Source organism: Nostoc sp. ChiSLP03a, from assembly GCF_034531215.2.
Taxonomy (GTDB): Bacteria; Cyanobacteriota; Cyanobacteriia; order Cyanobacteriales; family Nostocaceae; genus Nostoc.
This window is the reverse complement of the sequence record NZ_JAVRBQ020000183.1, coordinates 1-52,273: the sequence shown is the minus strand read 5'-3', so window position 1 is coordinate 52,273 and position 52,273 is coordinate 1. Positions and strand designations below refer to the sequence as shown.

At 43.2% G+C, this 52,273-nt stretch carries 34 protein-coding genes; 20 read left to right on the top strand and 14 right to left on the bottom strand.

Annotated elements, in window-relative coordinates:
* The 9 genes from RMY32_RS30790 to RMY32_RS30750 all read left to right on the top strand — a co-directional run.
* The coding region (locus RMY32_RS30790; RefSeq protein ID WP_322712270.1) for a non-ribosomal peptide synthetase at nucleotides 1-5,761 on the top strand (5,761 nt) is incomplete at its 5' end.
* Nucleotides 5,758-10,017, top strand: coding sequence for a beta-ketoacyl synthase N-terminal-like domain-containing protein (locus RMY32_RS30785; protein ID WP_322712268.1), 4,260 nt, complete (start codon nucleotides 5,758-5,760; stop codon nucleotides 10,015-10,017). The genes RMY32_RS30790 and RMY32_RS30785, both read left to right, overlap by 4 nt.
* Nucleotides 10,018-10,079: 62 nt before the next feature.
* The gene (locus RMY32_RS30780) at nucleotides 10,080-17,732 is read left to right on the top strand and encodes a non-ribosomal peptide synthetase (protein WP_322712267.1); all 7,653 of its coding nucleotides are present in this window, start codon (nucleotides 10,080-10,082) and stop codon (nucleotides 17,730-17,732) included.
* Between the two features lie 167 nt (nucleotides 17,733-17,899).
* On the top strand, nucleotides 17,900-18,694 hold the full coding sequence (locus RMY32_RS30775) for a hypothetical protein (protein ID WP_322712265.1): 795 nt from the start codon (nucleotides 17,900-17,902) through the stop codon (nucleotides 18,692-18,694).
* 36 nt (nucleotides 18,695-18,730) lie between these two features.
* On the top strand, nucleotides 18,731-19,117 hold the full coding sequence (locus tag RMY32_RS30770) for a four helix bundle protein (protein WP_322712264.1): 387 nt from the start codon (nucleotides 18,731-18,733) through the stop codon (nucleotides 19,115-19,117).
* Nucleotides 19,118-19,202: 85 nt separating this feature from the next.
* Entirely contained in the window at nucleotides 19,203-20,309 is a 1,107-nt protein-coding gene (locus tag RMY32_RS30765; protein ID WP_322712263.1) for a zinc-binding dehydrogenase, read from the top strand.
* 31 nt (nucleotides 20,310-20,340) lie between these two features.
* Nucleotides 20,341-21,162, top strand: coding sequence for a pyrroline-5-carboxylate reductase (proC, locus tag RMY32_RS30760; RefSeq protein WP_322712262.1), 822 nt, complete (start codon nucleotides 20,341-20,343; stop codon nucleotides 21,160-21,162).
* 110 nt (nucleotides 21,163-21,272) lie between these two features.
* Nucleotides 21,273-23,285 carry an ABC transporter ATP-binding protein/permease gene (locus RMY32_RS30755; protein ID WP_322712261.1) on the top strand — a complete coding sequence of 671 codons (2,013 nt, stop codon included), beginning with the start codon at nucleotides 21,273-21,275 and terminating at the stop codon, nucleotides 23,283-23,285.
* A gap of 241 nt (nucleotides 23,286-23,526) precedes the next feature.
* Nucleotides 23,527-24,306: a hypothetical protein gene (locus tag RMY32_RS30750; protein ID WP_322712260.1), complete on the top strand. Its 780-nt coding sequence runs from the start codon at nucleotides 23,527-23,529 to the stop codon at nucleotides 24,304-24,306.
* A gap of 558 nt (nucleotides 24,307-24,864) precedes the next feature.
* On the opposite strand, the gene RMY32_RS30745 is transcribed toward RMY32_RS30750, so the two are convergent.
* Nucleotides 24,865-25,638: an alanine--tRNA ligase-related protein gene (locus RMY32_RS30745; protein ID WP_322712258.1), complete on the bottom strand. Its 774-nt coding sequence runs from the start codon at nucleotides 25,636-25,638 to the stop codon at nucleotides 24,865-24,867.
* A gap of 259 nt (nucleotides 25,639-25,897) precedes the next feature.
* Here RMY32_RS30745 and RMY32_RS30740 point away from each other — a divergent pair, with 259 nt between their 5' ends.
* The 4 genes from RMY32_RS30740 (at nucleotide 25,898) to RMY32_RS30725 (ending at nucleotide 30,840) form a co-directional block, all read left to right on the top strand.
* Complete coding sequence (locus RMY32_RS30740) at nucleotides 25,898-27,244, top strand: glutamate-cysteine ligase family protein (RefSeq protein ID WP_322712256.1); 1,347 nt, start codon at nucleotides 25,898-25,900, stop codon at nucleotides 27,242-27,244.
* 615 nt (nucleotides 27,245-27,859) lie between these two features.
* Nucleotides 27,860-28,096, top strand: a complete 237-nt coding sequence (locus RMY32_RS30735; RefSeq protein WP_322712255.1) for a YciI family protein — start codon at nucleotides 27,860-27,862, stop codon at nucleotides 28,094-28,096.
* A gap of 7 nt (nucleotides 28,097-28,103) precedes the next feature.
* A complete protein-coding gene (locus RMY32_RS30730) occupies nucleotides 28,104-29,807 on the top strand; it encodes a CheR family methyltransferase (RefSeq protein ID WP_322712254.1) in 1,704 nt (567 codons plus the stop codon).
* A 10-nt stretch (nucleotides 29,808-29,817) separates the two neighbouring features.
* A complete protein-coding gene (locus RMY32_RS30725; RefSeq protein ID WP_409884391.1) occupies nucleotides 29,818-30,840 on the top strand; it encodes a chemotaxis protein CheW in 1,023 nt (340 codons plus the stop codon).
* Here the strand turns inward: RMY32_RS30725 and RMY32_RS30720 are convergent.
* Nucleotides 30,824-31,117 (bottom strand): hypothetical protein, encoded by a 294-nt coding sequence (locus RMY32_RS30720; RefSeq protein ID WP_322712251.1) that lies wholly within the window; start codon nucleotides 31,115-31,117, stop codon nucleotides 30,824-30,826. The genes RMY32_RS30725 and RMY32_RS30720 overlap by 17 nt on opposite strands.
* Nucleotides 31,118-31,134: 17 nt before the next feature.
* Here RMY32_RS30720 and RMY32_RS30715 point away from each other — a divergent pair, with 17 nt between their 5' ends.
* From RMY32_RS30715 to cheB, 6 genes are all read left to right on the top strand, one after another.
* A complete protein-coding gene (locus RMY32_RS30715) occupies nucleotides 31,135-32,592 on the top strand; it encodes a methyl-accepting chemotaxis protein (protein ID WP_322712250.1) in 1,458 nt (485 codons plus the stop codon).
* A gap of 562 nt (nucleotides 32,593-33,154) precedes the next feature.
* Complete coding sequence (locus tag RMY32_RS30710) at nucleotides 33,155-34,561, top strand: methyl-accepting chemotaxis protein (RefSeq protein WP_322712248.1); 1,407 nt, start codon at nucleotides 33,155-33,157, stop codon at nucleotides 34,559-34,561.
* 21 nt (nucleotides 34,562-34,582) lie between these two features.
* Nucleotides 34,583-36,163, top strand: coding sequence for a methyl-accepting chemotaxis protein (locus RMY32_RS30705; RefSeq protein ID WP_322712247.1), 1,581 nt, complete (start codon nucleotides 34,583-34,585; stop codon nucleotides 36,161-36,163).
* Between the two features lie 32 nt (nucleotides 36,164-36,195).
* Nucleotides 36,196-36,576, top strand: coding sequence for a four helix bundle protein (locus RMY32_RS30700; RefSeq protein WP_322712246.1), 381 nt, complete (start codon nucleotides 36,196-36,198; stop codon nucleotides 36,574-36,576).
* A complete protein-coding gene (locus RMY32_RS30695; RefSeq protein ID WP_322712245.1) occupies nucleotides 36,573-38,897 on the top strand; it encodes a hybrid sensor histidine kinase/response regulator in 2,325 nt (774 codons plus the stop codon). The genes RMY32_RS30700 and RMY32_RS30695 overlap by 4 nt, the downstream gene beginning before the upstream one ends.
* A 177-nt stretch (nucleotides 38,898-39,074) precedes the next feature.
* Nucleotides 39,075-40,202, top strand: coding sequence for a chemotaxis-specific protein-glutamate methyltransferase CheB (gene cheB / locus RMY32_RS30690; RefSeq protein ID WP_322712244.1), 1,128 nt, complete (start codon nucleotides 39,075-39,077; stop codon nucleotides 40,200-40,202).
* Between the two features lie 162 nt (nucleotides 40,203-40,364).
* Here cheB and RMY32_RS30685 read toward each other — a convergent pair whose 3' ends face one another.
* From RMY32_RS30685 to RMY32_RS30670, 4 genes are all read right to left on the bottom strand, one after another.
* Nucleotides 40,365-40,958 (bottom strand): Uma2 family endonuclease, encoded by a 594-nt coding sequence (locus tag RMY32_RS30685; protein ID WP_322712243.1) that lies wholly within the window; start codon nucleotides 40,956-40,958, stop codon nucleotides 40,365-40,367.
* On the bottom strand, nucleotides 40,897-41,058 hold the full coding sequence (locus RMY32_RS30680) for a hypothetical protein (RefSeq protein WP_322712242.1): 162 nt from the start codon (nucleotides 41,056-41,058) through the stop codon (nucleotides 40,897-40,899). Before RMY32_RS30680 ends, RMY32_RS30685 begins: the two co-directional genes overlap by 62 nt.
* A 114-nt stretch (nucleotides 41,059-41,172) precedes the next feature.
* The gene (locus RMY32_RS30675) at nucleotides 41,173-41,556 is read right to left on the bottom strand and encodes a response regulator (protein WP_322712241.1); all 384 of its coding nucleotides are present in this window, start codon (nucleotides 41,554-41,556) and stop codon (nucleotides 41,173-41,175) included.
* A 97-nt stretch (nucleotides 41,557-41,653) separates the two neighbouring features.
* Nucleotides 41,654-43,681 (bottom strand): GAF domain-containing protein, encoded by a 2,028-nt coding sequence (locus RMY32_RS30670; protein WP_322712240.1) that lies wholly within the window; start codon nucleotides 43,679-43,681, stop codon nucleotides 41,654-41,656.
* Nucleotides 43,682-44,475: 794 nt separating this feature from the next.
* Here RMY32_RS30670 and RMY32_RS30665 point away from each other — a divergent pair.
* Nucleotides 44,476-45,261, top strand: a complete 786-nt coding sequence (locus RMY32_RS30665) for an alpha/beta hydrolase (protein WP_322712239.1) — start codon at nucleotides 44,476-44,478, stop codon at nucleotides 45,259-45,261.
* Between the two features lie 215 nt (nucleotides 45,262-45,476).
* Here RMY32_RS30665 and RMY32_RS30660 read toward each other — a convergent pair whose 3' ends face one another.
* The 8 genes from RMY32_RS30660 to RMY32_RS30625 all read right to left on the bottom strand — a co-directional run bounded on the left by RMY32_RS30660 (nucleotide 45,477) and on the right by RMY32_RS30625 (nucleotide 51,209).
* The gene (locus tag RMY32_RS30660) at nucleotides 45,477-45,626 is read right to left on the bottom strand and encodes a hypothetical protein (RefSeq protein ID WP_322712238.1); all 150 of its coding nucleotides are present in this window, start codon (nucleotides 45,624-45,626) and stop codon (nucleotides 45,477-45,479) included.
* 61 nt (nucleotides 45,627-45,687) lie between these two features.
* Nucleotides 45,688-48,306: a phosphoenolpyruvate synthase gene (ppsA, locus tag RMY32_RS30655; protein ID WP_322712237.1), complete on the bottom strand. Its 2,619-nt coding sequence runs from the start codon at nucleotides 48,304-48,306 to the stop codon at nucleotides 45,688-45,690.
* A gap of 102 nt (nucleotides 48,307-48,408) precedes the next feature.
* On the bottom strand, nucleotides 48,409-48,981 hold the full coding sequence (locus RMY32_RS30650; protein ID WP_322712236.1) for a dihydrofolate reductase family protein: 573 nt from the start codon (nucleotides 48,979-48,981) through the stop codon (nucleotides 48,409-48,411).
* Nucleotides 48,982-49,207: 226 nt separating this feature from the next.
* Nucleotides 49,208-49,351, bottom strand: coding sequence for a hypothetical protein (locus tag RMY32_RS30645; protein WP_322712235.1), 144 nt, complete (start codon nucleotides 49,349-49,351; stop codon nucleotides 49,208-49,210).
* 77 nt (nucleotides 49,352-49,428) lie between these two features.
* On the bottom strand, nucleotides 49,429-49,740 hold the full coding sequence (locus tag RMY32_RS30640) for a VOC family protein (protein WP_409884383.1): 312 nt from the start codon (nucleotides 49,738-49,740) through the stop codon (nucleotides 49,429-49,431).
* Nucleotides 49,718-50,215: an SRPBCC domain-containing protein gene (locus RMY32_RS30635; protein WP_322694685.1), complete on the bottom strand. Its 498-nt coding sequence runs from the start codon at nucleotides 50,213-50,215 to the stop codon at nucleotides 49,718-49,720. The genes RMY32_RS30640 and RMY32_RS30635 overlap by 23 nt, the downstream gene beginning before the upstream one ends.
* Nucleotides 50,202-50,549 carry a metalloregulator ArsR/SmtB family transcription factor gene (locus tag RMY32_RS30630; RefSeq protein WP_322694684.1) on the bottom strand — a complete coding sequence of 116 codons (348 nt, stop codon included), beginning with the start codon at nucleotides 50,547-50,549 and terminating at the stop codon, nucleotides 50,202-50,204. The genes RMY32_RS30635 and RMY32_RS30630 overlap by 14 nt, the downstream gene beginning before the upstream one ends.
* Before the next feature lie 369 nt (nucleotides 50,550-50,918).
* Entirely contained in the window at nucleotides 50,919-51,209 is a 291-nt protein-coding gene (locus RMY32_RS30625; protein ID WP_322712234.1) for an HNH endonuclease, read from the bottom strand.
* Nucleotides 51,210-52,273 lie beyond the last annotated feature (1,064 nt).

Here is a 52,273-nt window from a genome sequence, read left to right as displayed (position 1 = left end):
ACAACCCAAGGGTATAGCCATGAGTCAGCTTGCCCTTTGCAATCATATCTTGTGGCATCGGGACAACCTCAAAATTACTCGTGGCGCAAAAACCCTGCAATTTGCTTCGGTTAGCTTTGATGTCTCCTTCCAAGAAATCTTTACTACCTCGTGTTCTGGCGGTACATTGTACCTCATCACAGAGGAATTACGCCGTGATGCTTTAGCATTATTAGGTTTTCTGCAAGAGAAACAAATTCAGAGAATGTTTCTCCCTGTTGTCGGCTTACAGCAACTAGCAGAAGTTGCCTTGGGGAATGACATAGTTAATACTGGTTTGCGAGAAATTATTACGTCTGGAGAACAGTTGCAAATTACCCCTGCGATTTCTCTTTGGTTGAGCCAATTAACTGATATTACTTTGCACAATCAGTATGGGCCTTCAGAAAGTCATTTAGCCACCAGTTATACTTTGCCTAATGCAATAGATACTTGGCCGCTACTTCCTTCAATTGGGCGACCCATTTCTAACACCCAAATTTACGTTCTCGATAAATATCTACAGCCTGTACCTGTGGGCGTGCCAGGAGAAGTTTACATTGCAGGTGCGCTTTTAGCTCAAGGCTACTTTAACAGACCTCAGTTAACACAAGAGAAATTCATTGCCAATCCCTTCGGTCGAAGCAGGGGAGCAGGGGAGCAGGGGAGGCAGTGCGGTCTTGGGGGTTTCCCCCAGGAGCAACTGCCGTCGAGCAGGGGAGAAAAAGAAAACCAATTCCCTAATTCTGAGCGTCTCTACAAAACAGGGGATTTGGCGCGTTATTTACCGGACGGTAAGCTTGAATCTTTAGGACGTATTGACAATCAAGTTAAAATTCGCGGTTTCCGCATTGAGTTGGGCGAAGTTGAAGCGGTACTGGGTCAACTAAGTGATGTACAAGCGTCTTGTGCGGTTGTTCGTGAGGATACACCGGGCGATAAACGCTTAGTTGCATATATTGTGCCGCAACTAGAGCAGACAATCTCTATTGGCGAAGTACGTAACTTCCTCAAGGAAAAGTTACCAGAGTATATGCTGCCAAGTGCAATAGTCATCTTGGAGGCTTTACCGCTTTCCGCTAACAGGAAATTAGACCGCCGCGCATTACCTGCACCTGATTTACACAACCAATTATCGGATCGGTATGTCGCCCCACGTAACCCCATTGAGGAAATCCTGTCAGTAATTTGGGCGCAAGTGCTGAAAGTTGAGCTTGTGGGCATTTATGATAACTTCTTTGAGCTTGGCGGACACTCGCTACTGGCAACGCAACTGGTTTCCCGTGTGCGTAATAGTTTGAAAGTAGAACTACCATTACGTAGCTTATTTGCTGCACCAACGATCGCTGAATTGTCCCAAAATATTCAACAGTTGCAGCAACAGGATCTAACAGCATCAGCCATTTTACCAAAAGCAAGGGATGCAGAGTTACCACTGTCTTATGCTCAACAGCGTTTGTGGTTTTTAGACAAGTTAAATCCCAATAGTGCGTTCTACAATTTACTTTTAGCTTTACGTCTAGCTGGAACTCTGAATCGAACTGCCTTAGAACAAAGCTTACAAGAAATTATTTATCGCCACGAAGCGTTACGGACTAACTTCATCACAATTGATGGAGAACCAGTTCAAGTTATTCAAACCCAGACGAATTGGACAGTCTCAATTGTTGATTTGCAGTATTTATCTACAGGCGAACAAGAAATTGCTTTGCAGCGATTAGCGCAACAACAAGCGCAACAACCCTTTAACCTGGCAGATGAATTATTAATCAGGACAACATTAGTAACGTTGTCTGAGACAGAACATGCCTTGTTAGTGTTTATACATCACATTGTCTTTGATGGTTGGTCAATGGGTGTGTTTGTCCGAGAATTAATGGCACTTTACAATGCTTATTCTCAAGGTCAGCCGTCACCGTTAGCACCACTGTCGATTCAGTACGCAGATTTCGCTATTTGGCAAAGACAGTGGTTGCAAGGAAATGTACTGCAAAGCCAACTCTCGTACTGGCAACAACAACTAGCAAACGCACCAGCTTTATTGTCGCTACCTACAGACCGACCAAGACCTGCTGTGCAAACTTTCGCTGGTGCATATCAGAAGTTTGCACTTTCAGTTGAGTTAACTGGCAGATTGGTAAAACTGAGCCAGGAGCAAGGTTGTACTTTATTTATGACGCTGTTAGCAGCTTATGATACCCAGCTTTACCGCTACACAGGACAATCAGACATTTTGGTGGGTTCGCCGATCGCAAACCGCGATCGCAGTGAAATCGAAGGGTTAATTGGCTTTTTTGTCAATACTTTAGTCATGCGTTCTAACTTGGCAGGCAACCCCAGTTTTAGCGAATTACTCCTTCGCGTTCGAGAAGTAGCTTTAGGAGCGTATGCTCATCAGAATTTGCCTTTTGAAATGCTGGTGGAAGCATTGCAGCCAGAAAGGGACTTGGGACATACGCCACTGTTTCAGGTGGTGTTTAATCTTCAAAATGCACCCGTACAGGAAGTAGAGCTTGCGGGGTTAACTGTTAGTTCCTTGCCAGTAGAAAGTACAACTACAAAGATTGATTTGGGTTTATCGATGGAAAACACTACCCAAGGATTGATGGGTATGTGGGAGTATAATACTGACTTGTTTGATGCCAGCACAATCGAGCGGATGAGCGGGCATTTTGTAACGTTGCTTGAAGGAATTGTTGCCAATCCTCAAGAGCGAATTGCACAATTGCCTCTGCTAACAAAATCTGAGCAACAGCAATTATTAGTTGACTGGAACAATACTCAAGCAGATTATCCCTCAGATAAATGTATCCATCAGTTGTTTGAAGAACAGGTAGAACGTACACCCGATGCTGTAGCAGTTGTATTTGAAAATCAACAACTCACCTATCACCAGTTGAATTGTCGTGCTAATCAATTGGCGCATTACTTGTGTTCATTGGGTGTCAAACCAGATACGCTGGTAGGCATTTGTGTAGAACGTTCAATAGAAATGGTGGTGGGACTGTTGGGTATTCTCAAAGCGGGTGGTGCTTATGTACCTATTGACAGTGAGTATCCAATTGAACGTTTGCGCTTCATGCTAGAAGATGCTACTGTTTCGGTGCTACTGACTCAACAACGACTGATTGACAGACTTCCACAACATCAAGCAAACCAAGTCTTTTTAGATGAAATCTGCTCAGAAATTGCCCAAAACAATCAATCTAACCCAACTACTGGAGTCAAAGCTTTTCATTTAGCGAATGTGATTTACACGAGCGGATCAACAGGTAGACCCAAAGGTGTGATGGTTGAGCATCAGGGACTATGTAACTTAGCTCAAGCTCAGAAAAGAACTTTTGGCTTGACTTGTTCTAGTCGCGTTCTTCAGTTTGCCTCTTTCAGTTTTGATGCTTCGATTTCAGAAATTTTGATGGCTCTGTTTTCAGGTGCAACGTTGTACCTGGGAAGGAAAGACTCTCTATTGCCAGGAGAACCATTAATTAAGCAATTACGCGATTATTCGATTACCCATATCACACTACCACCATCGGCGTTAGCAGTTATGCCCGTGGAGGAACTGCCGACACTGCAAACAATCATTGTCGCGGGAGAAGCAAGTTCAGCTGAATTAATCAAGCAGTGGTCTGTTGGCAGAAACTTTTTCAACGCTTACGGCCCAACAGAAGCTAGTGTCTGTGCAACGATCGCCAAATGCACCCTTGAAGATGAGAAAATATCTATTGGAAAAGCGATCGCCAATACGCAACTCTACATTTTAAATGAGTATTTGCAACCAGTACCGATTGGTGTGCCAGGAGAATTGCACATCGGTGGAGTCGGGTTAGCAAGAGGCTACCTCAACCGAAAAGAGTTGACACAAGAGAAATTCATCCCTAATCCCTTTAGCGATGAAGCTCATTCCCGGCTTTACAAAACTGGCGATTTGGCGCGCTACTTGAGTGACGGTAGCATCGAGTTTCTCGGTCGTATCGATCATCAAGTCAAGATTCGCGGCTATCGTATAGAACTCCAAGAAGTTGAAAACGTCTTGTCCCAGCAACCTGGAGTGCAGAAAGCAGTAGTAGTCGCACGAGAAGACCAACCGAATAATAAACGTCTAGTAGCTTATGTTGTACCACAACAAAAAAACCTTGAATCATCTCAATCCCAGGTAACAAAAAATTTATCAACAGACAAAGTAGAACTATGGCCATCTGTAGCTGAATACTATGTATATGACGAATTACTGTATTACGCTATGACCAATGACCATCGGCGTAACGATAGCTATAAAGTCGCCATTAATCAATTGGTCAAAGATAAAATAGTCGTTGAAATTGGCACAGGTAAAGATGCTATTTTGTCTAGATTTTGTGTCGAAGGGGGTGCTAAAAAAATTTATGCAATTGAAAGAGACGAGTCAACCTACAACAAAGCCAGAGCTTGTATTGAAAAATTAGGTTTAGCGTCAAAAATCATAGTCATTCATGGAGATGCAACTAAAGTTGATATTCCAGAACTCGCTGATGTTTGCGTCTCCGAAATTGTTGGAGCAATTGGTGGCTCTGAAGGAGCAACAGTAATTATTAATAATGCTAGAAGATTGCTCAAGCCTGATGGTTTGATGATTCCTGAAAGAAGTGTTACCAAGATGGCTGCTGTTACTCTCCCAGATGAAATATTATACAAGCCCAAATTTGCTGAAACTCCTGCACATTACACCAATGAAATCTTTAAGCAAGTTGGATATCCATTTGACTTAAGGGTATGTATTAAGAAATTTCCGCAAGCTAATGTTTTGTCCACTATAGATGTTTTGGAAGACTTGAATTTCAATGAATATATTAGTCCAGAACTCTCCCATTCAGTGAAATTTGAAATTCAGAAACCTGGGCGAATGGATGGATTTTTAGTGTGGCTGAATTTGCACACTATTGCTGGAGAAGAAATAGATATTTTAGAACATGAACATTGTTGGCTACCTGTTTATTTTCCAGTATTTGAACCAGGGATTGAGGTTGAATGTGGTGATGTCATTCAAGCAGTTTGTTTCAGAACACTTTGCGAAAATAATCTCAACCCAGATTATGCAATTAAAGGTCTTTTGCTGAAAAAGAATGGAGAAAATATTAAATTTGAATACGTCTCCTATCACTATAAAAATAATTTTCGGCAAACATCTTTTTATCAACGATTATTTGCTGAGTATGAAAATGAAAAAAACAATAAATCAGATAATATAACTCAGTCTTTGAGAAATAATCTCAAGGAAATATTGCCCGATTACATGATACCATCCAGCTTTGTTTTTCTAGATAAACTGCCCTTAACACCAAATGGCAAGGTAGACCGTCACGATCTACAGAAATCAGAGTTAACTCCTCTAAATAAAGCTGATTATGTAATACCAAATACAGAATTAGAAAAAATAATTGCTGATATTTGGCAAAAAGAATTAGCAGTAGAAAAGGTGGGAATTTACAATAATTTCTTTGAGCTAGGCGGTCATTCGTTATTATTAGCACGGATTAATCAGCAATTGCAAGAAGAATTTGATTTGGAACTATCAATAGTTGATATGTTTAATCATCCAACTATACATAGTTTAAGCAAATACTTAAGTGCTAAAATTAAAAAACAAGATACAATAAAAGAAAACGGTTATCGCACTCAATCTCAGAGTGAAATTAAAATTTTAAGAAACCAACAATTACAATCCAGACAACAATATCGCTCTCAGAAGAAAGGTAAAAAATGACAATAAATTCAGTAGATAACAATAATGAATTTAATAATTCTGAAATAGCAATAATTGCTGTTGCTGGTAGATTTGCTGGCGCCAAAGATATTGAATCATTTTGGCAGAATTTACGAGATGGTGTAGAATCTATTTCTTGTTTGAACAATGAAGAATTAATAAATTCTGGGGTTTCTGTTGATTTACTGAATAATCCTAATTATGTAAAAGTTAGGGGCGTTCTATCAGATATTGAATTGTTTGATGCAAATTTCTTTGCTTATAGCGCCAAAGAAGCTGAGTTAATAGATCCACAACAACGCCTATTTTTAGAATTGGCTTGGGAAGCAACAGAAAAAGCTGGTTATGACCCGCAAAGCTACAATGGTTTAATCGGGGTTTATGGTGGTGTGGGAATGAGTGGGTATTTGCTCAATAACCTTTACCCTAACTATCAATTACTAGCCACAATTGACCCTGTGCAATTAGGAATTTCTAACGATAAAGATTTTTTACCGACAAGAGTTGCATACAAACTCAATTTGACTGGCCCCGCAGTAAATGTGCAAACAGCCTGTTCTACTTCTTTGGTTGCTGTTCACATAGCTTGTCAAGGTCTTTTAAATGGTGAATGTGACATAGCTTTAGCTGGTGGAGTTACTATCAGCATTCCCCAAAAAATCGGCTATTTGCATGAAGAAGGAATGATTCTTTCTCCTGATGGACACTGCCGTGCTTTTGATGCTAAAGCACAAGGAACGATCGCAGGTAGCGGTGCTGGAATTGTGGTATTAAAAAGATTACAGGATGCAATCAGCGATCGCGACTACATTCATGCAATTATTAAAGGCTCGGCGATTAATAATGATGGTGCAATGAAAGTCGGCTACACTGCTCCTAGTGCTAGCGGTCAAGCAGCAGTAATTGGCGAAGCTCAAGCGATAGCGGGTGTAGATGCTGAGACAATTTCTTATATTGAAGCTCATGGCACAGCTACACCTTTAGGAGATCCGATTGAAATTGCCGCTTTAACTCAAGCTTTTAATCAAACTACTGATAAAAAAGGTTTCTGCGCTATTGGTTCGGTAAAAACCAACTTGGGACATTTGGATACAGCAGCAGGTGTTGCAGGTTTGATTAAAACTGTATTAACACTGCAACATAAAATGCTGCCTCCGAGTTTGCACTTCGAGACACCTAATCCCAAAATTGATTTTGCCAACAGTCCTTTTTATGTCAATACAAAATTGACTGAATGGAAAACAAATAACATCCCTCGGCGTGCCGGAGTTAGTTCTTTTGGTATGGGGGGGACGAATGCTCATGTGATTTTAGAAGAAGCACCTGTATTTGAGCAGGGAGCAGGGAGCAGGGGAGCAGGGGAGCAGGGGAGAAATTATCAATTATTGTGTCTTTCGGCTAAGAGTGCGAGTGCGCTTAAGAAGGCGACGGCTAATTTAATTACTCATTTAAAAGAGCATCCAGAACTTAATTTAGGCGATGTCGCTTATACCCTTAATAGTGGTCGTCGGGGTTTTAATCATCGGCGGATGTTAGTTTGTCACGACTTAGAAGATGCTGTTAAAGGTCTAGAGTCAAACCAAGTATTTACTAACTATACAGAGATTACAGAACGGCCTGTGGTCTTTATGTTTCCCGGTCAGGGTTCTCAGTATGTCAACATGGCGCGGGAAATTTACGAAACCGAGACAGTATTTCAAGAACAAGTTGATTATTGCTCAGAAATTCTTAAACCCCTTTTAGGGCTTGATTTACGTCATCTTCTTTACCCTAGTGACGAAAAGATTGATGAGGTATCAAAGCAACTTCAACAGACAGGAATTGCTCAAAGCGCTATTTTTGTAATTGAGTACGCCCTAGCTAAATTATGGCAGTCTTATGGAGTGGAACCACAAGCTGCGATCGGTCACAGTATTGGCGAGTATGTCGCAGCAACTCTGGCAGAAGTTTTTTCTCTAGAAGATGCCTTATCTTTGGTAGCAGCACGCGGACAGATGATGCAGCAATTGCCCACTGGAGCAATGCTTTCCGTTCCCCTACCCAGAGACAAGGTAAAATCCCTATTAGGGCAAGAACTTTCTGTTGCTGCAATTAATCAACCCTTGCAGTGTGTAGTTTCTGGCTCAACAGCTGCCGTAGATGCACTACAAAATCAGCTAGCTGCTCAAGGAATTGAATGCCGTCGTCTGCATACTTCTCATGCTTTCCATTCTCAAATGATGGAACCAATCTTAGAGGCATTTGCAGAGCGAGTCAAAAAAGTTACTTTAAATGCTCCAAAACTTCCTTATATTTCTAACCTAACTGGTACTTGGATTACAGTCACGCAAGCTACAAATCCTGACTACTACGCTCAACATCTGCGTTCTACAGTGCTGTTTGCTCAAGGTGTCGAGAAATTATTAGCAACACCAGAGCAAGTTTTACTAGAGGTGGGGCCAGGACACACACTAACTACATTAGTCAAGAGACATTCAGACAAAGCCGCCACACAAACAGTTTTGACTTCGGTACGTCATCCTCAAGAAAAGCAATCCGATAATCATATTTTATTCAACACATTAGGTCAACTCTGGTTGGCTGGGGTGAAAGTAGATTGGTTTGGATTTTATAGTCAAGATGAATATTATCGTCTTCCCTTACCAACTTACCCCTTTGAGCGCGATCGCTATTGGATCGATCCCCCACAAAAAGCAGCTTGGGGACAGTTGCAAAGTTTACCCACAACATCACAATTATGGACATCACTTACACAAGCAGGTCAAAAGCAAGCAAATACTAGAAATGCAGAACTTAACGAGTTAACCTATCAAGAAAATAGACAGTGGTTAGACCGTTTATGTACAGCTTGCATCAACTCTGCATTCCAGCAATTAGGAGCTTTTAGCAATCCTGAAGAAAAGTTTTCTTTAGAAAACTTGTTAGCGCAATACCATATTTCTCCCCGCTATCAGCAATTGTTCTCTAGATGGTTGCAAATATTGGTGGAACAAGGACAACTACAGCAACAGGAGAAGTTATTTACTAAGCTATTGCCATGTTCGCAAAATTATATTAATGAACATTTAGAACAAGTTAGAGCAAGGTTTGCTGCTTCATCTTTAGTAGATTTAGATTTAGTGCAACGCTGTGGTGAAAATTTAGCTGCTGTTGTTGTTGGCGAACAAGACCCATTAGAGATTTTCGATGAACTGGTTTACCAAAAAGAAAACAATGGTTCATATTCAGAAACTCCCTTAATTTCTTACTACAATTCTATCTTGCGTTCCAGCTTAGAACAGGTAGTTAAATCATTGCCATCAACCGTTCACCTGAGAGTTTTAGAAATCGGGGCGGGTACTGGTGTGTCTACACAAGCATTATTACCTGTGTTGCCGCCCAAACAAACCAGCTATACTTTTACTGATATTGGTGGCGGCTTTTTGACTCAAGCTCAACAGAAGTTTCAAGACTATCCATTTGTTGAATATCGATTACTAGATATAGACAAGTCGCCAACTGAGCAAGGGTTTGATAAGTACAGCTTTGATGTAATCATCGCCTCTAATGTTTTACACGCAACTAAGAACATAGATCAAACACTCCACCATGTACGCTCTTTATTAGCTCCTGGCGGCTTCCTCTTAGTGTGGGAAATAACTCAGCCAAAAATAGACTTTGATATCACTTGGGGTCTACTGTTGAAACCTTTAGACGATAAAAGACGCAATCCAGGTCAACCTTTTATCATCAAAGAACAGTGGTTTGATGCATTACGCACTCAAGATTTTGTTCAAGTTGCTGCATTTCCTGAAACGGAAGCATTAGAGCATCAGATTATTATGGCTGTTGCTTCTGCATCAGCTGCATTTAGTATAAAATCTGGGCAAAAAGAGACTGACCAGAAATTAGAGATTTCATTACAAACAAAGCCGGAGATTTTTCAGCCCGAAAAATTATCTGCACTCCACACAAGACCTAATTTGTCAAATTCCTATATAGCTCCGCGTAATGAAATCGAGGAAAAAATTGCTGATATTTGGCAAGAATTATTAGGAATTAAACAGATAGGAATTCATGATAATTTTTTTGAATTAGGAGGAGATTCTTTAATAGCTGTTCAAATTTTATCTCGACTAAGAAAGACTTTTTCTGTTAAATTATCCGTAGCAAGTTTGTTTGAATCTCCCACAATAGCTGAAATAGCACCCAAGCTAGAGAACCAACCAGAATTAGATATTTTAAGTGCAATTGATAGAGAAGAAATTGCAATTTGAACAGCAATAAATAATTCTTCAATTACGAATTACGAATTAGGCAAAGTGGAGGTAATGTTTCTGTGAACGTCGAGCAATTGTTAGCTAATCTTACTAAACAGGGTGTGAAGTTGTGGGTTGAAGGTGAGCAGCTGCGTGCTAATGCTCCAAAGGGCGTATTGACGCTAGAAACTCGTGACTTATTAGCTAACCATAAAGCAGAACTTATCTTGTTATTGCAAGAGAAAAATGCGAACCCCGACACAGACTTACCTCTCATCAAAGCCGATCGCACTCAGAACTTACCTTTATCTTTTGCCCAAGAACGACTCTGGTTATTAAACCAGTTGGAACCAGATAGCCCCTTCTACAACGAACAAACAGCTATAAAACTTCACGGTCAGCTGAACGTTGTCGCACTAGAGCAAAGCCTCAACAAAATTATCGATCGCCACGAAGTCTTACGTACCAATTTCCGCACTATCAACGATCAGCCAGTCCAGGTAATTGCTGACAGCTTAACTTTAAGTGTGCCAGTAGTAGATTTAACAGAGTTACCTGAAAGTGAAAGAGCGATCGCTTGCCAAAAATTAGCCACGACTGAACTTGCTCGACCCTTTGACCTTGCTAGTTCTCCTTTAATCCGAGCTTGTGTGGTGAAACTCAAAGAGCTAAAACACGCTTTTATACTAACAGTCCACCACATCATAGTGGATGGTTGGTCAACAAGTATATTGATGCGCGAGTTAGCAACCATCTATTCAGCCATCTGCAATAACTTGTCCCCAGAGCTACCTGAGCTACCAATTCAGTATGCCGACTTTGCGATTTGGCAACGGCAATGGTTGCAAAAAGAAGTACTGCAAACGCAGCTTGATTACTGGAAGCAACAACTCAAAAACGCTCCTACCTTACTAGAATTACCCACAGACAGACCCAGACCAGCCATTCAAACTTACCGGGGCGCAGTCCAATATGTAGAATTATCAAGCGAACTGAGTCAAGCGATCGCCAATTTTAGTAGGCAAGAGGGAACTTCCCTATTCATGACGCTGTTCTGTGCTTATGTTACTTTGCTTTATCGCTATACAGGCTCCGATGACATTGTAGTGGGTACGCCCATTGCTAACCGCGATCGCTTGGAACTTGAAGGGTTAATTGGCTTTTTTGTCAATACTTTAGTATTACGTACCGATTTGTCAGGCAACCCCAGTTTTGGGCAATTGCTAAGTCGAGTCCGCCAGGTGACACTGCAAGCTTACGCTCATCCAGACCTGCCCTTTGAGGAGTTGGTAAAAGCATTGCAGCCACAACGAAACCTCAGCCATACACCACTGTTTCAGGTGATGTTTGTCCTCCAGAATGTGCCCGTATCTGAAGTAGAGCTTGCTGGCTTAACTATCAGTTCTTTGCCAATAGAAAGTGCAACTGCCACATTTGATTTAACTTTATCAATGCAGAACACTGCAACTGGATTGGTGGGTATGTGGGAGTACAACACTGACTTGTTTGATGAACGCACAATCGAGCGGATGAGTGGGCATTTCCAAACATTGCTTGAAGGAATTGTTGCTAACCCTACTGAGCAGATTTCACAATTGCCACTGCTGAGTGAACTTGAGCAACAGCAGTTATTAGTTGACTGGAACAATACCCAGTCCAACTATCCGCAGGATAAATGTATTCATCAGTTGTTTGAGGAGCAGGTGGAGCGTACACCCGATGCTGTGGCAGTGGTGTTTGACAATCAACAACTGACTTACCACCAGTTGAACTGCCGTGCTAATCAGTTAGCGCACTACTTAAGGTCTTTAGGTGTGGGAGCAGATGTACTAGTAGGGTTGTGTGTTGAGCGATCGCTAGAGATGGTGGTAGGATTACTAGGCATTTTGAAGGCGGGTGGTGCTTATGTACCACTTGACCCTGACTATCCCCAAGACCGCTTGAGCTTCATGCTCGAAGATGCTCAAATTTCAGTACTGTTGACTCAACAATATCTAATTGAAAGGCTACCTGAGCATCAAGCACAGCTTCATTTCGGCTCCGTTCAACGCAGGGTATGTTTGGATACTGAGTGGCAATCTATTTGTCAATTGAGTGATGCTGATTTGGTTAATAGCACTAGTAGCGAAAATTTAGCTTATGTAATTTACACTTCTGGTTCTACAGGCAAACCCAAGGGAGTGATGATTCAACATCAGTCCTTAGTCAATCTGATGCAAGCGGTAGTTGTTGAGTATGGTCTAAGCAATAGCGATCGTATATTACAGTTTTGCTCTATTTGTTTCGATGTAGCGGCAGTAGAAATCTATCCTTACCTGAGTTGTGGTGCGACGGTAGTGCTGCGAACCCAAGAAATGCTGAGTTCGGTGCAGACGTTGCTCCAAAAATGCCACGATTGGAGTATTACAGTGTTAAGTTTGTCAACAGCATACTGGCATCAGCTAACTTTTGAATTAGTCAATGCCAATTTGCTGTTACCCGATTGCATCCGGGTGGTAGTTATTGGCGGCGAGCAGCCACTTGAGCAACGATTCAGAATGTGGCAAAAGCATATAGGCGAGTATCCACAGCTAATAAACGCCTATGGCCCTACTGAAGCGACTGTAGAAGTAACGTACAAATTGCTGGGTATTGATGAGCAAAAGCTCACAATTGGCCGACCCATTCATAATACTCAGATATACATTCTCGACCAATATCTACAACCAGTCCCCATCGGTGTACTAGGAGAACTGCACATCAGTGGTGTGGGACTAGCAAGAGGCTATCTCAACCGTCCCGAACTAACTCAGCAAAGATTCATCGGCAACCCTTTCCGAAGAAGCAGGGGGCAGGGAGCAGGGGGCAGGGGGGAAAAATTCTCTAATTCTGTACGCCTCTATAAAACCGGAGACTTAGCACGTTATTTACCAAATGGTGACATTGAATACCTGGGACGCATCGACAATCAAATAAAAATTCGCGGCTTCCGCATTGAATTGGGAGAAATTGAAACAGTACTGAGCCAACATAGTGATGTGCAGGTCTGTGGTGTCATCGCCCGTGAAGATATCCCAGGAGAGAAGTGCCTAGTCGCTTACGTAGTGCCGTATCCACAGGTAACACCCACAATCAACCAACTGCGGCAATTCCTGAAGGCAAAACTCCCAGAGTACATGGTTCCAAATGCTTTTGTAGTGCTGGAGTCCCTGCCACTAACTCCCAACGGTAAAGTAGACCGCCGCGCCTTGCCAGCACCGGATTTACACAGCGAACAAAAAGACAAATACGTTGCCCCACGCACACCCATTGAGGAAATGCTGGCACAAATTTGGACACAAGTGCTGAAACTAGAGCAAGTGGGTGTACATGATAACTTCTTTGAACTTGGGGGACATTCATTACTAGCAACGCAATTGTTTTCACGTATCCGTAACATTTTCAAAGTGGAACTACCATTGCGTGAGTTGTTTGCCAGAGCAACAGTTGCCGAATTAGCGCCATCGCTTGAGCAATTGCAACAACAAGACTTAGAATTTTCTACACCACTCATATTACCAAGGACAAAAAATACACAACTACCACTGTCTTATGCTCAACAGCGTTTATGGTTTTTAGACCAGTTACAGTCTCTAGGTGGCACTTATAACATACCTCTAACTTTGCGTCTAGTCGGAACTCTTAATCAAGCAGCTTTAGAAAAAAGCTTACAAGAAATTATTTATCGCCACGAAGCATTACGTACTAACTTTATTACTGTTGATGGACAACCAATACAAATCATCAGGGAAGAGGCAGGGGGCAGGGAGCAGGGAGCAGGGGGCAGGGGGCTTCCTCTGAGCCAACTAATATCTATACCTTGGACAGTCTCAATTGTTGACTTGAAGCATTTATCCACCAGTGAAAAAGAAATTGTTTTGCAGCAATTAGTGCAAAAACAAGCTAATCAAGCTTTTAACTTAGCAGATGAACCATTGGTCAGAGCAACGTTAGTTGTGTTGTCCGAGACAGAACACGCTTTGTTAGTATTCATACATCACATTGTTTGTGATGGCTGGTCAATGGGTGTGTTTGTCCAGGAATTAGTGGCTCTGTACAATGCTTATTCTCAAGGTCAGTCGTCACCTTTAGCACCACTATCGATTCAGTACGCAGATTTCGCTATTTGGCAGCGAAACTGGTTGCAAGGAGATGTACTGCAAAGCCAACTGAGTTATTGGCAACAACAATTAGCCAACGCACCAACTTTATTGTCGCTACCCACAGATAGACCTAGAGGGGCTGTGCAAACTTACCACGGCGCATATCAAGAGTTGGAACTTTCAAAAGAACTAAGTGTTGCGCTCAAACAATTGAGTCAAAAAGAAAGTGTCACTTTGTTTATGACGCTGTTAGCAGCATTCCAAATATTGCTATGGCGCTATAGTGGGCAGGATGATATCTGCATAGGTACACCGATCGCTAACCGCAACCGTGCAGAAATCGAAGGGTTAATTGGCTTTTTTGTCAATACCCTGGTGTTGCGTACCCGCTTGGATGGTAATCCCAGTTTTAGGCAGCTATTATCACGGGTGCGAGAAGTAGCGCTAGGAGGATACTCTCATCAAGATTTGCCTTTTGAAATGTTGGTGGAAGCATTGCAGCCAGAAAGAAATCTCAGCCATAATCCAATTTTTCAGGTGTGGTTTAATCTACAGAATTTGGCAAACACCCAACTCGAACTTTTTGGGTTGTCTGTAGAACCTATATCGATGTCAGAAGCAGCTTCTAAGTTTGACTTAAGCTTGTATGTTGCAGAATACGAACAAGGAATAACCCTGCAACTACTCTATAATGCTGACCTATTTACTTCAGAACGAATGGTGGAAATGGTGCAACAATTCCATCATTTGCTCAATCAAATTGTTGTTGATGCTGATAGTGGAATTGCCTCTTATTCTCTTGTCACACCACAAGCCCGATTTTTACTACCAGATCCCACAACAGCCATACCACAACCAGAATACGAATTAGTTACAACAACGTTTACCTCTTGGGTAAATAGCACCCCAGAACTCTCAGCAGTGCGTCAAGGATCTCGCATTTGGAACTATGGGGAATTAGGTAAAAGCTCTCAAGCTTTAGCTAGGGTGATGCTAAGTCACGGAATTCAACGGGGAGATGTCGTAGCGGTGTATGGCACATCAAGTTTTGGATTGATTGCCAGTGCGATCGCTGTACTCTTGAGTGGAGGAGTTTTACTTACCATCGATTCGCAACTTCCTAGTCAACGCCAACGGCTAATGCTTCAGGAAGCTAAAGCTAAATGCATACTGTACATCAATAGTCAATACCCAGAAGACCAGGAGATATGGCAGTCTTTAACTGTTATCTGTATAAATCCAGACACAGCAGTAGCTATAAATTATCGCCAAGAAAGCAGTCATACAATACTTCTGCCGGAAATATCTGCTAACGATGCAGCCTATATTTTCTTTACTTCTGGTACTACTGGCGTTCCTAAAGGAGTGTTGGGGTGTCACAAAGGAATGGCGCATTTTCTCAATTGGCAAAGACAAACCTTTGGAATTAATCAAAAAGACCGCATTGCCCAATTAACAGGACTTTCCTTTGATGTCGTTCTCAGAGATATTTTCTTACCTTTGACCAGTGGTGCAACCTTGTGTCTGCCAGCACCAGAGGATAAGTTAGAACCAACGAAAATTTTGGGTTACTTGGAACGCGAGCAGATTTCTGTTCTGCACACAGTTCCTTCTTTAGCACAATCATGGTTAGCTAATGTTCCCTCGCAATCTCTGCATAACTTACGTTGGTTATTCTTAGCTGGAGAACCTCTTAAAGAAACACTTGTACTGCAATGGCGAGATGCTTTCCCCCAAGCAGGAGAAAAAGCAGGGGAGCAGGGAGCAGGGAGCAGGGAGCAGGGAGGGAGGTTTGTATCTCGTCCTCCTGCCTCTTGTGAAATCGTTAATCTGTATGGGCCGACAGAGACAACTTTGGCGAAATGTTATTACCAAGTACCTAGTGAACCCACACCAGGGGTACAGCCAGTAGGACGGACACTTCCAGAAACTCAAGCACTAGTTTTGAGTGCAAATGGTCAATTGTGTGGTATTGGGGAAACGGGCGAGATTGTTTTGCGGACACCATTTCGCAGTTTGGGCTACATTAACGCCCTAGAAGAAATGCGCTCTCGGTTTGTTAAAAACCATTTTCGCAATGATGACCAAGATTTGCTGTATTATACAGGCGATCGCGGTCGCTATCTTCCAGATGGCTCTCTAGAAATTCTCGGACGCCTCGATCATCAAGTCAAGATTCGCGGCATACGCGTTGAACTTGGAGAAATTGAGACAGTATTAGCACAACATCCATTTGTACATCAGACTGTAGTAATTGCCCATGAAGAACGCTTAGTGGCTTATATTATTCCCACTCAGGATTCAACACCTACCATTAGTGAAATCCGGCGCTTCCTCTCCACCAAGCTACCACAGTATATGATGCCTTCTAGTTTTGTCTTCCTAGATAGCTTGCCCCTGACACCCAACGGTAAGGTAGACCGCCGTGCTTTGCCTACACCTTCTAACATTAATAATCTAGATACATTTGTCGAACCCCGTAACCAATTAGAACTGCAACTGGTGCAAATCTGGTCAAAGATTTTGAAAGTTGACAAAGTAGGAGTACAAGATAACTTTTTTGACTTAGGTGGTCATTCTCTTTTAGCTCCCTACTTAATGGCTCAAATTAAGCAGCAGTTTGGTAAAGATGTGAGTTTAACAAACCTTTTCCAAAACCCAACTATTGAACAGTTAGCGACAATTTTACAAATAGACTCGGATTATTCAAATTCGTCTTGTCTAGTACCAATTCAGCCAAACGGTTCAAAGTTACCTTTCTTCTGCATTCCTGGCGCTGGTGGCGAACCTTTCTACTTGTATCACTTAGGGCGTTATTTAGGAGATGAGCAACCATTATACAGTTTTCAAGCAAACAATCTAGATGTAGAGCCAGCCACCCGAATTAAGGATATGGCTAGCCATTATATCCAAGCAATGCAAGCCGTCCAGCCGCAAGGGCCATACTTTTTAGGAGGGCATTCTTTAGGAAGTATAGTAGCTTTTGAAATGGCAAATCAGTTGCTCGATCGGGGATATGAGATTGCTTTAGTCGTCATACTTGATATGTCAGCACCAACTTCTAAAGACAAACAAGCACGTATTGAGCGTGTTGATTGGGATCATGCTCGGTGGTTGATTGAGTCGATCAAAGCAGTAGAAGTTTCTCTATCAACAAACATGGATATTTCTTATGATACCCTGCGATCGCTATCTGAAAAGGAGCAACTAAAATACGTTTTACAGCATTTAAAAATGGTGAATATGCTGCCTCCTCACGCTGAAATTAATCAGCTTAAAAACATGGTACAAACTTTAAAAGCAAACTCTTTATCTCTGATTAATTATGTACCACAACAAATTTATCCCGGCCGAATTACGCTTATACGTGCCGGCGAGACTCCCCCGGAACGGTTGGCTAGCAAGTTTTCTGAGATTTCCCAAGATTCGACCTGGGGTTGGAGTGAGTATTCTTGCGAACCAGTAGATATCCATTTTGTTCCAGGCAATCATATCACGATGATGGCAGAACCCCACGTCCAAGTCTTAGCCGAGCAATTGAAAGATTGCATTCAGCAAGCCTTGCGTAGGCAAGAGGCAGGGGGCAAGGGGAAAGAGAAATATATTATCTGAGTAAATTAGATAATTTATTTTGAATATGAATTGAGATTTCTAACTCATGTAGAGACGCGATGAATCGCGTCTGAAAGACCAATTTTTTACACCAATAACCTTTAACCCAAGCGTATTGATTTTTCACCAAAACCAAAACTTGAAGTTTAAATGTAAGGAACTGGATTATGACTGCTACTTCTAATCAGATTAAATCGACACTGTGGGATAAAAAACAAGAGTATCCCTTAACTACAGAAACTTTAAAAATGCTTCTCGAACACCGAATTCCTCTGATTCGGTTGAAAGAATTTGCCACACCCGAAGAATGTGAGATGTTATATGCTCAATCTCAATCGCTCAACTTTAACGCTTATGAAGATGTCACTCCTAAAATTGAAAAAGTTGGCATCACAGTGTTTGAATATAACAGCATTAGTAAAGGAAATTATTTTAAAGAAGTAGAACGAGCAGCTAAATTAAGAGACTCCATTACAGCAGCTTCCTTCAATCCATTAGAGCGCATCATGGAAAAATTTCGGGAGTGTGGCGCGAAGGTGCGAATTGCTTCTGAACCAGATTACGGTAGCTATTATGCAGGATTGATTAGAAAGATAGAGCATGGAACCCAAATTCATATTGATTTTGCACCAATAGAACAATCTGAATGGGAAGTTTGTACAATTACTGCTCAACTTTCTTGGACTTTGTATTTGAAATTATCTGACAACAATCATGGTAAAACTTGTATTTACGATCGTTGTTGGCAACCAAGCGATGAGCAATATAAACTCGATTCCTACGGATATAGCGATACAGTAATTACTGATGCAGATGCGATCGCTTTTCAACCTTACGTAGGCGATGTACTGCTTTTCAATACAACCAACTTTCACTATGTTGAGCCGATGCATGGACAGCGTGTAGCTTTCACTTCCATGATTGGCTTACTTCCTAACGGTGAAATTATTTTCTGGTCTTAAAAGAGGCAGGGGAGCAGGGGGCAGGGAGCAGGAAGAATGGAGAAAGAACCAATCAAAAGTCATGAAGATTTGGAAGTATACAAAATGGCGTTTGATGTAGCGATGAAAATTTTTGAATTATCTAAGAAGTTTCCCGTAGAGGAAAGGTATTCATTGATTGACCAAATTCGTAGGTCATCACGGTCTGTTTGTGCCAACTTGGCCGAGGCATGGAGAAAACGCCGCTATGAGGCTGCTTTTATTGCAAAATTGAATGATTCAGAGGCTGAAGCAGCAGAAACTCAGACGTGGCTTAAATTTGCTGTGAAATGTGGTTATTTAGATGTTGATACAGGCAGAGAACTATATGGAAGATTAAACCAAGTTTTAGGCATTCTAGTAACCATAATCAACAATCCATCACCCTGGCTCATAAAACGCTAATTTCTAATCCCCCTGCTCCCTGCTCCCTGCTCCCTGCCCCCTGCCCCCTGCCCCCTGCCCCCTGCCCAAAGTGAGGTAATGATTCATGCCCTTAGCAGCTGTGATGACTGCGCCTAACCACCCAGTTACAATCCAACAATTACCAAACCCAATTCTAGAAAAGGGTGGAATCATTATTGAAACCATATATTCTGAAGTTTGTGGAACAGATGTACATTTACTCCGTGGGCATTTAGAAGGAGTACCCTATCCAATTATCCCCGGTCACTTTTCAGTCGGTCGTGTGGTGGAAACAGGCGGACAGGTTAATGATGTCAATGGTAGATTAATTCAGCCTGGAGCGATCGCTACTTTTCTCGATGTCCACGAAACCTGTTACAACTGCTGGTATTGTCTAGTAGCCAAAGCATCCACTCGCTGTCCACAACGCAAGGTTTATGGTGTTACTTATTCAGCCAAAGATGGATTACTGGGTGGTTGGTCTGAATTGATTTACCTCAAACCAGGGGTGAAAGTTCTCACTTTACCCGAAGAAGTCTCACCAAAGCAATTCATTGCTGGGGGATGTGCTTTACCAACTGCACTACACGCTATCGATCGAGCGCAAATTCAAATTGGTGATATTGTCGTGGTACAGGGTTGCGGGCCTGTAGGTTTGAGTGCGGCAATTCTGGCTTTACTCTCAGGTGCAGGTAAAGTAATTGTCATTGATAAGTTTGAGAGTCGATTAGTAGTTGCCAAAGCCTTCGGTGTAGATGAAACCCTTGTAATTAATGCTAACGACCCACAACAACATATTGAGCGGGTTTTGGAATTGACACACGGACATGGTGCTGATGTCACTATTGAAGCCACAGGCATTCCCATTGCTGTCAAAGAGGGTTTGAATATGACGAGGAATGGAGGTCGTTATGTAATTGTCGGGCATTACACAAACACGGGTGAGATTCTCATCAATCCTCACCTAGAAATTAATCTCAAACATATTGATGTTCGCGGAACTTGGGGAATTGATTTCAGCCATTTTTACAGAATGATTGAATTACTAAAACGTCATAGTGATTGCAGTAAAAATATTGTTTGGGAGAGCATAATTAGTCGTTCATACAAATTAGAAGAAATTAATCAAGCTCTGGCGGATGTTGAGCAAGGTTCTGTATTAAAAGCTGTGATTCAGCCTAATCTATATTGATACCAACAACATATCAAATAGGGAGAAAGATATGCTCAAAGATTTAAAAATTGCCTTTATCGGCGGCGGTACGATGGGCGAAATGATTATTAGTAGATTGTTATCGACAAAAACTATTGAACAACCCGATTTAGTTATAGTCAGTGACCCACTTTCTACGCGATGCCTGTATTTAGAAAGGGAATATGGAATACGTACTACAACCTCCAATATAGAAGCTATACAAGGCGTATCGATTGTGATATTGGCTGTAAAGCCGCAGGTTTTAACCTCTGTTATGGCTATGCTGAAGGATAAAATTTCACCTGATGCTTTAGTAATTAGTATCGTCGGTGGAGTAGGTATTGCATCTCTGTGCGAAGGGTTGAATCATCCTGCTGTTGTTCGTACAATGCCGAATATTGCTGTACAAGTTGGTCATGGGACTACGGTGTGGAGCGCATCACCAAGTGTGACAGAAATACAGCGATCGCATACCCAAGTCATTTTACAAGCATTAGGCAAAGAATTTACTACCCAAAATGAACATTATCTGGATATGGCAACGGCGTTAAGTAGCGCCGGCACTGGGTTTATATTTCTGTACATCGAAGCGATGATTGATGCTGGGGTACAGATGGGTTTAACTCGCGCACAAGCCCAAGAACTAACATTGCATACGATTGCTGGGAGTGTAGAACTGATGTTTCAGACTGATGAACATCCAGCTGTCTTACGCAACAAGGTAACGAGTCCTGGGGGAGTGACTGCTGCTGGTCTTTACGAGTTAGAAAAAGGTGGGATGCGAACTGTCATCTCTAATGCAGTGCTTACTGCTTTGAGCCGCACTCAACAGTTAGGCAATATGATTTGATTTGAATAAGTAGTGGTGAATGGTATTCTTGATTCGGTAATTATTACTGATTATTCAATACTAAAAACTATGAAATATAATTTTCAGAAATTCCAGTTTATTTATCAAATATGTCAACCCAAGTTATTCAAGCTAAACCCGCAACAAATTTCTTTACAGACTTTATTCGATTTTGGGAAAATGTAAAAGCGATCGCTGGTCCTTATTGGTATCCAAACAAGCCAGGAGAAAGAGCTTTTTCAGACGTTATCCGTGCCTGGGCAATGCTGATTCTCCTAATATTTCTCATCTTCACTCTTGTCGGTGTAACTACTTTTAATAGTTTTATTCATCGCTATTTAATCGATGTTATTATTCAAGAGAAAGATGCTTCTAAATTTAGTTACACTATAGCTTTTTATGCTGTTGGACTTATATTAATAACGCTTTTAGTAGGACTGACTAAATTTGTGAGGAAGCAAATTTCTCTTGATTGGTATCAATGGCTCAATAATTATGTTTTAACTAAATATTTAAACAAACGTGCTTATTATAGAATTAATTTTCAATCAGATATTGATAATCCAGATCAACGTTTAGCTCAAGAAATTGAACCAGTTACTGGTAATGCCCTCAGTTTTTCAGCTACTTTTCTAGAACAAGTACTGCAAATGATAACTTTTTTAATAGTTGTCTGGACAATTTCGCAACAGATAGCTATTGCGCTAATCATCTATACAATTGTAGGCAACTTTATTGCTATTTACTTAAATCAAGAATTAATTAAAATTAATCAGGCAGAACTTGAGGCTAAAGCTGATTATAGTTATTCTCTAACTCATGTTCGTAATCACGCTGAGTCGATAGCTTTTTTTCGAGGAGAAGAACAGGAACTAAATATAGTTCAACGCCGATTTAGTATTTTGATCAAAGATATTAAACGAAAGATTGATTGGGAAAGAAGTAAGGAAATTTTTAACAGAGGATATCGGGCTGTTATCGAACTAATCGCACTCGTAGTCCTCGCACCTTTATACATTAAAGGCGAAATTGATTTCGGACAAGTTGGACAAGCTACTACAGCTTGCTATATGTTTGCTGGTGCTTTAGAAGAATTAATTCGAGAATTTAGTGTTTCTGGGCGATTTTCTAGTTATGTTGAGCGTTTATCTGAGTTTTCAGATGCCTTAGAAAAAGTAACTAAACAACCCGAAAATGTCAGTACTATTAAAACAATAGAAGAGAAGCAATTTGCTTTTGAGCATGTGACATTACAAACACCTAACTATGAACAGGTGATAGTCGAAGACTTGTCATTAAACGTTCAGTCTGGAGAAGGTTTATTAATTGTCGGGCCAAGTGGTCGAGGTAAAAGTTCTTTATTGAGAGCGATCGCAGGTTTGTGGAATGCGGGAACTGGCCGTCTGGTGCGTCCTCCGCTACAAGAAGTCTTATTCTTACCCCAACGTCCTTACATTATCTTGGGAACTTTGCGTGAACAATTACTTTATCCGAATACAAATCGTCAGATGACCGATGCAGAACTCAAAGAAGTTTTGCAACAAGTAAACCTGCAAAACTTGCTCAGTCGAGTTGAAGGCTTTGATACTGAAGTTCCTTGGGAAAACATCTTATCTTTGGGAGAACAACAACGTTTGGCATTTGCTCGACTATTAGTTACTCATCCTAGCTTCACTATCTTAGATGAGGCAACGAGTGCTTTAGATTTAAGAAATGAAGGGAGTTTATATCAACAGCTACAAGAGACAAAAACAACATTTATTAGTGTTGGACATCGAGAAAGTCTATTTAATTATCATCAATGGGTTTTAGAACTCTCACAAGATTCTAGTTGGCAACTTGTGACTGTGCAAGATTATCGACTGCAAAAAGCAAAAGAAATTGTCACTAATACTTCTGAACAAACTGAAGTTGCAATAGATGTTTTACCTAATAATGAATCACAAGAAGTAGAAATCAGTACAAGCGAAAGATTTTCTCATAAAGAAATGAATGCATTAACGAACTATTCTGTTTCCACTATTAGAAGTAAGGCAAGCAAAGGGGAGTCTATCACTACTAGAGATGGCTTAACCTATCGCTATGACAAAGATACCAAAGTGTTGAAATGGGTGAGAATTTAACGAAGTCAAAAAAATAAATTATCTAATTGATAGGCTTCACTAAGACTTTTTCTCCCCCTGCTTATAGTGTGGGGAGAAGGCGGCACTCTCTTTTTTGGCTGATGGCGATCGCACCTACAGAATGTGGGTTTGGCAGCTTAAAGACAAAATAAAAAACTAACTTTGATTTTATCTTTATTTCCATCATTTCCCGTTTTGGCAACAACTTAATTTATCAAAAATTATGAGTGAGAAAGTTAACATGCTAAGAGCAACAAAGTGGCAAACTTTAAATGACTGTGAAATGAATCAGCAAAATTTCCAAGCATTGCTGAGAAATGAAATTCCATCAATTCGCATTTCTAAATTTGCTTCATCTGAAGAATGTCACAAATTAGCTTTGGCAATTGAAAAAGTTGGGTTTAATTTTTATAAAAATGTGGAACCACCAATAGGAAGAATCGGAATTACCCAATTTGAATATATAAAAAGGGATAAGAGGGGATATTTTGATGCGGTTGAAAAAGCTAACAAAACTTATAATCAGGTAACTTCCTTATCTTTTGACCCGCTAAAACGTTTGGCAACAATTCTCCGGCAGAATGTCTCTAATCAAGTACAAATTGCTTACGAAAATGAAGCCTATGGATATTACTTCGCTGGATTGATACGTCAGATTAATGTTGCCTTGCTACACATAGACTTTGCAGGGTTAGATGCTCCAAATTGGGTAATAGGAAATATTACCTCGCAGCTAGTATGGAATCTCTATGTCAAAGCGCCTAGCCAAGGAGGTGTTTGCAAAGTCTATAACCGACAGTGGCAGCCTGAAGATGAAAAATATAAAACTCCTGGTTCCTATGGCTACGATCGCTCTTTAATAGCTACCTCAGAAGTAAAACATAATATTCCACTCACAGGAGATTTGGTCATCTTCAACAGCCGTAATTTTCATGAAGTCTTGCCAGGCATTGGAGAACGTATAACAATTAACTCTTTTATTGGAAAAATGCCAGGAGGTGATTTAGTTTTTTGGTCGTAAAGACAAATTAGAACTTATATAGCAAGGGACTGGGGACTGGGTGAAAATTCTGACTTCTGATATCATGTCCGGCTAATCACTTATGATTACCGTATCTGTGCAACAATCCCAAAAGTCTCTTTCCCCCTGCCCCCTGCCTCCTGCCCTCTAAATGATAAGTTTCAACCGGACATGATATGATGCCTCGGCAAAGCATCTCCGGCTTTGCTCCTGGGTGCTGAATTCTTACAAAAAACCTTTAACCGCAAACCCATTCCCCTTTTCCCCAAAACCCGACAAGTATTGGACTTCTTGGCATTTGTCGGGAAAAGGGAAAGGTGGGGCCCCAAGAAGGGGATAAGGGGCGGGGGAAAGGGAGAAAGGTTTGTTATTTTCCCTTTCCCCTTTAACATGAGTCCCTTTTCCCCTAAGAGTGCAAAAAGCACAAATGCCAAGAGGTCTATTGAAACCCTCCGTTATGGACTCACCGGACTGCCTCAGCGCCAAGCCGGCAAAGCCCTCTGCATAAATATCAGCATTTTTTGTTTGAGGGTAACTTCAGATTAAAAAAGCATAAATTTACTCGAATTTATAACTAATTTTTAGATTTCCTTTTTGACGTTTTGCTTTAGTAACTACTACACTTTTTAGTTCATTAAGTGATTTTAAATGAGTCCCACCACATGGAGTTGGATGAAGATTGTCAATTGTCACTACTCTCAAAGGTTTTCCTGGAGGTAGGTTATTGGGTATATTAGACCAACGCACTGCCAATTCTTCTGATGTAATCAGTGAAGCTTCTACATTGCTAGCTTTATCTAAAGCTTCACTAATTTTTGTATTAACTTCAGCAATAAATTTTTCAGTATTTTCAAACGAAGGGCTTCCTTGAAACTCTACATAGGAACCATCCGGAAAATGATATCCTTTGACTGCGATGAGATTTTTATCAAGGGATTCGACTATTGTGTACATGAGATGTCCAGCCGTATGAGCTTTAGCATTTTGCATACGACGGGTTTCATCAACATATAAAATTACCTCTTCACCTTTTTCTAGGGATATAGATGAAAAATCTCCATAATGACGAACTTCTTCATCTACAAAGCTTACGAAAGTGATGGGAATCTGAACTCCTCTGGCTTCAATTGTGCCTATATCTGAGGGCTGACCACCACCCTGGGGATAAAACACAGTACTATCGAGTACACAATAATCACCCCGCTCATCACTGGCAACATACTCAACCAGAGCCTTATCAGTGAATTTATAGGTATCTTCAAGATAAGCAAGTACTGTGGACATAGAAAATCTTTCAACTTGACTTTGATCCCGATTATAAACCTCATCCATCTTGAAGACTGGAGTTTGATGAGGTTAGCCCGGACAAATATTGCTCAATTGATGACAGATGCGCCCCAGTGGACTGAGTGGATGGCGTGAAAAAGTTGGGTTTATTTCACATTATCCAGGTTAGACAACAAAATCCCTAACAATCTGATACTACGATTTTCCAAGTCAATTGACTCCAATAGGTTTTGTCTTCGGGTAACTTTATCCTTTAAGCTACATATATTAAGGCTGTGGCGAGATTACCCTTGTGGAGGTCTAGATGGCGATAGTCAAGCGTCGTATCGGTCTGGAGCAAGAATTTTTTCTGGTGGACGAAGCTGGTAGCTTGAGCGATCGCGCCGATGAGTTTTTAAAGAGTTGTCAATTGATTGCTCAAGCACAAGGTTTAAACCCAAATTACTTTGTGGCAGAGTTCGTTAAAAGCATGGTAGAAATTAACACACCTCCTGCTGACACTGCCAAGGAACTGGCTAGAGTTTATCTCAAAAATCTCAAATTGGCGATCTCTGTAGCGCAACAGATCGGTTTACGCCTTTACCCTCTGTCTAGCTATCCTTTGCCTACTATGCCAGTTATGCGAGATCGCCCTAATTACCATATCCAAGCGCAGACTGTCGGCATTTCAAAATTTTTGCACGCCGGAAAATGTACAGGTACACACCTGCATTTGGAAGTCCCGTCTGGGGTCATTGACCCTCGGGTTGCAGTATCTTACAACTCGACATCAATTGAGCGAGAAGAACTATTAAATATCTATAATTTAGCTACAGCTTGCGACTCGCTACTTATTTCTCTAACGCGGGCGTGTCCCTTTTATGAAGGACAGGCGTTAGGACTAGCCGCACATACAATTCGTTATCGAGGTAGCGAAATCTTTGGTTGGGAGGGAGTTTATACTAATTTACAATCTGTCGGTGGACTCATGCCTTATGCCGAAAGTGTTGAGGGTTTAGTTGAGCAGCAGTTCGCTCGTTATTATGCTTGGCTGCAAGCAATGGAAAAAGCCGAAATTCAACCGAACCTGTTCAAAGAATCGGGAGTTAGCTTACTCAAGTCAGCTTGGAATCCAGTTCGACTCAACAAACTCGGCACAGTAGAAATCAGATGTATAGATAGCAATTTTCCCTCTGTAATTTTACTTATAATTATATTGCTGGAAAAATTGGCCGATCGAGTCAGGCATGAAAACTTAACAGTAAGACCATCTAAAGGAATACAGATATTTGAACTAGTTGGCGATCGCTTGTATGTACCAGATTTTGAATATCTTAATGGGGAATTGCTCTTAGCCTCAGCTACAGAAGGAATTAAAAACCCCAAAGTTAGAGCTTACGTCGATTCCATTTTGCAGTTTGCCAGCGCTGTTGATGGCGAAGGAGCAAATTTTCTGGCTAAACTCAGCAAAAACCTCGATCGGTATCAGACGATAGAAGCCAGCATCTTGCAAGAGTTTACCCCAACAACTACTCAACTTTCATTAGATGCCGGTTTGCGTTTAGTGCGCTCAAGTTGTGACAAGCTAGAAGCTATTGTTTCATCGATAGATATAGAAAATCCCCTCGCAGCTTTCGATACTGATGAAGGATTGTTGCTACAGCAGCATTAGTACTTTAGATGCGTTTGCCCTTTAGGTCATTGGGCTTCAGTGCTGGAATCAGAATTCTATAAAAGCCAACTGAGCCTCCTCCCTGTGCCTTTCTTGATAAAAAAATCCTGGATAAATGCCAACTCTATCGAGATTGCAATTTATCCAGGGTTGAAAGTATCTATTTATGTCTTGTAAAAACGTAAACTTAGTATTCCCAAAAATTTTAGGATTTGAACATTACATAGATGCGATCCTCTCATGACAGACATAGAAGCACTTTCAATTGCCTATTACACGGGATGAAAGTAGCGAGGACTCTGTTGGCAATCCATTTTGCTCTATGAGATTGCCAACTCTTCCCTACAATCCCTTTTCTTGTGCCAACTCTACTACTGGACTTTAGACTAAAGAAGACCAGTGTCCAAGAGGGGTTGGGGGAGAGGTCAAAAAAAGGCTTGTCAAACTTACGTTTATTTAACAATTCGTAAAATTCTGCGATCGCCTGTGGTTGTGTCAGCAAGCTAGTGACATCCCACTCGGCAGAACCCTGGCGATCGCGTCTTGAGATGATGGGAAAAGCGAATTACACAGGTTTAGCGTAGGCGTAGCCCATCGCAGACATCCCGCCTTTAAATGTGGCGATCTGCCCAGGATCTTGACGAAGCGATCGCAATTGCTGCCCAGATTCCATCAGTGCAAGTTGGTATCATCGAGATTCGCCCTGTGATTGAAGTCGCAGGCAAATCAAGAGCATTAATGTCTGCCAAGCGGAGCAGCAATCACGACGGCAAAGAATTCAATATTAAATATCATACAAATCTGAATAAACAGATTGAAATGGGAAACCTAAGCGTATCGGCTCAAAAATAATTTAGTGATGAATCAGATTAGCAGCGCTCGCCCCATTTTACTTGAACCCAATTCTCAACACAGTGATGACTTTAGTTTGTCACAGATGGTCGATCTGATTGCTGATACATTCGGCATTCATATCAAACCACACTATCAAGATAGATTAAAGAAAAATCTTTTAACTCGCATCCGGGCGCTGGGATTATGCTCGCTTAATGATTATTATCAGTTCTTGGTGGCAAGAAATCAATTAGTTCCTGGTGCGACAGAGTGGCGAGAACTAATCTCTTTACTCACTGTCACTGAAACTTATTTTTTTCGCGATCAAGGGCAGATGTCGCTGCTCAAAAATCAGCTGCTCCCAGAGTTAATCGAGCGCAAACGAGAGCTTAGTTTAACTCAGTGCAACGCTGCTAATGGAGAACTTTATCGACCGACATTACGGCTTTGGAGTGCCGGGTGTTCGACTGGTGAAGAAGCTTACTCACTTGCCATTCTGGTGAAGGAACTAATCCCTAACAATCAGACATGGGACATTCTGATTTTAGGCACAGATATTAATCAACGCGCGATCGCCCTGGCTCAACAAGGAATTTACAGCGATTGGTCTTTTCGGACAACCACTGAAGAAATCAAAAATCGCTACTTTCAATCCCACAAAAAAGGTTGGAAAATCGATCCTGCTATTCAAGCAATGGTTACATTTCAACCTGGAAACTTGATGCAGGATAACTTTCCGGCTTACGCGTCTAGCATTCACGATTTCGATTTGATTATTTGCCGCAATGTGTTTATTTATTTTGACTTCAACGCCATCGCCCAAGTTATAGACAAGTTTTACTACTCTCTGACACCGGGAGGTTTTCTGCTCACAGGCCACACGGAATTACACGGACAAACAACTGAACCGTTTCAAGTCAAAAATTTTCCGCAATCTGCCGTTTATCAAAGACATAGCTCACTCAAGGAGCAGAGCAAAGTCTTGAATACCATAACACCTGCTGCCATTGAGAGCAGGGAAACCGAAATTTCTTACCCCTCTCTCAATCCGGTTTGGTTAACAAAGTTATCTGTTGAGGCGAGCAGGGAAAGAAGAGAAGCAGGGGAAGAGAAATTGTTTAATATTAATAACTCTCTTCCCTCCCCTGCACCCCCTGCCTCCCCTGCTTATCCGAACCATCCCTCTCTCCCAAGCTTGGAGACGGGCTTTGACGTGAGCGCCAACACTCAAACTCTTTTAGATGCAGCCAAAGAATCGCTAATTCAAGAAGCTTATGCCGATGTCATTCAATTAGCCCAACAACTGATTGCTCTTGTTCCCCAACACTTTCAGGCATATTGTTTGATGGCAGAAGCTTACGCGAATTTTGGCGATTACTCTCAGGCGAGTCAGGCGTGTCAGCAGGCACTCCAGATCGGCCCATTGGCGATCGAACCTTATCATTTGTTGGCTCAAATTGCCGAAGAGCAAGGAGATCGCGACAGCGCCAAATTATTCTTAAAACGTATTATTTATCTCGCTCCTAATTCTGTTACTGCTCACCTGGAATTGGGTTTTATATATGAACGAGAGGGAAATGAAAAACAGGCTCAAAAAACCTGGCGATCGCTTCTTGAAATTTTGCAAAATCTACCCCAAGAAGCGATCGATTTCCATAATCAGCAAACCACTGCTGAACTAAAAGCACACGTTCTTAAGCACTTAAATTCAACTAGTTATGAGCCATGAATCTTATTTAATGTTTAAACTCAACCATTCACGCTATGGGATTCCGGCTACAGCCGTGCAAGAACTCTTCTTTCTGCCAGAAGTGACTGCGATCGCCAAAACTTCCAGCACAATTTTAGGCGTGATTAATCTGCGAGGGAAGTTTCTCCCCGTGATGGATTTATATCGCCATTTAGAACAAGCACGTCCCCCTTTTCAATTGACTGACAGTATGATTATCGTGGAGTGGCAAACTCAACGACTCGGAATCATCGTCAATCAAGTGGATAGCGTGCAAGCGATCGCACTCGATCGGATCGCTGCCAATGTTTGCGATCGATCAAAAGAGAGTTTGTCGGATAGATTGGTGACTGGTATTGCCAACCTTGAGGACGGCATCGTGACATTGCTCAATCCCGAACTGTTGGTGCAATACGCCTTTATAGAGTCTGATTTTAACAACGGCTCAGTCAATGACGCACAAAAACACTCTTCTGATTCAGCCCTAAATCAAGGCTTATACGCTCATTTCGATTCCCAGGAGCGACAGATTTTGCAAGAGCGAACTGAAGCTCTGCGGTGTTCGATTGATGACGAGGATTCGGCATCGCTTTTGCCTTTAGCGGTTGTGGGGTTGGCGGGTGAGTACTTTGGGTTTGGCTTGGAAACGGTGCATGAGTTTACCGAGATTCACAAGATTACCCCAATTCCCTGCTGTCCGCCGCACATTGTTGGCAACATCAACTTGCGCGGCGAAATTGTCACCTTAATTAACATCAATAATGTGGTCGATCTGCCTATGAATGGGGTGCGATTGCATCAGCAAGCCGTTGTCGTGCGTCTGGATCGACGAGTGGCGGGCATTGCCGTCGATGACATTTTTGATGTGACGTATATTCATCCCTCTCAAATGACCGCGCCTCCGATTGCCTTGAATTCTGCCAAAGACGACTATCTTCAGGGTGTCGCACCTTATCGCGATCGGATGATGAGCATTATCAATTTGTCTAAATTGCTGACTTCAGAGGTATTGGTTGTCAATGAAGAAGTCTAAGGCTTTCGTGACGCAAGCGGGGTAAAGGGGAAAGGGGCAGAGGGGAAAGACTTACTAAAACTTCTCCCCTGCTCCCTTGCTCCCCTGCTCCCCTGCCCTTTTCCCAGCCCTCACAACCACTAGGGTTAGGTTTCGCAGATTTGAGATTCCCAGCAAACTTGCAGAGATAACGCAGCCGATAAACTACGGAATGTTGTGCAATTTTCCGTTGATTCAAAAATCCGATCGCAAAGATTACAAATGATAGAAATATTGGCAAATCCTTGAACTCATTCATTCACAAGAAATAACAAGATGCAAAGTAAGCGAAATTGGAAACTGAGATACTGGATTATGGGCAGCTATGGAGTTCCCATTCTGGCGTTGGTAATTTCTGCGGGGCTGATATTTATTAATATCAACTTGGTGAGTCAGCGATCGCAAGATTTAGTTTCTTCCTATAAAGTTAATTCAGCGATTAATGCCCTTGCTACGAATGTGCAGAGCGGTTCTAAGTCAGTTCGGGGCTATTTGTTAGAAAAAAATCAGACATCCTTTGACGAATATCAAAAATCTCAAAGAAGCTTCAACGAGCTTTTGTCAAAGCTCATGTCGCTTGCCAGAACAGAGCAAGAGCAACAGTCATTAACCAGGCTAGAGGGGCTGCTGAATAATTTAATGGTTGTCGAGGATGATTTGATTGGCAAAGTGAATCAAAGCAAGGTTCAGGAAGCTATTGAAACCTGGAGTCATGAAAATGCTCGTAGTATGGTCGATCGCCTGACAAGTGCGATCGATGAAGTTCAGCGCCGAGAAGACCAGAATGTAATTTTGGCTGCCAAGGAACAACAAGCAGCGCTCGATACGCTCAAGCTCACAATTCTGTCCGCGACTGGACTCTCCTTGCTGTTGTCGGTTTTAACTGGCATCTGGATAATTAGCCGCACTGCTCGACAGATAAATGAATCAGCCAGTGCGATCGCTACCTCAACGGCTGAAATTGCCGCCACAATCGAGGAACAAGAACGCACTGCTAACCAACAGGCAGCCTCGGTCAGCGAAACTACCACTACAATGGACGAACTCAGCGCCTCTGCTCAACAGTCTGCCCAGCAAGCATCCACTGCCTCAACCAGCGCTCAACAAGTCTTAAATTTGGCAGATCAAGGCAATCAATCACTGAACCGCACCTTGGAAGGAATGGCAGCCTTGAGCCACAGAGTTAGTGCAGTAGCAGACCAAATGCTGCGCCTGAACGAACAAACTAAGCAAATTGGCAATATTTCCGGGTTGGTGAGCGACTTAGCAAATCAAACTAATATGCTAGCGCTAAATGCGGCAGTAGAAGCAGTCCGGGCAGGGGAACAGGGGAAGGGCTTTGCAATCGTCGCCGCCGAAATTCGCGAACTGGCAGATCGGAGTAAGCGATCGGCTGAAAAAATTAATGTGCTGGTGAATGACATTCAATCCGCCATCCACTCAACCGTTGTGATGACAGATGAAAGTACAAAAACTGCTCAACAGGGCGCGGCAATAACTAAGCAGACGGTGGAGGTCTTTATCAATGTCACCGATGCCGTCAACCGGATGGTGTTGAATATTCAGCAAATCTCGTTAAACGCTAGCCAGCAATCCATTGCGGTTCAGCAAATTTTACAGGCAATGAATGCACTCAATAGCTCTGCTAGAGAGACAGCCATCGGCATCAGTCAGACTCGCGTTAGCACTCACCAACTCAATGATGCAGCTTATAAGCTACAGAGTGTTGTGTAATCGGGGGAAGGAAGGGGCAGGAGGCAGGAGGCAGGGAGCAGGGGGCAGGGAGCAGGGGGAAATGGCCCCTTCGTGCTGCTGTGAAGCCTACTGTTACACACAAGTTTTTTAGAGTTACTGCGTAACGGAGAGTAAGTTAATTTTTGCAGGTCAATGCAACAAAGATGCAGGTCGATGCAACAAAGGTGCAGGTCGATGTAACAAAGGTGCAGGTCGATGCAACAAAGATGCAGGTCAATGCAACAAAGGTGCAGGTCAATGCAACAAAGGTGCAGATTAAGAGATTTGTGTGTATACCGCAATACTGTTCGGTTAAGCATTTTTAACTTGAAATTGGGCTTTGGGAAAAGTTACTGGGTTTGGGTTAAAAGCTTTTATTTCCCCTTTTCCCTTTCCGCCTTCCCCTTCCCCCTGCTCCCTGCCCCCTTCCCCCTTAACCGAAAGGTATTGATGTATACCGTAGCTTGATGGGTCAATCTAAAATCTAAAATCTAAAATCCAAAATTGTGTAATAGCAATATTTGGAAATTCTCAAACTTATTCACTTACAGGAGATCGCAAGATGGAAAGCAAACGAAACTGGAGACTAAGATACTGGATTATTAGCGGGTATGCAGTTCCCGTGCTGGCATTGTTAATTTCTGCCGGAGCAACGATCGTCAATATCAACACGGTGAACCAACGGTCAGAAAATTTATTGTCTTCTTATGACATTAACTCAATACTCGACGATCTTTCTGTTAGCGTGCAAAGTAGTTCTAAGGCAAATCGAAGCTATTTGTTAGAAAAAAATCAGCAATCGTTTGAGAGCTACCAAAAGGCTCAAAAGGATTCCAAGGAATTTCTAGCAAAACTGATAACACTTGCCCGATCGCAAGAGGAACGACAATCTTTAACCAAACTAGAGGAACTGCTGAATAAACAGATTGCTTTTGACGATAACCTGATGGCAACAGTGGATCGGGGCAAAGTCAAAGAAGCCGTTGAAAGCTGGAGTCAAGGAAATTCCCGCAATCAAGGGCAGGATGTCGTAGACATGATTGGAGAAATGCAGCAGCGAGAAGATCAGACTTTTGCAATTGCCGCGAAAGAGCAGCAAGAGGCGCTCAATGCCCTCAAGTTCACGGTGATGTTAAGTAGTGGACTCTCCCTGGTGGTATCTGTTTTGATTGGCATCTGGGTCATTAGCCGCACTTCCCGCCAGATGAACGCCTCTGCCAGCACGATCGCAACTTCTACAACCGAAATTGCCACGACGATCGAGCAGCAAGAACGCGCCACCATCCAACAAGCCACTTCTGTCAACCAAACTACCACAACAATGGATGAATTGGCGGCTTCCTCGCGCCAGTCTGCCGAACAAGCAGAAGCCTCAGCCGCAGGGGCGCAGCAGGTGTTGTTGCTGGTAGATGGTCGCACTCAAGAGGGTCAGTTCAGCCAATCGAGTCTACGCGAGAAAGTAGGCGATATTGCTACCCAAATTCTTCATCTAAGCGAACAAACCAATCAAATCGGCACGATCTCCACCCTGGTAAGTGACTTAGCAAGTCAAACTAACATGCTAGCGCTCAACGCGGCAGTAGAAGCCGTGCGAGCCGGGGAACATGGCAAAGGCTTTGCGGTTGTTGCTGCCGAAATTCGCAAACTGGCAGACCAGAGTAAGCGATCGGCTGAAAAAATTAATCTACTGGTTTTAGACATTCAAAAATCGACCAATTCCACCGTTATGGTGACAGATGAAGGCACGAAAACCGTAGAAAAGATTGTGGATGCGATCAAAACGATCGCGCTAAATGGTCAACAAATTTCCCTTACTTCCAATCAACAGGCGATCGCGGTGCAACAGGTGGTAGAAGCCATGAACTCGCTGAATATTTCCGCTAGGGAAACCGCCTCTGGTATTAGTCAAATTAAAGTCGGCACCCAACGCCTGAATGATGCCGCCCAAGAACTAAAAGCCGTTGTCTAAAAATGTATTGGAGTTACAGTTATGTTAAAAAATATGTCTCTGCATGGACGATTGATGGGATCGTTTTTGCTGATGGGCGGTGTTGTTTTGGTCGTTGGGTTTTTTGGCTGGCGGGGTACTCATCAATTAAGCAGCCATATCGACACTCTCAGTAATAACAGTCTCCCCAGCATCGACGGATTGTGGAGAGTGAATGAAGGGCAGACCCAGATCCAGTCGGCAGAACGAGCGATTCTCAACCCCGAATTACCCGCAGCAGCCAAACAGTCTGAGTTAAATCGAATGCAGGCAGCCTGGAAGCAGATTGACGCAGGTCTTGAGGAATATGAAACCACGCCCCGCAGCCCCGACGAGGACAAACTCTATCAGACGTTTAAGCAACAGTGGCAGGCGTGGAGGCAGGATCATGCTGCCTATCTTCACGCTTACCAGGATTTTGCCCGGTTAGGTGTTGTAAACCCCATTGCCAGACAGCTGGAATTGACCAGCCAGAAGCGAGAAAATTCTCCAGAAATGAAGGTGGCGATCGCTGCTGCCGATCGACTGACAAAGCTCAGACAAAACGCTGTTGTCAAAAATGATGTTTCCTTGGCCGCTGCAACTAACTCATTGTTGCAACTGATCAAAATTAATCAGGATACTGCTGAAGATGCAAATAAAGCCGCCAGTGACGATACCCGCTTGACCACAGGTTGGGTGGTTACTGGTATTATTGCTGGCCCTCTGGGGGCTATCTTACTAGGATTTTTTCTGAGCAACAAAATTGCTAAACCGTTGACAGGCAAAATTGCTCAAATTGTTCAAACAATGGCTGCTTCTACCAATGAAATCGCCGCTGCGGTTGAGCAACAAGAACGAACTGCGACTCGGCAGGCAACTTCTGTCAATCAAACCACTATCACCATCGACGAATTGGGAGCCTCATCGCAGCAGTCAGCCGAACAAGCAGAATCGGCGGTAGCAGGCGCACGGCAGGCGTTGATCCTTGCAGGTAACGGTGCTGATGCTGTAAAACGTACCCTCAAGGGCATGGAAACCCTACAGCAGAAAGTCGCAGCCATTGCAGAGCATATCACACGCTTAAATGAACAAACCAAGCAGATTGGCAGTATCTCTGGTTTGGTAGGCGAGTTGGCAAGTCAGACTAATATGCTGGCGTTAAATGCGGCTGTAGAAGCAGTTCGCGCAGGAGAGCATGGTAAAGGTTTTGCCGTTGTCGCTGCGGAAATTCGCAAATTAGCAGACCAGAGCAAAAAATCAACCGAAAAGATTAGCACCTTGGTAGGGGACATTCAATCTGCCATCAGCATCACTGTCGTTGTCACCCATGAAGGCACTAAAACTGTAGAAGAAGGGACGCGAATTGCCCAGGAAACATCAGAATCCTTTGCAGGTGTAGAAGGTGCAGTGAATAACATTGTCATCAACAGTCAACAGATTTCACTCAATATCAACCAGCAAGCGATCGCCATTCAGCAAATTGTCTCTGCCATGAATGACCTGAATATTGCTGCGCGTGAAACTGCCAGTGGCATTAGCCAGATCCGCTCTGGTACTCAACAACTAAACGAGTCAGTGCAAGCACTCAAGGCAACCATTTAATGAAGAGGAAAAGGGGCAGGGAGCAGAGGGGAATGGAAAAAGAATCAATTAAAAGTCATAAAGGCTTGGAAGTATACAAAATGGCTGATAAAATTCGCCGTTCAGACGCTTTTAATGTCGCTAACGCTTCGCTATCTCGTTCTGTTTGTGCAAATCTTGCAGAAGCATGGATAAAGCGTCGTTATCAGACGGCTTTTGTCGCTAAATTGAATGATTCTGATTCAGTTGCGGCAGAAACCCAAACTTGGCTTAAATTCGCAGTTAAATGCGATTATCTCAACTTTGAAACAAGCAGAGAACTCTATGCTCTATGGAACTCACAACCGAGTTCTAGACATTCTAGTAACCATAATCAAAAATCCATCTCCCTGCCCCCTGCCCCCTGCCCCCTAACCCCTGAGATAACACCATGATGATCGATGATGAAGAACTGAGAGACGTTTTCAAAGTAGCCAGCGAAGAACACCTGCAAAACCTGGATGATGGATTACTGCATCTGGAAAACCATCCCGAAGATTTGGCTGTCCTAGAAGCCTTGATGCGAGAGGCGCATTCCCTCAAAGGCGATGCCAATATGCTGGGAGTCAAAGATGTAGGCACTCTGGCACATCAAATTGAGCATATTTTGACTCAACTCAAGCAACAAGAAAATCCTGCATCTTGGTTGGGCAATGCTACAACAGACTCACCCTATGAACGCCTCGCTCATGCGATCGCCGCTATCCGCAAACTCGTTCATGAAGCCGTCACCGGAGAACCTGCCAAGGTTGATACCTTTTCTGTTCTGGCAGAATTGATGGGAGCAAGGGGAGCAGGGGTAGATAAGGGGACAATGGGACAAGGGGATACGGAGAATGAAAAGATCCGCTCTGCATTTTCCACACTCAGCACTCCACACTCCACACTCAGCACTCTACACTCTACACTCCACACTCCACACTCCACACTCCACACTCAGCACTCAGCACTCAGCACTCAGCACTCTTCTAGCTACCGCATCGAAACCATCCGTGTTGGCACTCGCCACCTGGATACGTTGATGACGCAAGCAGGGGAGTTAACTGTCACCAAAATTCGGATTGCTCATCGGCTGGGAGAAATTGAGGCGATCGCTAATTTGTGGGAAGAATGGAATCGAGATTTATTCACTAATCGGTTTGCGTTCAGCCGAGAGCAACAAGGTGATGTCGCCCTGCAACGTCTAGAAACTTTTCATCATCACTCGGAAAAACGATTAGAGCAATTGGGCCATTTGGTGAAAACCTTGCAGAGTTCCCTTTCAGAAGACACAACCCGACTGGAACAACTAAGTAGCGATTTAGAAGAAGGTATTCGTACCCTGCGATTGCTGCCCTTTGCAACGATTTTCAACCTCTTTCCTCGCATGGTGCGCGATCTGGCGCAGCAGCAGGGAAAATTCGTGGAGTTGATCGCAGAAGGCAAAGACACCCTTGCCGACAAACGCCTGTTGGAAGAAATGAAAGATCCGCTAATGCACATTTTGCGGAATGCGATCGATCACGGGATTGAGCCACCACAGGAACGGGAACGGTTAGGAAAACCAACAACGGCAACAATTCGGCTCAAAGCTTACCAAACTCCCACTAACATTGTGCTGGAAATCAGTGATGATGGCCGGGGGCTTGACCTGGATAGAATCAAACAAATAGCGGTGAAACGGGGCATTTGCGGGGAGGAAGAATCGGCAGCAATGACTCCCAGCCAGATCCAGGCGTTGATTTTCGCACCGGGGTTTTCAACAGCTCCCCTGCTTACAGAAGTATCAGGACGGGGTGTGGGGCTGGATGTGGTGCAAACTAATGTCGAGAAATTGAAAGGTACGATTCAGGTAGAATCATTTCCCGGACAGGGATGTACGCTGCGCGTCAATCTCGGTATCACCTTGGCAACCGCCCATGTCTTGATTGTGCAAGTGAATCAAATGCCTTACGCCATCCCAGTGGAGTTTGTGCAAACCGCTTGCTTGATAAAATCAGAAGAGATTTTTCCCTTGGAGGGACGTGACACAATCATTCGGGATAGCCAACCGATTTCGATTGTGCAGTTGGCCGATCTATTAGAACTGCCCCCGATGCCATCTGGATTAACTCAAGAAACGGCACTTTCCTGTATTATTCTTCAGGTTGGGCAAGCACAACTGGGTGTAGTGGTAGATGCCTTAGTGGATGAGCAAGATGTATTGATTAAACCCCAAAGTCAGTTACTTAAACGAGTCCGCAATGTTTCTGGGGCAACAATTTTAGGCACTGGAGATGTGTGTATGGTGCTGAATCCCCAGGATTTGGTGAAGTCAGCCCGATCGCGATCGCAGTCCATTTCTTCTACCCAAACTCGTCAACTTGCACCCACAAAACCAACCGTCTTATTAGTGGAAGATTCTATTGCCACACGCACGCAAGAAAAGCGAATTTTAGAAACCGCAGGTTATCAAGTGATTACTGCTGTGGATGGTTTGGATGGATTGAACAAGCTGCGATCGCACACCGTTGATGCCGTTATTAGCGATGTGCAAATGCCCAATCTCGATGGCTTGGGGTTAACTGCCAAAATCCGCCAATATCAAGAATATAGCGAACTTCCAATTATCCTGGTTACTTCCCTTGCCAGCGATGAGGATAAACGTCGGGGTGCGGAAGCCGGAGCCAATGCCTACATTATCAAAGGCAGCTTCAATCAAGAAGCTTTGCTCTCAGCCCTCAAACGGTTAGTGTAGAGGTTTGCGGATGAATGAAGAAGAATTTTCTCGTATAGCCGTAGTCACATAGGTTAGGACATTTTGAAAACGTGAATGCTAGGAATTAGTAATAGTTTTACCTTCTGCCCCCTGCCCTCTGCCTCCGGCCCCCTGCCCCCTGCCTCCTGCTATAAAATCTCAACTTACTGTCAATTGATGAAAAACTCTGCCCCGATTCGCGTCTTTCTGGTGGAGGATTCGCTCGTCGCCTTAACCATCCTCAAGCGGATTCTGGCGAGTTCCCCGGAAGTGGATGTGGTGGGAACTGCTCCCAATGGCGTGGAAGCATTGGAGCGAATTCCAGCCGCACAGCCCCAGGTAATTTGCACCGATTTACACATGCCCAAAATGGATGGACTGGAACTCACCCGCCGGATTATGACTGACTATCCCCGTCCCATTCTGGTAATCAGCACCTCCGTCAACACTCAAGAAGATTCCTGCAATGTTTTTAAACTGCTGCAAGCGGGTGCTTTGGATGTTTTTCCCAAACCCAACATTGACTCGCTTTCAGACTACGAACAAGTCAAGCACGAATTAATCAACCGGATCAAAGTTCTGGCAGGGGTTACAGTCTTTACTCGCCACACTTCCCGTGCGACGGTAGAACCCAGAACGCATCCTCTTAGCCCTAAAAAAAAGCCAGAACCATTCAGCCCAAAACCTGTCAGTAACTCGCACTTCCCCATTCGTAATTCCCCGTTTTCCCTGCCCAAAGTCGTGGCGATCGGAGCCTCCACAGGCGGCCCCCAGGCATTGTACGCGATCCTAAAACAACTGCCTGCCAACTTTCCCGTACCCATTCTGTGCGTCCAACATATCAGCGAAGGATTTCTGCAAGGACTGGTAGATTGGCTAGCAGCAGAATGTTTCCTGCGGGTGACGATCGCCCAACCGGGAGAATTTCCCAAACCGGGTACTGTCTACTTCGCTCCCGAACGACAACACCTGCAACTCGATACTCAAGGGCGATTAACCACCGTCAGCACCCCTGCCGTTTCCGGGCATCGTCCCTCCGTCACAGCTTTGTTTCAAGCCGTTGCCACCTGCTACCCGCGATCGGCGGTTGGTATTTTGCTGACTGGCATGGGACGAGATGGTGCAGATGGATTACAAGCGATCGCCCAAGCCGGAGGCACTACCATTGCCCAAGATGAACAAACCTCAGTTGTCTTCGGGATGCCCAAAGAAGCGATCGCTTTGGGAGCCGCCCAACATATTTTGGCGATCGGCGAAATTGCTCCCATGCTATTGAATCGAATTTCCAGTTATCGGCCGGGTTAGGTGTAGCTATAGGGACTTCCAATTAAAAAAATAATCAATCACTGTGTAAGCAGGGGAGCAGGGAGCAGGGAGCAGGGGGGAGAAAGAAGAATATCATTTAAATAAATTGATTAATTTATTCTCTGGAAGTCCTATAACGTGCAACGCATTTTATCTAAAGTGCTAATTTTGTCCAAATGCCAGAATCTGAGCAGCACTCAACTTAAAACTAGGAACGATCGTCGATGCTAGGGGGGTATCACCCGTATAAATCGTGTCTTCATATTGCCCATTCACCCATAAGCACAGCGTCATTTGTTGCCTTTCCGGGTCAATAATCCAGTATTCCGCAATCCCTCGCGCCGCATATTCTGTGCGTTTGTAACGATAGTCTCGGTCGCGGTTGTCTTGTCCAGGTGAAACCACCTCAACCACCAAGATTGGCGGTGGCATATCTTGGGTAATTGTGTTGCTGCGTTGTCCTGCCAGCGTTGCGTATCCTTCTTCACTTAGTATGGTCAGATCGGGTAAGCGCACCTTTGCTCGTTTGCCACTCACCGCAATTTCCATATCTTTGAGGTTGATTAGCACAATCGAAATGTATTTTGCTAATTCCAACATCAGGAGTTTGGCAAGCTTGCAGTTTTCTGGGGATTCAGTCGGCACTTCTACTAACTCTCCATCTACAAGCTCATAGCGCGTGTCAGTACCATCGTCATAGGCAAGGTATTCCTCCATTGTCATCAACTTGGGGACGTTGGGTGCAGTTTGAGTCATGGGTAGAAATCTCCGCGATCGCCGCCGCAAGGCTGTCAGGATAGAAAACTGGCTGTGCCAATCTTAGCAAATCGTCATTCTGCACTAATGTTTTACCCACCGCACACTGTTAAGCTAAACCACATCTAATTTGCATATCTAAGATTTATATAACTGTTGTGGGGTGGGCAGCGTTCGACTGAGCGCTCAAGCCGAAGTCTGATGAACAAGCAGATCAAGAGCCAATAAATTTTCGTACAGCTTCGCGCAATTGTTCAGCATCAAAAGGTTTGATCAGATATTCTGTTGCACCCGCCAGATGACCCTTCACCCGATCAAAGGGGGAATCTTGAGAAGTCACCATAATCACGGGCAAATGCTGAAACTGGGGCAGGCTCCGCACCGTGCGGCAAAACTCCAACCCGTTTACGTCCGGCATCTGCACATCCAATAGCAAGACTGAAATCGGTTGATGATAAATGATCGACAAGGCATCAACCGCGTTAGCGGCTGTTATTACTTGATAGCCCGGTTCTAACGCTCGTTTAATCATTTGATGAATCACAGGGCTGTCATCAAGTGCGAGAACAATCGGTGAGCTTGTCGTACCATTTGACATACTTTACAAGTCGATGAGTCAATCATCGTTGGCGTTTAGCCTAGCATTCCCAAAGAAAGACTTGAACAATTGATATTTTGATAATTTTATACATACTTCAAGTACTTTTAACCAGAGGCTCAACCGGAATTTGAATCAAGAACTCGCTGCCTTTCCCCTGTTCTGATGAACATTTCAAAATGCCGCCATGTTTTTCAACCACAATTTGATAGCTGATGGACAGTCCTAGACCGGTTCCCTTGCCGATGGGTTTGGTGGTGAAAAATGGATTGAACAGTTTTTGCTGGGTTGTTTCTGTCATCCCAGAACCGTTATCTCGAATCCGAATCAGTACACTATCTGCGTGGGAGAATTGGGATAGATCGGAACTACCCAATTTTTCTTTACTAATGAGTTCTGTTTGAATGGTAACGATCGGATTAGGCGTTTCATCTAAGGCATCGATCGCGTTACCCAAAAGATTCATAAATACTTGATTCAACTGCCCCGCATAACAATCAACAGGCGGTAAATTTTCGTATGCTTTAATCACCTGAATCTCAAACTTGGCACTAGTTAATTTCAACCGACTCTTCAAAATTAACAACGTGTTGTCAATCCCTTCATGGATATCCACAGGTTTCATCTCGGCTTCATCCAAGCGCGAGAAGTTGCGCAGAGATAGGACAATTTGCCGAATTCGTTCTCCACCCATTTGCATCGACGACAATAGATTAGGCAAATCTTGCATCAAGAAATCAAGATCGATGGATTCTATCTTTTCCTGAATAGCATCAGTTCCATTGGGATAGGTTGCTTGATAAAGATGCAATAGTTCCAGTAAATCCCGAACATAGTTGGTTGCATAAGCAATATTACCATTAATAAAGTTGACCGGGTTGTTGATTTCGTGGGCAACTCCGGCCACCAATTGTCCCAGGCTAGACATCTTCTCTTGCTGTACCAGTTGCATTTGGGTTTGCTGTAACTGGCTCAGGGCGTTTCCTAGATAGGTGGCTTGAGTTTGAGCGGCAAAGGCGGTTGCTCGTGTTTGGGCAAGCAGTTCTGCCTGATCGAGAGCGATCGCTACTTGATCGGTGACAGCTTTGAGTAACCGGACTTCGCTATCAGTCCATTGGCGCGAACCGCGACAGTGATGGCAAATAATAGCACCCAATTGACCAGAATGGGTTCTCAGTGGCAGCAACAGCACCGAGGTTACTGCCAGTTGATGCAGCAGGACGCGATCCTCCGGGGTGAGTGCCTCTGAGGTAGTAGAAACATCCTCAATCCTTAACATATCTAGATTTAAGATAGTTTCTGCCAGAACGGAGCCTGGGCCAAGGGAAAGTTCCCCCAACGCCATCTGAATCTCTGGGTTAGTCGCTTCGTGAGTCACCATAAAGTTGAACCGATCTTTGTTGGGCAGACACCACACAAAGTCACAGCGATCGACTTGCAACAGAGTATGAATCTCATTCACTGCCGTTTGTAAAATCGTGTCCAGATCCAGAGAATTACGGATTTGATTTGCCAGATTAAACAGAATTGAATCTTGTTGACCAACCAATTCCTGGGTAATCAATTGCTGTTTTAATTGTTTGATTTCCGGGATCGTTTGACGCAACTTCGTGGTGTTGCGCTTTAGCTCCAATTGCGCTACCACTTGGTGGCTGAGTATCTGCAATCCTTTCCGTTGTTTCTGATTCAGATCGCGCGGTTCAATGTCCATGACGCAGAGTGTACCCAAGGCACAACCGCCAGTTATTACTAGGGGCACTCCGGCATAAAATCGGATATTGGGAGCATTGATAACGAAGGGATTGGTGGCAAAGCGGGGATCGGCCAGGGTATCTGGAATCACAAAGATATCTGACTGGCGAATGGTATAGTTACAAAACGCGATGTCTCGGCGAATTTCTGTTAATGTGATTCCCACCTTAGACTTAACCAACTGGCGATCGGCTCCGATAAAACTCACCAGTGCCATTGGAGTTTCGCACAGATCGGCTGCCAGTGCTGTTAAGTCATCTAATGCTCGATTGGGTACAGCATCCAAACCCTGAAACTGATATACTGCTTTGAGCCGTGTCAGTTCGTTGGTGCAGGGGAGCATGGAATCAACTAATAATTCAGGGATTTTCATAGTTTTATAATTGAGGTGCGATCGCTAATTTGACAGCGAAACGGTATATTTGCGATCGCTACTCTAAGTTTTTCTGAAGCTTTAGATTTCATAAACTCTTATTTTCTAGCAATATTTTAAATCAAATTATGAATGCGAGTTCAAGTATAACGCCGTTTACTTAGATGCTGTTAATGGCAATTTACAACGTTTATCGGATAAATACGGGGCTAACTTATTGCACTGTTATCATATGCCAAGCTTGCCGCCAGATAAGGTACTTCCAACTAAAAAAATATCCTATCGCTGTGTAGGCAGCAAAGCCGGGAGCAGGGGGCAGGGAGAAAAAGAAAATAAATATATATTATCTGAATAAATTGGATAATTTATTTTCTGGAAGTCTCTAACTTGAAAATGGAAGCGATGTTCAGCCATTTGCGTCGCCATCAACGGCGAATCAGTGACCGCAAGTCAACTGCCGCATTGCGCTATTTTGGTCAATAGACCTCTTGGCAAAAGTGCTTTTTGCACTCTTGGGGAAAAGGGTGCATGTTAAAGGGGAAGGGGAAGGAAACAATACAGAACCTTTTCCCTTTCATCCTGCACCTTATCCCCTTCTTGGAACCCGACCTTCCCCTTTTCTCGGACTTTTGCCAAGAAATCCAATATCAATGTGAGCGGAGGATGTAATTTCTGTAAAAAATGACTAATTACAAATAAGATGTTTGTAAAAAGTTTCGTCAAACCTGTGGGCTTGTTACTGTTACATAACAGTAGAAGTAATTTATCAGGTTATAGTGAGTGAGGTTGTTGTTTTGAAATCCCAATTAACTAATCATCAGGTCGAATTACAGGATTGCACTATTTTTTATCAGCAAAGTAAGTCGGAGTCGAGTTCAATCCCGATTCTCTTTTTACACGGATGGGGAATCTCTACCCAGCCTTATCAAGAAGTGCTGACACTACTAGCACAGCACCACAGCATAATTGCTCCTGACTTGCCTAGTTTTGCAAGATCGAGTCACTCTGGGCTAATTTTTGATTACGTTAGCTACAGCAAACTTCTCCTCTCGTTCTTGGAAGTTTTAGAGTTACAACATTTTCATCTAGTTGGACAATCATTTGGCGGAGGTATTGCTATTACTTTAGCTGCAAGCGTTCCAGAAAAAGTTACCAGTGTAATTCTGGTAGATAGTACAGGAATTCCCACGCTATCAATACCGAAGATAATTCTGCGAAGGGGGATCGAAATGACGGTTCAACTGTTTTTACCAAGACTGAGGTTGAAATTAGTTGATATTCCTTTAGTTTTCTATTATAACCTGTTATTTAATACAGGAAATGTTCTTCAAGGATTGCTAATTTCTTTGTACGAAGACATCAGCTATTTACTACCAAAAATCCTAGCTCCTTGTTTATTATTATGGTCAGAGAAAGACCTAACTACGCCATTAAGTAACGCTCAAGAAATGGCGGCGAAGATACCCAACAGTAAGTTAATGACTGTAGAAGAAGGTTGTCACGAATGGGGACTTTGGTATCCTGAAAAATTCACCTCACTCATACTGGATTTTATTTGTCAAAAAATTGAGAAATATTAATATAGCTAGTACCGCCAGACCCAAATCACTCATTCAAAAAGCTTATTGTATAGGCTTATCAATAGACCTTTTCGCATTTGTGTTTTTTGCACTCTTGTGGGAAAAGGGACTCATCTTTATTGGGTAAAGGGAAAATACCAAACCTTTCCCCCTTTCCCCTTTCTCTTTTCCCGACAAATGCCAAGAAGTCTAATGATTTAAAATGGTCTATTTATTTACACTTCTCTTCCACAGCCGTCAAATACGGTCGCTTCACCTCCCCCAGATGCTTCATCACAACGTGCGGCTTCTTCCAAGTTCTCGTTTTCCCGCAATTTATTAATGCGATCGCATATCTCCTGCATCTGCTGACATTCCGATTCCAATGCGTAAGTTCTGAGAAAAATTAATCCTCAATATTTAAAATCCAATTTTGAAATTTTGGCTTTAATATAGAATTTCTACATACCCTTGTGTTCCATTAACCCGAATTCTCTGTCCGTCATCGATCAGCTTAGTAGCATTATCCACTCCGACAACTGCACTTATACCATATTCACGTGCGATAACTGCTCCATGTGTCATCAATCCACCAACTTCGGTGACTAGGCCTTTTATCGATACAAACAATGGTGTCCAACTAGGGTCAGTAAAGGAGGTGACTAATATATCTCCATCTTCTAGATCCGCATCTTCCATGTTTAAGATGACACGCGCTCGTCCCTCTATAACTCCGGAAGAAACAGGTAGACCTACAATAGCTTCGACAGGGAGATTTTCTCGTTTGTACCGACCTGCAATGATTTCACCATCAGACGTAATAACACGTGGGGGAGTTAGCTTTTCATATAATTTGTACTCGTCTTTTCGTTTGCTGATAATCTGGTAATCCAGTTTATTTATGCGTACAACTGAGCGAAGTTCTTCAAAAGTGAGATAGTATATATCTTCTTTTTCATTAATAACGCCCGCTTGTACGAGTTGTTCGGCTTCTTTGAGTAAAGCTTTCTTATAAACGAAGTAGCGGTTAACTATGCCGTATTTTGGATATTCGCGATAACCGATGAAATTACGAATTAGGTTGATCGTTCGTTTTGTCTGTTCGGCCTTTTGTTCACCATCCGGTAATTGCTGCAATCGATTTAATAACTCTTGTTCTTTTTTCAAAGCCTCCTGTCGCCCTTGCTCAAATTTGCGATCGCCCGCACCAGGCTCAAAGTTTTTGATATTACTGAGAATTATGGGGACAAGCGTCATTGGTTTTTCACTCCAACGAGGTCTTGTAATATCGATTTCCCCAACACATCGCATTCCGTATTTGTTTAGATAAGCATAGATAGCGTCCCTAGCTGACTGTCCACCCTCAAACTTAATCAGTTCATCCAAAAAGCTATCATCTTTTACACGTTGTAAATAATCAATTACTTCAGGATAAGGACGAATAACATCTGCGACATCCAATAGTTCCAGACCCATTTCGGAAGTAATATTGTTGGGTACAGATTGAGAAAGCGTGTCTGCTACGTTTTTTTCACCTAACCACTCCTGCATTTTTTCATTGAGCCATGATGAAGCATTCATAGCAGTCATGATCGCACCAAAACTTTGTGGATCGGATAAACTCTTCTTTAATCGCTGGATATCTTCCAGGATAAAATCAATCAGATCCGATCCTGATTTCGTCTGGATGTTCTGTTTTAAATCTTCTATCGATGTTTGACTACGCCCAATCAAATCGGGAACGATCGCCGGATCGTATTCGGTCAGCGTTTGAAAATCCAAAGACGATGCCCCCTTATTGCTGTTACCGGAACTTTGTTCTTGCTTGTCATCTGGTAACAATTTTATGAAATCTCCCCGATCTAGTATGGTCATAAGTGCGTCCCTTATAAGCGGATCGGATTTTCCCAAAACATCTACCAGAATTGTTCTTTTCACAGGCGAAGCCAAATCATGGGTGACATCAACAAACAACCTTCCACCAGCTTGATACATGGGGCGAGCAGCTGTTAACTGGAATAAAGACAATCCCAATGGTTTGATGGGGTCAGTCATCATTTGTTGATGACCGACAGATACATAAACGTGATTTTGGCGATCGTTTGCTTCAGGAATGGGATATAAAGTCGTGATGGGGCGACTCTGGACAATATAAAATGTCTCATCAACCAAACACCATTCGATGTCCTGGGGGCAGCCGAAATGTTCTTCAATCTTCCTACCGATCTGCTCAAGCTGCAAAATCTGCTCGTCTGTCAGCGCTTGCCTATTCTGCCATTCAGCCTCAATCTCCTGTTCTTTCGTACCGCCATCTTTTAAGGCGTAAATAGCCAGTTTCTTGGTGGAAATCTTCTTATTGATCGCCTTGCCGTTGCACACTTTATAGATATCAGCATTCACCAGACCGCTGACCAAGGCTTCACCAAGTCCGAAGCTGGCATCAATGGATAACACTTTCCTGTTAGAAGTGACGGGATCGGCAGTAAACAAAATTCCTGCCACCTGCGGGAAGACCATCTTCTGAACAACCACAGACAGGTGGACTTGACGGTGGTCGAAGCCGTTTTGGAAGCGGTAAATTACTGCTCTCTCAGTAAATAGCGATGCCCAGCACTTGCTGATATGCTGATAGATTGCCTCCTTTCCAATAATGTTCAAATATGTATCTTGCTGGCCTGCAAAGGAGGCTGTCGGTAAATCCTCAGCAGTTGCGCTGGAGCGTATTGCATAGGCATTTTTTTCTCCAAGCCTGGAGAGAAGGCGGGCGATCTCTTCATTAATGTCTTCAGGAATGGTTATCCCTTCGATGAAAGAGCGAATCTCACCGCTAAGTTCGCCGATTTTATCCCTGTCTTCCACCAATAGATGCGATAACTGAGCGAGTAATTCGTTAATCGACGGCGTTTTCCCAATGATTCTTTTAAAAGCTTCAGTAGAAATACAAAAGCCATCTGGTACGGAGATTCCTTCAATTTTGGTAAGTTCCCCCAGGTTCGCGCCTTTACCCCCAACAACCTTGAGTTTTGTTTTGTCAATATCTTGAAAACCAAGCACAAATGAACTCATCAGTTTCCCTCCTTTGGCAATTCATCCTACGGTTGCAATCAGCGGCAGCAAACAGCTTTGCATCACAACCAGGATGTTCAACAGTCCGCTGCATTGCAATTGTTAGGCGGCTCCACTCACACCGCCTTTGTGTACTTCATAGCGCAACTCAGCCATGCCAGCACCCATATGATGAACAGACACTAGGCGCAGAACTGGGCTTAGTACTCTGCGAGGGAATAGCGGCTTACCCTTGCCAAGGGTGGCCGAGCCAACCTGGACGATCAGCTCATCGAGTAAACCAGCGTCGTAGAACTGACCAGCCAAATCTCCGCCTCCAACTATCCAGATGTTTTTGGTGCCAGCAGCAGCTCGCATTTGAGTGTAAGCGTGGCGTACATCTCCATTGACGAATCGGATGTTCGCACCTTCGATTATTGTCAGCTTGCGACTAGAGAATATCCAGGCTGGCTGAGTGTATGGCCACGCAAAGCCAGTTTCAGTGGCAACCTTTTGGGCGTTGCGTATCATCCACTCGTAAGTTGCCGATCCCATTGCCAACGCACCCACGTCTGAAATGAACTCCGAATAGCTGGAGTCATTCAAATCGCCAAGCGGAAACAGCCAATCTAGTGAGTCATTCTCAGTCGCAATGAAGCCATCAAGACTTGTCGCTGTAAAGTACTGAGTTTTCATTGTTGTATGCACCTAAGTATGACTTCAAGCGCCTAACGGTGTCCATCACCCGCCGCAGATCGCCTTTGCATCATAACCGATCGACTCCCGGTGGTCGGTGTGCCTGGGCGAATGGCACGCTTGTAAAGCTCGAAAGCTTGTGTAGCCTCGTTCCCAGCCTGGAGGCTCTTAACCAGTTAGGGCAAGGGCTGTGTCTTAAGTTAGTACCATTCGTGCATGGGCGTTGTTATGCGGCGATCGCCTGCCTTAAATCACGATACATAATGACAAGTCGATCGCGATAATGGCAATTGCCCATGACTATTGGCTCTGCCGAACATTTGTAGCGGATAGTTCCACATAAACAACCACCTGTAAAAGGTACTTTCATCCTAGTGGTTCGCCAAGGAAATTTGGCTCTTTTAAGGGCAAGGGGGAAAGGGACTCATATGTTTACTCCTTTAACCTTTAACATGAACTTCTTTTCCCAGCCCTCACAAGCGCATTTTTGGGTTGGCAGACCACTAGTTCTTCTGTGTTTTCCGTAACCCACTGGACGAGTTGAATGACGACACCATTCGGATCTGTCACCTGAAAGAATCTCTCTCCCCAAGGCTCAGTCTTGATCGCAGTTGTAATGGGTACACCTTCTGATTGGATTCGCATGTATTCTCGATCGATGTCATCGACCACAAAGACAATAAGCAGACCGTCCGCTCGATGTCCATACAAGCACCTCATCCCTAGCAAGAGAGACTCAAGCTTTCGCCAAAAACTCATCTAGGCAGTCAAAAGTCGAGTTCCACCCTTCGATCGCACCCATCTGTTCATGCTTACGCCGATCCTCAATAGACTCATGCATAATCTGGAGTGTGAGTTTGGTATTGCCATCTAAATCCTCGAAAATGGCTGTTACAACCATTCCCTTTGGTAAATCGGCATTTACGACTTTTTCAAAGCCTTCATCAAATTCATCACTGGTAACAATCCTCTCAAAGGGTACGATTTCGCGAAAAACACCTTTGGCGGGGTACTCCCTGCCGTCTGGGCCAGTCATCACGTAGCGCCATTTCCCACCGGGACGCAGATCCATCTCAATCACACGGGTTGTAAAACCTTTGGGTCCCCACCACTGCGCTATGTGTTTCGGATCGGTCCATGCTTGAAACACAAGGGAGCGCGGCGCTTTCAAGACGCGGACGATCGCGATCTCACGTTGAGATTGAGCATCAGTGTCATCCTCAATGTTGCTCATTTTGTTTCTCCTGAGTTTGTAATTCGTGCAGGTAATCATCAAGCCGATCGAGCCTCTGTTCCCACAATTGACGATATTGCTCAATCCAATCCGCCGCGTCCCTGAGCGGCTGTGCTTTAATCTGGCAGGGTCGCCATTGAGCTTCGCGACTTTGCGAGATCAGTCCAGCACGTTCTAGCACCTTTATATGCTTTGAAATTGCAGGAAGACTCATCTTAAAAGGCTTCGCTAACTCACTCACCGATGCCTCACCCTTAGCAAGGTGAGCCAGAATTGCACGCCGTGTAGGATCGGCTAGGGCAGCAAAGGTAAGGCTCAGTTGTTCGTTAGACATTTTTATTTAACCTAATGGTTAATTAACTACTAGGTTAAATGTACTATTGAATCATGTCAAGCCCCCACTTAAGGGAAATCAAAGAAATAAAATGCCCATTTGGGCAATATATACGTTGTGCTGCGTAACACCTAGTTGTAGTGACCTACAATTAGCAGACTGAAAACTTTTGCACACAGGTAATACCCGCAGGCTCTAGTTGATGTTGTGGTAGTGGAGGTTGAAAGTTAGTCATAGTAATGTTTACAATAACTGATATTACCCTTGCTTACTACTCTTCATAAAGCGCTAGCGCATCTATATTAGGGTACAAGTCGTGAGATGGCATATCCGCCTAGCCATCGCGCTTACGCCATCCCACCTTACTTTTTAGCGATGGACTGATACCCGCTTACCTGGGTCTTGCTTTCTTACCCAAACCAAGAATTTCTGCATTTGCGGCTCATTTTTGAGCTTGTCTAGTGTGTTGAGTTCAAAGGCCAGCAGCTTATTATCGAATAAAGCATGAATCTGTCGATGGCAGGCAGAACAGATATTTGCTGTTGGGCCTGGGTCTTGTTTTTTGCGTTTGGTATTTTGTCGTGGAACCAAGTGATGGACAGTCAAAGATTCCATCTCTCTTTGGCAGAGTTCGCATTGCTGTTGTTGATTGTTAGACACCTGTGAGATTAACTGACTATTTTACTAAAACTCTATCTAATAGGATAGCTATCACTAAACACATTTTGCACGCAATTGCGTGAGTGTTTGTTCTGCTTTAGGTAACGTTAAAGGCTTAGTTTTTTAAGCAAAAAAATCGGTGGTATGCGATCGCTCTGTTTCCTCTAAGAAAAAGTTGCCAATCTCTCCTTACTTGGTGCCGGATTCCTGTGAACCTATCTCCCGGACTTTGAATTCTTCCAGCGATCGCTCTCTTAGCTTTCGTTCAGTTGCAATAGAAAGCCCCCAAACAGTAGGGGGCTAATAAGTCAGAAGATAATATCAAACCTAATAGTTGCAATGCTAAAGCTTACCTAGTTTGCAAATACCCTTCAAAAGTTTGAATCTAATTTAAAGAAAGATTGTGATAATTAACTCAAACTAACGCCCACACCCAGGGCAAACGTATTTAAATATTTCATCTAATTCTACCAAAGCTTTAATTAACAGGAAGTTTTAATGGGCTGCTGCATTAGTTGCCTTAACTTTTTTGCAGAACAATAGAGATAGCCCAGTAAGTAACAGTGCAAACCCAATCAGATAGAAGCAATCGTTGTAAGCGATTCTAAGTCATATACTGTAGATAGAAGCAATCGTTGTAAGCGATTCTAAGTCATATACTGTGCGTTATTTAAATAACCCGAAAATATTGCTGCTTTCTAGCACCTGGAAGTTTAATGCAATCAATAATTTTTAGAAAATTGATTTATTTTGATTTGAAAACAATAGACATTTGTTAATCTCACCTTGACTATTTAGTGTAGGTGCAGACAGTAGATCGAAGTATTCAGTCTTTAGGGTGATTTTTAATCTTTTTACTCAAAGTTTAGAGCATGGTGTTTGCCCCGTTCAGAAGCGATTATGAATGCTATCATTAACCTGCATTAATACCAATTTAATGTGAAGTTACACATATCTAGATCCCCCTAAATCCCCCTTAAAAAGGGGGACTTTGATATGTTTTTCTGGTTCCCCCCTTTATAAGGGGGGCTAGGGGGGATCGAATTCTATGCAGCTTTATAAAA

What these genes read in the sequence shown, in the direction of transcription:
- RMY32_RS30785 (WP_322712268.1), top strand. Translation starts at nt 5,758, where the DNA reads ATGACAATAAATTCAGTAGATAACAATAATGAATTTAATAATTCTGAA.
- RMY32_RS30775 (WP_322712265.1), top strand. Translation starts at nt 17,900, where the DNA reads ATGACTGCTACTTCTAATCAGATTAAATCGACACTGTGGGATAAAAAA.
- RMY32_RS30770 (WP_322712264.1), top strand. Translation starts at nt 18,731, where the DNA reads ATGGAGAAAGAACCAATCAAAAGTCATGAAGATTTGGAAGTATACAAA.
- RMY32_RS30765 (WP_322712263.1), top strand. Translation starts at nt 19,203, where the DNA reads ATGCCCTTAGCAGCTGTGATGACTGCGCCTAACCACCCAGTTACAATC.
- proC (WP_322712262.1), top strand. Translation starts at nt 20,341, where the DNA reads ATGCTCAAAGATTTAAAAATTGCCTTTATCGGCGGCGGTACGATGGGC.
- RMY32_RS30755 (WP_322712261.1), top strand. Translation starts at nt 21,273, where the DNA reads ATGTCAACCCAAGTTATTCAAGCTAAACCCGCAACAAATTTCTTTACA.
- RMY32_RS30750 (WP_322712260.1), top strand. Translation starts at nt 23,527, where the DNA reads ATGCTAAGAGCAACAAAGTGGCAAACTTTAAATGACTGTGAAATGAAT.
- RMY32_RS30745 (WP_322712258.1), bottom strand. Translation starts at nt 25,638, where the DNA reads ATGGATGAGGTTTATAATCGGGATCAAAGTCAAGTTGAAAGATTTTCT.
- RMY32_RS30740 (WP_322712256.1), top strand. Translation starts at nt 25,898, where the DNA reads ATGGCGATAGTCAAGCGTCGTATCGGTCTGGAGCAAGAATTTTTTCTG.
- RMY32_RS30735 (WP_322712255.1), top strand. Translation starts at nt 27,860, where the DNA reads ATGTGGCGATCTGCCCAGGATCTTGACGAAGCGATCGCAATTGCTGCC.
- RMY32_RS30730 (WP_322712254.1), top strand. Translation starts at nt 28,104, where the DNA reads ATGAATCAGATTAGCAGCGCTCGCCCCATTTTACTTGAACCCAATTCT.
- RMY32_RS30725 (WP_409884391.1), top strand. Translation starts at nt 29,818, where the DNA reads ATGTTTAAACTCAACCATTCACGCTATGGGATTCCGGCTACAGCCGTG.
- RMY32_RS30720 (WP_322712251.1), bottom strand. Translation starts at nt 31,117, where the DNA reads ATGAATGAGTTCAAGGATTTGCCAATATTTCTATCATTTGTAATCTTT.
- RMY32_RS30715 (WP_322712250.1), top strand. Translation starts at nt 31,135, where the DNA reads ATGCAAAGTAAGCGAAATTGGAAACTGAGATACTGGATTATGGGCAGC.
- RMY32_RS30710 (WP_322712248.1), top strand. Translation starts at nt 33,155, where the DNA reads ATGGAAAGCAAACGAAACTGGAGACTAAGATACTGGATTATTAGCGGG.
- RMY32_RS30705 (WP_322712247.1), top strand. Translation starts at nt 34,583, where the DNA reads ATGTTAAAAAATATGTCTCTGCATGGACGATTGATGGGATCGTTTTTG.
- RMY32_RS30700 (WP_322712246.1), top strand. Translation starts at nt 36,196, where the DNA reads ATGGAAAAAGAATCAATTAAAAGTCATAAAGGCTTGGAAGTATACAAA.
- RMY32_RS30695 (WP_322712245.1), top strand. Translation starts at nt 36,573, where the DNA reads ATGATGATCGATGATGAAGAACTGAGAGACGTTTTCAAAGTAGCCAGC.
- cheB (WP_322712244.1), top strand. Translation starts at nt 39,075, where the DNA reads ATGAAAAACTCTGCCCCGATTCGCGTCTTTCTGGTGGAGGATTCGCTC.
- RMY32_RS30685 (WP_322712243.1), bottom strand. Translation starts at nt 40,958, where the DNA reads ATGACTCAAACTGCACCCAACGTCCCCAAGTTGATGACAATGGAGGAA.
- RMY32_RS30675 (WP_322712241.1), bottom strand. Translation starts at nt 41,556, where the DNA reads ATGTCAAATGGTACGACAAGCTCACCGATTGTTCTCGCACTTGATGAC.
- RMY32_RS30670 (WP_322712240.1), bottom strand. Translation starts at nt 43,681, where the DNA reads ATGAAAATCCCTGAATTATTAGTTGATTCCATGCTCCCCTGCACCAAC.
- ppsA (WP_322712237.1), bottom strand. Translation starts at nt 48,306, where the DNA reads ATGAGTTCATTTGTGCTTGGTTTTCAAGATATTGACAAAACAAAACTC.
- RMY32_RS30650 (WP_322712236.1), bottom strand. Translation starts at nt 48,981, where the DNA reads ATGAAAACTCAGTACTTTACAGCGACAAGTCTTGATGGCTTCATTGCG.
- RMY32_RS30645 (WP_322712235.1), bottom strand. Translation starts at nt 49,351, where the DNA reads ATGAAAGTACCTTTTACAGGTGGTTGTTTATGTGGAACTATCCGCTAC.
- RMY32_RS30640 (WP_409884383.1), bottom strand. Translation starts at nt 49,740, where the DNA reads ATGAGTTTTTGGCGAAAGCTTGAGTCTCTCTTGCTAGGGATGAGGTGC.
- RMY32_RS30635 (WP_322694685.1), bottom strand. Translation starts at nt 50,215, where the DNA reads ATGAGCAACATTGAGGATGACACTGATGCTCAATCTCAACGTGAGATC.
- RMY32_RS30630 (WP_322694684.1), bottom strand. Translation starts at nt 50,549, where the DNA reads ATGTCTAACGAACAACTGAGCCTTACCTTTGCTGCCCTAGCCGATCCT.